General features: G+C 70.2%; 35 protein-coding genes (1 of these 35 running past the window's edge). 12 read left to right on the forward strand and 23 right to left on the reverse strand.

Annotated elements, in window-relative coordinates; all coding sequences use genetic code 11:
* From fghA to AC1RN0_RS17555, 4 genes are all read right to left on the reverse strand, one after another.
* A protein-coding gene (gene fghA, locus AC1RN0_RS17540; protein ID WP_492788758.1) for an S-formylglutathione hydrolase crosses the window boundary here: on the reverse strand, positions 1-761 show its 5' portion. It extends 76 nt beyond the left edge of the window; the window shows 761 of its 837 coding nt (coding positions 1-761); it begins with the start codon at positions 759-761; its stop codon lies beyond the left edge, outside the window.
* A gap of 166 nt (positions 762-927) precedes the next feature.
* A complete protein-coding gene (locus AC1RN0_RS17545) occupies positions 928-2,037 on the reverse strand; it encodes an S-(hydroxymethyl)glutathione dehydrogenase/class III alcohol dehydrogenase (RefSeq protein ID WP_492788759.1) in 1,110 nt (369 codons plus the stop codon).
* A 204-nt stretch (positions 2,038-2,241) separates the two neighbouring features.
* Complete coding sequence (locus AC1RN0_RS17550) at positions 2,242-3,522, reverse strand: DUF1254 domain-containing protein (protein WP_492788760.1); 1,281 nt, start codon at positions 3,520-3,522, stop codon at positions 2,242-2,244.
* Positions 3,523-3,543: 21 nt separating this feature from the next.
* Positions 3,544-4,326 (reverse strand): RNA methyltransferase, encoded by a 783-nt coding sequence (locus AC1RN0_RS17555; protein ID WP_492788761.1) that lies wholly within the window; start codon positions 4,324-4,326, stop codon positions 3,544-3,546.
* A 123-nt stretch (positions 4,327-4,449) separates the two neighbouring features.
* Here AC1RN0_RS17555 and bla point away from each other — a divergent pair, with 123 nt between their 5' ends.
* The gene (bla, locus tag AC1RN0_RS17560) at positions 4,450-5,463 is read left to right on the forward strand and encodes a class A beta-lactamase (protein ID WP_492788762.1); all 1,014 of its coding nucleotides are present in this window, start codon (positions 4,450-4,452) and stop codon (positions 5,461-5,463) included.
* On the opposite strand, the gene AC1RN0_RS17565 is transcribed toward bla, so the two are convergent.
* Positions 5,460-7,949, reverse strand: coding sequence for an ATP-binding protein (locus AC1RN0_RS17565; RefSeq protein WP_492788763.1), 2,490 nt, complete (start codon positions 7,947-7,949; stop codon positions 5,460-5,462). The genes bla and AC1RN0_RS17565 overlap by 4 nt on opposite strands.
* 183 nt (positions 7,950-8,132) lie before the next feature.
* On the opposite strand from AC1RN0_RS17565, the gene AC1RN0_RS17570 reads away from it, so the two are divergent.
* A complete protein-coding gene (locus AC1RN0_RS17570; protein ID WP_492788764.1) occupies positions 8,133-9,347 on the forward strand; it encodes an NADP-dependent isocitrate dehydrogenase in 1,215 nt (404 codons plus the stop codon).
* Between the two features lie 55 nt (positions 9,348-9,402).
* On the opposite strand, the gene AC1RN0_RS17575 is transcribed toward AC1RN0_RS17570, so the two are convergent.
* The 7 genes from AC1RN0_RS17575 to AC1RN0_RS17605 form a co-directional block, all read right to left on the reverse strand.
* Positions 9,403-10,794: an alginate export family protein gene (locus tag AC1RN0_RS17575; protein WP_492788765.1), complete on the reverse strand. Its 1,392-nt coding sequence runs from the start codon at positions 10,792-10,794 to the stop codon at positions 9,403-9,405.
* A gap of 96 nt (positions 10,795-10,890) precedes the next feature.
* Complete coding sequence (locus tag AC1RN0_RS17580) at positions 10,891-11,274, reverse strand: VOC family protein (RefSeq protein ID WP_492788766.1); 384 nt, start codon at positions 11,272-11,274, stop codon at positions 10,891-10,893.
* 235 nt (positions 11,275-11,509) lie between these two features.
* Complete coding sequence (locus AC1RN0_RS17585) at positions 11,510-12,076, reverse strand: DUF2939 domain-containing protein (protein WP_492788767.1); 567 nt, start codon at positions 12,074-12,076, stop codon at positions 11,510-11,512.
* Between the two features lie 309 nt (positions 12,077-12,385).
* Positions 12,386-15,019 carry an alanine--tRNA ligase gene (gene alaS / locus AC1RN0_RS17590; RefSeq protein ID WP_492788768.1) on the reverse strand — a complete coding sequence of 878 codons (2,634 nt, stop codon included), beginning with the start codon at positions 15,017-15,019 and terminating at the stop codon, positions 12,386-12,388.
* A gap of 322 nt (positions 15,020-15,341) precedes the next feature.
* Positions 15,342-16,409: a recombinase RecA gene (gene recA / locus AC1RN0_RS17595; RefSeq protein ID WP_492788769.1), complete on the reverse strand. Its 1,068-nt coding sequence runs from the start codon at positions 16,407-16,409 to the stop codon at positions 15,342-15,344.
* Between the two features lie 136 nt (positions 16,410-16,545).
* The gene (gene tauD, locus AC1RN0_RS17600) at positions 16,546-17,421 is read right to left on the reverse strand and encodes a taurine dioxygenase (RefSeq protein ID WP_492788770.1); all 876 of its coding nucleotides are present in this window, start codon (positions 17,419-17,421) and stop codon (positions 16,546-16,548) included.
* 20 nt (positions 17,422-17,441) lie between these two features.
* The gene (locus tag AC1RN0_RS17605; protein WP_492788771.1) at positions 17,442-18,035 is read right to left on the reverse strand and encodes an RBBP9/YdeN family alpha/beta hydrolase; all 594 of its coding nucleotides are present in this window, start codon (positions 18,033-18,035) and stop codon (positions 17,442-17,444) included.
* A 239-nt stretch (positions 18,036-18,274) separates the two neighbouring features.
* Between AC1RN0_RS17605 and AC1RN0_RS17610 the strand changes: the two genes are divergently transcribed.
* A complete protein-coding gene (locus tag AC1RN0_RS17610) occupies positions 18,275-19,900 on the forward strand; it encodes an EAL domain-containing protein (protein WP_492788772.1) in 1,626 nt (541 codons plus the stop codon).
* Between the two features lie 92 nt (positions 19,901-19,992).
* Positions 19,993-20,736, forward strand: coding sequence for a site-2 protease family protein (locus AC1RN0_RS17615; RefSeq protein ID WP_492788773.1), 744 nt, complete (start codon positions 19,993-19,995; stop codon positions 20,734-20,736).
* 42 nt (positions 20,737-20,778) lie between these two features.
* On the opposite strand, the gene AC1RN0_RS17620 is transcribed toward AC1RN0_RS17615, so the two are convergent.
* Positions 20,779-22,626 (reverse strand): DUF885 domain-containing protein, encoded by a 1,848-nt coding sequence (locus AC1RN0_RS17620; RefSeq protein WP_492788774.1) that lies wholly within the window; start codon positions 22,624-22,626, stop codon positions 20,779-20,781.
* A 277-nt stretch (positions 22,627-22,903) separates the two neighbouring features.
* Between AC1RN0_RS17620 and AC1RN0_RS17625 the strand changes: the two genes are divergently transcribed.
* Entirely contained in the window at positions 22,904-24,022 is a 1,119-nt protein-coding gene (locus tag AC1RN0_RS17625) for a TIGR03032 family protein (RefSeq protein WP_492788775.1), read from the forward strand.
* A 13-nt stretch (positions 24,023-24,035) separates the two neighbouring features.
* Here AC1RN0_RS17625 and AC1RN0_RS17630 read toward each other — a convergent pair whose 3' ends face one another.
* The gene (locus AC1RN0_RS17630) at positions 24,036-26,699 is read right to left on the reverse strand and encodes an FG-GAP-like repeat-containing protein (RefSeq protein ID WP_492788776.1); all 2,664 of its coding nucleotides are present in this window, start codon (positions 26,697-26,699) and stop codon (positions 24,036-24,038) included.
* Positions 26,700-27,010: 311 nt separating this feature from the next.
* Between AC1RN0_RS17630 and AC1RN0_RS17635 the strand changes: the two genes are divergently transcribed.
* A complete protein-coding gene (locus AC1RN0_RS17635) occupies positions 27,011-27,883 on the forward strand; it encodes a hypothetical protein (RefSeq protein ID WP_492788777.1) in 873 nt (290 codons plus the stop codon).
* On the opposite strand, the gene cckA is transcribed toward AC1RN0_RS17635, so the two are convergent.
* Genes cckA through fliQ form a run of 4 tightly spaced genes read right to left on the reverse strand, consistent with a single transcriptional unit; the run spans position 27,855 to position 32,129 of the window.
* A complete protein-coding gene (gene cckA, locus AC1RN0_RS17640) occupies positions 27,855-29,960 on the reverse strand; it encodes a cell cycle histidine kinase CckA (RefSeq protein WP_492788778.1) in 2,106 nt (701 codons plus the stop codon). The two genes, AC1RN0_RS17635 and cckA, sit on opposite strands and share 29 nt — an antisense overlap.
* 45 nt (positions 29,961-30,005) lie before the next feature.
* Complete coding sequence (flhB, locus tag AC1RN0_RS17645; protein ID WP_492788779.1) at positions 30,006-31,109, reverse strand: flagellar biosynthesis protein FlhB; 1,104 nt, start codon at positions 31,107-31,109, stop codon at positions 30,006-30,008.
* A complete protein-coding gene (gene fliR, locus AC1RN0_RS17650; protein ID WP_492788780.1) occupies positions 31,110-31,862 on the reverse strand; it encodes a flagellar biosynthetic protein FliR in 753 nt (250 codons plus the stop codon).
* 3 nt (positions 31,863-31,865) lie between these two features.
* On the reverse strand, positions 31,866-32,129 hold the full coding sequence (gene fliQ / locus AC1RN0_RS17655) for a flagellar biosynthesis protein FliQ (protein WP_492788781.1): 264 nt from the start codon (positions 32,127-32,129) through the stop codon (positions 31,866-31,868).
* A 101-nt stretch (positions 32,130-32,230) separates the two neighbouring features.
* Between fliQ and AC1RN0_RS17660 the strand changes: the two genes are divergently transcribed.
* From AC1RN0_RS17660 to AC1RN0_RS17670, 3 genes are read left to right on the forward strand one after another with little or no spacing between them, the layout of a single operon-like run.
* Positions 32,231-33,028 (forward strand): AAA family ATPase, encoded by a 798-nt coding sequence (locus tag AC1RN0_RS17660; RefSeq protein WP_492788782.1) that lies wholly within the window; start codon positions 32,231-32,233, stop codon positions 33,026-33,028.
* A 54-nt stretch (positions 33,029-33,082) separates the two neighbouring features.
* Entirely contained in the window at positions 33,083-33,922 is an 840-nt protein-coding gene (locus AC1RN0_RS17665) for a hypothetical protein (protein ID WP_492788783.1), read from the forward strand.
* Between the two features lie 2 nt (positions 33,923-33,924).
* Complete coding sequence (locus tag AC1RN0_RS17670) at positions 33,925-34,980, forward strand: alpha/beta hydrolase (RefSeq protein ID WP_492788784.1); 1,056 nt, start codon at positions 33,925-33,927, stop codon at positions 34,978-34,980.
* A 58-nt stretch (positions 34,981-35,038) separates the two neighbouring features.
* On the opposite strand, the gene AC1RN0_RS17675 is transcribed toward AC1RN0_RS17670, so the two are convergent.
* The 4 genes from AC1RN0_RS17675 to flgB all read right to left on the reverse strand — a co-directional run bounded on the left by AC1RN0_RS17675 (position 35,039) and on the right by flgB (position 36,819).
* Positions 35,039-35,542, reverse strand: coding sequence for a hypothetical protein (locus AC1RN0_RS17675; RefSeq protein ID WP_492788785.1), 504 nt, complete (start codon positions 35,540-35,542; stop codon positions 35,039-35,041).
* 133 nt (positions 35,543-35,675) lie between these two features.
* Positions 35,676-35,984: a flagellar hook-basal body complex protein FliE gene (gene fliE / locus AC1RN0_RS17680; protein ID WP_492788786.1), complete on the reverse strand. Its 309-nt coding sequence runs from the start codon at positions 35,982-35,984 to the stop codon at positions 35,676-35,678.
* Positions 35,985-35,995: 11 nt separating this feature from the next.
* A complete protein-coding gene (gene flgC / locus AC1RN0_RS17685) occupies positions 35,996-36,415 on the reverse strand; it encodes a flagellar basal body rod protein FlgC (RefSeq protein ID WP_492788787.1) in 420 nt (139 codons plus the stop codon).
* A gap of 11 nt (positions 36,416-36,426) precedes the next feature.
* A complete protein-coding gene (gene flgB, locus AC1RN0_RS17690) occupies positions 36,427-36,819 on the reverse strand; it encodes a flagellar basal body rod protein FlgB (protein ID WP_492788788.1) in 393 nt (130 codons plus the stop codon).
* Positions 36,820-36,948: 129 nt separating this feature from the next.
* Between flgB and AC1RN0_RS17695 the strand changes: the two genes are divergently transcribed.
* The 3 genes from AC1RN0_RS17695 (at position 36,949) to AC1RN0_RS17705 (ending at position 38,932) form a co-directional block, all read left to right on the forward strand.
* The gene (locus tag AC1RN0_RS17695; RefSeq protein ID WP_492788789.1) at positions 36,949-37,245 is read left to right on the forward strand and encodes a flagellar biosynthetic protein FliO; all 297 of its coding nucleotides are present in this window, start codon (positions 36,949-36,951) and stop codon (positions 37,243-37,245) included.
* Positions 37,245-38,054, forward strand: coding sequence for a flagellar type III secretion system pore protein FliP (fliP, locus tag AC1RN0_RS17700; RefSeq protein ID WP_492788790.1), 810 nt, complete (start codon positions 37,245-37,247; stop codon positions 38,052-38,054). Before AC1RN0_RS17695 ends, fliP begins: the two co-directional genes overlap by 1 nt.
* 71 nt (positions 38,055-38,125) lie before the next feature.
* On the forward strand, positions 38,126-38,932 hold the full coding sequence (locus tag AC1RN0_RS17705; protein WP_492788791.1) for a hypothetical protein: 807 nt from the start codon (positions 38,126-38,128) through the stop codon (positions 38,930-38,932).
* Between the two features lie 25 nt (positions 38,933-38,957).
* On the opposite strand, the gene AC1RN0_RS17710 is transcribed toward AC1RN0_RS17705, so the two are convergent.
* Entirely contained in the window at positions 38,958-41,897 is a 2,940-nt protein-coding gene (locus AC1RN0_RS17710; RefSeq protein WP_492788792.1) for a tetratricopeptide repeat protein, read from the reverse strand.
* Between the last annotated feature and the right edge of the window lie 118 nt (positions 41,898-42,015).

Below are 42,015 nucleotides of genomic sequence, written 5' to 3' on the forward strand. Positions count from 1 at the left end.
CCCTCGTGGCGCAGGACCGTCAGCGACTGGCCGGCGGCGTCGCAGGCGGCTTCAAGCAGTTCCGGCTTCAGCTGTTCGACCAGCCACGGGTCGGCGGTCCCCTGCTCCACCAGGATGTCGTCGTAGCGGCCTTTCGCGGCGCCGGCCTCGATCAGGCGGGTGGCGTCATGTCCGGTCCAGGTCGTCTCGTCACTGCCGAGGTAACCGGTGAAGGCCCTCTGCCCCCAGGGGCAGCGCGTCGGCGAGCAGATCGGCGCGAACGCCCCGACCGAGCGGAACAGATCGGGATATTTCAGCGCCAGGGTCAGCGCCCCGTGGCCGCCCATGGAATGGCCGCTGATCGCGCGACGGCCCGCGTCGACCGGGAAGGCGCCGTGCACCGCCTCGAGCAGGTCGCGGACGATGTAGGTCTCCATCGTGAAGTGCGGCGCCCACGGCTGTTCCGTCGCGTCGACATAGAAGCCGGCGCCCTTGCCGAAGTCGTAGTCCGGATGATCGGCGACCTCCTCGCCGCGCGGGCTGGTGTCCGGCGCGACGATGGCCAGGCCGAGCGCCGCGGCCGCGCCGTAGGCCCCGCCCTTGGTGGTGAAGTTCTCCTCCGTGCAGGTCAGGCCCGACAGCCAGACCAGCAACGGAAACGGGCCCTCGCCCGGCGGCAGGAAGATCGTGAACCGCATCGGCGTGCCGGTCGCCGCGCTCTGGTGGCGGCAATAGTGCAGCGTCCCGTCGAACGTGCGGTGGGTGGAGAGGATTTCGACCATTTCAACTTCCGCTCATCCCGGCGAAGGCCGGGACCCAGGTTTGTATGTGCTTGGTTTGGCTCGCGCCGCGTTTTCCAGAAAAAGCCTGGGTCCCGGTCGGAGTTCATCCTCGGGCGCGCGCACCGCGCGACCCGGGGGGCCGGGATGAGTGGGCTTGGAGGATCGACTAGAAAACCACCACCGACCGGATGCTCTCGCCTGCGTGCATCAGGTCGAAGGCCTTGTTGATGTCTTCCAGCGGCATGGTGTGGGTGATCATCGGGTCGATCTGGATCTTGCCGTCCATGTACCAGTCGACGATCTGCGGCACGTCGGTGCGGCCGCGGGCGCCGCCGAAGGCCGTGCCCTTCCAGACCCGGCCGGTGACCAGCTGGAACGGGCGGGTGGCGATCTCGCGGCCGGCCTCGGCCACGCCGATGATGATGCTCTCGCCCCAGCCGCGATGGCAGGCCTCCAGCGCCTGGCGCATGACCGTGACATTGCCGGTGGCGTCGAAGGTGTAGTCGGCGCCGCCGTCGGTCAGGGCCACCAGATGGGCGACGATGTCGCCGCTGACGTCCTTGGGATTGACGAAGTGGGTCATGCCGAACTTGCGGCCCCAGGCCTCGCGGTCCGGGTTGATGTCCACGCCGATGATCATGTCGGCGCCGACCAGCTTCAGGCCCTGGATGACGTTCAGGCCGATGCCGCCGAGGCCGAAGACGATGCAGTTGGCGCCCGGCTCGACCTTGGCCGTGTTGGTCACCGCGCCGACGCCCGTGGTCACGCCGCAGCCGATGTAGCAGGCCTTGTCGAACGGAGCGTCCTTGCGGATCTTGGCCAGGGCGATCTCGGGCAGCACCGTGTGATTGGCGAAGGTCGAGCAGCCCATGTAGTGGGCGATCTGCTGGCCCTTGTAGGAGAAGCGGCTGGTGCCGTCCGGCATCTGGCCCTTGCCCTGGGTGGCGCGGATGGCGGTGCAGAGGTTGGTCTTGCGGCTGAGGCAGCTTTTGCACTGCCGGCATTCGGGCGTGTAGAGCGGGATCACATGATCGCCGGGGACCACGCTGGTCACGCCGGCGCCCACTTCCAGCACCACGCCCGCGCCCTCATGGCCGAGGATCGAGGGGAAGATGCCCTCGCTGTCGAGGCCGTCGAGGGTATAGGCGTCGGTGTGGCAGATGCCCGTGGCCTTGATCTCGACCAGCACCTCGCCGGCGCGGGGACCTTCCAGGTCGACCTCGACGATCTCCAGCGGCTTCTTGGCTTCGAACGCGACGGCGGCGCGGGTCTTCATCGGGCGACTCCTGTTTGGACGCGGGGACTATAGCCAGCGCGATCAGGATGTCAGCCGCCCCCCGCCGTCATGGCCCGACTTGTCCGTGCCATCCAGGCACGCCGACTGGACAGGCGGGGCGCTGCCTCGTCCGTCCGTTACGGCGACCACCGTGTTCCTGGGCGGCCCGGACAAGCCGGACGATGACGGACTCAGGGCGGTCGGTCAGGCCGCCACGATCGCCGGCACGCGCCAGCGGCCGTCGAGCAGTTCGGCCCGCGGCAGATAGGTGCGCAGGAACATCGCGTAGGGCCCCGTCCCGGGCGCCGGCAACCAGTTGGCGCTGCGCGCGCCGCCGGGGTCCGTTCGGCCGATCCAGATATCCAGCGAACCGTCGACGTTGCGCGTCAGCCCGCGCGTCCGGTCGCCGACGGCGTAGCGGTTCAGCGGATTGTCGGTGAAGAAGAACTGACCGTCGGCCGTCGCCTCGTACATCGACAGCGACCAGAAGCCGTCGACCGGCAGCTGCGCCGGAAGCGTTAGGCGAAACAGGCCATCGCCGGTGAACAGCCCCTGCCCGTCGCCCTGGGCGCGCATGTACATCGCCTCGGCCACCGGCAGGGCGCCCAGGCCGCCAAGGGCCACGGCCGCGCGATAGAGGTAGTCCTGGCCGAAGTCGCCGAGGTCGGCCTTGGGATAGCTCCAGCCCTGGATATAGGTCTGGCGGGCGAAGGCGGTCTTCGCCAGGGTCTGGGCCTCAGCGACCCCGGCCTTCGCGCCCTCCGACAACGGCCCCGCCTTCGGCCCGAGAATGGCCGTCGCCCGGCGCAACAGCCTCAGGTCGGTCATCGGCGCCGGATCGCTGGCCAGCAGCGCCCGGGCGCTGGCGAAATAGTCGTCCGCCGGCGCGGCCCGCCCGGCGTAGGCCGGAACCGGCGTCGCATTCGTCGGGCCCGTCAGGGTCAGCGCCTTGAGCAGGACCTGCACCGCTGGCACATCATCCGGGCCATCGACCAGCACCCGCGCCAGCACCCAGGCGTGCGGCGTCGCGACCTGGATGGCGTTGTCCGGATAAGCATCCTCGCCCGGCCCGACCAGGGTGAAGACGCCGCCGTCGCCGCCGACCGTACGCGAGCCCAGCACGACGTTGTTGTTGGTGAACATGTCCATCACGGCGACCGACCAGTAGCGGGCGCCCATCGCCGGCACGGTCAGGGTCACCGGCCCCCTGGTCAGGTCGATCCAGCCGGACGAATAGAGGGTGTCGTTGTTGGGCGTCGTCACGAACCGGCTGGTGTAGTCGGCCAGACCCCGGACGGGGGCGAAGCTGTTGATCCGGCCGCCGGCGGCCAGGCCGCGCGCCCGGGTGGTGGCCATCTCGATCAGCGGCAGGGCGTAGAACCAGGCGTCGCGGGCGACGGTCCGGTCGTCGTCGGCCGCGTGGGCCGGAAGGGCGGCGCCCAGTCCGATCGCGCCCGCGCCCAGAAGCAGCGTCCTGCGGTCCATGAGAGCCTCCCGATGGTTCTGTCAGTCCTTGGCTTCGGTCTTAGCGGCGGCCTTCTGGCGCGCAAGCTTTTCGAGCACCCGGCCGCGGCCCTTCGACAGGGCGGTCACCACGCCGCGCCAGGTGCGGACCTCCTGGTCGGTCAGCCGCGAGCGGCCGAGTGAAATACGCAGGTTGCGGACCATCGACGGCCGCTTCTCCGGCGGATGGAAAAACCCGGCGTTGTCGAGTTCGCTCTCCAGCTGTTCGTAGAGGCCGACCACCACGGACATCTCGGCGGGTCCGTCGACATTGACCGCGAAGGCCTCGCGCGGCCGGTCGGCGACGCCGAGGCGCCATTCGTAGGCGTTGAGCGCCACGGCCTGCGACAGGTTCAGCGAGCGGAACCGCTCATCCACCGGGATGGTCACGATGCCGTGGCACAGGGCGATGTCGTCGGTCTCCAGCCCGGCCCGTTCGCCGCCGAACAGCAGGCCCACGCCCTCGCCGGCGTCGACGGCGGCATGCAGCCTGGCGGCCGCCTCGCGCGGCGTCAGCACCGGCAGCTGGGTGCCGCGCGACCGCGCCGTCGTGGCGTAGACCAGCTTGAGGTCGGCGATGGCGTCCTCAAGCCGGTCGAAGACCCTGGCGTTGTCCAGCGGCCAGTCGGCGCCGGAGGCCGACGGCCAGGCGCGCTCCTGGGGCCAGCCGTCCCGGGGCCGCACCAGCCGCAGGTCGGCCAGTCCGAAGTTGGCCATCACCCGCGCCACGGCGCCGATGTTCTCGGCCAGCTGGGGTTCATTGAGGATGACGACGGGTGGGTTCACGGTGGGCTTCCAATTCGGACCGCGCGGGCGACCCGGCTGTTTTATCGAAGGGCCGGGCAGATAGCAGAAAAGAAATCATCCCGGCGCGCCCATTCGCGGCGGCAAGGCGTTAGACTTCCCGCCATGTATCGCGCCCTCGCCCTGATCGCCGCCCTGACGCTCGCCGCCTGCGGGCCGAAATCCCAGGGCGTCGAGGCGACCTCGCCACCGCTCGACGCCGCGATCCTGGACCAGGAGATCGGCGAGATCGCCGCCCGCGCCCAGCCCGCGATGATGGAAGTGGCCGTCCAGAATCTCGAGGGCGGCGAGATGTGGGCCTGGAACGGCGACAAGGCCTTTCCGATGCAGAGCGTGTTCAAGGCGCCGCTGGCCGCCGCGGTGCTGGCCGAGGTCGACCACGGCCGGCTGTCGCTCGACGAGACCATCACCCTCGCGGCGCCGGATATTTCCCCGGCCCACAGCCCGGTGGCCGACGCCTGGCCGACGGTCACGACCTACACCGTCCGCGACCTGCTGGCGCGCACGGTTAGCGACAGCGACAACACCGCCGCCGACGTGCTGATGCGCCGGATCGGCGGGCCCGGCGCGGTGACGGCCTGGCTGCGCGGTCGCGGGATCAACGAAATCCGCATCGACCGCTACGAGCGCGAACTGCAGCCCGAGATCTACGGCATGCCGTCGTTCCGTCTCGCCTGGAAGGGCTGGCCGGCCTTCGAGGCGGCCCGCAACACCGTGCCCGAGCCCGTCCGCCGGGCGGCCACCGCGCGCTATCTGGCCGATCCGCGCGACACCATGACCGCCAGCGGCGGTCTGACCTTCCTGCGCAAGCTCTCGCTGGGCGAGCTGATCTCGCCGGGCAGCACCGCGCTGCTGCTGCGGATGATGGGTGAAACCCGGTTCGGACCCGATCTCCTGGGGGCCGGCCTGCCCCCCGGCGGACGACTGGCGCACAAGTCCGGCGTCGCGGCGACCGACCTGGGCCTCACCCCGCTGGTCGGCGACATCGGCATCCTCACCCTGAAGGACGGCCGGAAATACTCGTTGATCGTCTTCCTCGTGGCGACGCCGCAGGACGAGGCGGCGCAGCAGAAAGCCTTCGCCGACGTGATGCGGGTGATCGTGAAGGCGGCGGGCTAGGCGGCCGCGCTGGCGGCGCCCTTCGGCAGACGGGCCGTCGACAGGGCGGCGAACAGCTGCGCCGGACGGAGCGGCTTGGCCACATGCAGGTCGGCGCCGGCCTGGCGGGCCGCTTCGACATGCTCGTCCATCGCATTGGCGGTCAGCATGATGATCAGGCTCGGCGCGGCGCCCGCGGCCACCTCCTGCGCGCGGATCAGGCGGGTCGCGGTCAGGCCGTCCATGACCGGCATCTGCATGTCCATCAGCACCGCGTCGAAGCCGCCCCGGGCGAAGGCCGCGACCGCCTCCTCGCCGTTGCCGACGATGGTCAGGTCCACGCCGAACGGCTCCAGGACGATCTGCAGCACCTTCTGGTTGGTCGGATGATCCTCGGCGGCCAGCACGCGCAGGCCTTCGAGACTGACGCCGTCCGCCGGATCGGCGCTGTCCTCGGCGGCGGCCAGTTCCGCGCGCGGCAACGGCAGCAGGACCGTGAAGACGGCGCCCTGGCCCGGCACGGCGGTCGCGTCGATCTCGCCGCCCATCATGCCGGTCAGGGCCGAACAGATCGACAGACCCAGGCCCGTGCCGCCGAACCGGCGGGTGATTGAATCGTCGGCCTGTTCAAACCGGCGGAACAGCCGTTCCCGCGCCTCGGCGTCGAATCCGACCCCCGTGTCGCTGACCGTGAACCGCAGCCGCTCGCCGTCGCGGTCGACGGTCAGCGAGACGCCGCCGCGATCGGTGAACTTCACGGCGTTGCCCAGCAGGTTGCTGAGGATCTGCGCGATCCGGCCGCTGTCGCCCATCCACACGCCGCGCGCCGACTCGGCGATCCGCCAGGTCAGGGTCAGGCCCTTGGCCTGGGCCGAGGCGCGATGCAGGTCGGCCATGGCCGCGACTGTCGCTTCCAGCTCGAACGGCGCCGGCGACAGCCGGAACTGGCCGGCCTCGATCTTGGACACGTCGAGGATGTCGCTGAGCACCTGCTCCAGCAGGCGGCCCGAGGACGAGACGAGACCGGCCAGCTCCCGGCGGCGGGTCTGGTCCGCCGTCTCCGCCAGCTGGTCGGTCAGGGCGATGACCCCGTTCAGCGGCGTGCGCAGCTCGTGGGACATGTTGGCCAGGAAGGTCGACTTGGCCCGATTGGCCCGTTCCAGCTCCGCCGTGCGGGCCGCGACCCGGTCCTCCAGCGAGCGGAACAGCTCGTCATTGTCGGCGCGCTGGTCGCGGAGCATGCGGGCGAGGCCGCCGATCTCGTCCCGCCGCGCCTCGACCGCCGGCGCGGTCGCCGCGCCGCCGCGCGCGTGGGCGGCGGACAGGGTGACCAGCGGATCGACCACCTCGTGGTGGATGAAGCGGTACAGCAGCAGCGCCTGGACGACGATGCCGATCAGGCCGAACAGCAGAACCCAGGAGGCCGTGCGGGCCGCCGACCAGGCGATCTCCGACGTCGGCAGGCTCATCACGAAATACCAGTCCGGCTCCTTGAGGTGGCCGTAGGCGATGACGCGCTCGCCGGACTGGAACACGCCGGACGCGCCGTCGCGGGCCCGGATGCTCTGCACCAGGGGCTTGATGTTGCGGCGCGCCTGCTCGCGGCCGAGTTCGGCCGGCGACACGACGCCGCCCTTGCCAAGACCCGGCGCGGCGATCAGCTCGCCGTCGGCCGACACGATCATGTTCTCGCCGCCCTGGACGGACTCGCCGATGGCGGCCATCAGGTAGGAATCGAGGGTCACCGTCGTGCCCCAGGCCCCGACATGCACGCCGTCGATATCGATCGGCGTCATGCAGGCCGTGGTCAGCGCCCGGCCGGTCGGGTCGCTCATCAGCTTGCGCAGCTTGGTGCATTTCATCACCCGCGCCGGGTTGCTCCGCGGGCGCGTCAGCTCGGTCATTTCCTCCTTGCGGAAGTCGAGCGACGCCGGGGCCTCCTGGCGATAGTAGAGCAGCCGGTCGTCGCGATCAGGCCCGTACATCACCATCCGGTTGGTCGGGGTGAACATGTAGAAGTTGTCGTAGCGCGAGTGCTGGGCCTCGCCCGCGAGGGACACGACCTGCAGCGAGGCGATGAACAGCGCCTTTTCCTCACGGGTCATGTGGCGGCCGTCGGCGATGAACGCGCCCATGCCGTACATGTAGGCCCCGTCGCTCCGGGTCGCCCCGTCGAACAGGGCCGGCGCGCTGCGCCGCGTGCCGTCCGCCTTCAACGGGAACAGGCGGTCGAAACGGGCGTCGACTTCGGCGCCGGAGAGCCGGTCCAGGCGACGCATCAGGGCCTGGGTCGCATCGGTGTGAACCTTGACCAGATCCGAGAACAGACGGTCCTCGGTGTTGGTCCGTTCCTTCACATAGAGCTGGACGTTGCGGATCTGGCGCGCCATCGACGCCTTCTGCACGAAGGCGAACGTCGCCGCTGTCGCCAGGCCGGTGACGGCGATGGACAACACGACCACGATGGCCAGCAGCTTCCGCGCCAGCGGTTTGGCGACAATCGACATGGACCCTTGGGCCTTCCTCTGGAGGAGAAGGCTTAACGGAGAGACCTGAACAGGCCGTTGACCCGCTTCGGGCCTGTTTGCTCCCCCGCGCGTCTGGCGCTATAGCCCTCCGGCTCGCGCTCGCGGGGGCCCTGTGCGCCGCCGCTTTTCCTGCAGAAGCGCGCCCAACGGAGAAACATCCCCATGGCCAAGATCAAGGTCGCCAATCCTGTCGTCGACATGGACGGCGATGAGATGACCCGCATCATCTGGAAGCTCATCAAGGACAAGCTGATCTTCCCCTACCTCGACCTTGAACTGGACTACTACGACCTCTCCATCGAGCACCGCGACGCCACCAACGACCAGGTGACGATCGACGCCGCCGAGGCGACCAAGCGCCACGGCGTGGCCGTGAAGTGCGCGACCATCACCCCGGACGAGCAGCGGGTCGAGGAGTTCGGCCTGAAGAAGATGTGGAAGAGCCCCAACGGCACGATCCGCAACATCCTGGGCGGCGTGATATTCCGCGAGCCGATCATCTGTCAGAACGTGCCGCGCCTCGTGCCCGGCTGGACCCAGCCGATCATCGTCGGCCGTCACGCCTTCGGCGACCAGTACAAGGCCACCGACTTCCGCTTCCCCGGCAAGGGCAAGCTGACGATCAAGTTCGTCGGCGAAGACGGCGCCGTCATCGAGCACGAGGTGTTCGACGCCCCGTCGGCCGGCGTGGCCATGGGCATGTACAACCTCGACGACTCGATCCGCGACTTCGCCCACGCCTCGTTCGGCTATGGCCTGGCGCGCAACTATCCGGTCTACCTGTCGACCAAGAACACCATCCTCAAGGCCTATGACGGCCGCTTCAAGGACCTGTTCCAGGAAGTGTTCGACGCCGACTACGCCGACAAGTTCAAGGCCGCCGGCCTGACCTACGAGCACCGCCTGATCGACGACATGGTCGCCTCGGCGCTCAAGTGGTCGGGCGGCTACGTCTGGGCCTGCAAGAACTACGACGGCGACGTGCAGTCCGACATCGTCGCCCAGGGCTTCGGCTCGCTGGGCCTGATGACCTCGGTGCTGGTCACGCCCGACGGCAAGACCATGGAGGCGGAAGCCGCCCACGGCACCGTCACCCGCCACTACCGCCAGCACCAGAAGGGCGAGTCGACCTCGACCAACTCGATCGCCTCGATCTTCGCCTGGACCCGCGGCCTCGAGCACCGCGGCAAGCTCGACGGCAACGCCGAACTGATCAAGTTCGCCCGGACCCTGGAGAAGGTCTGCGTCGACACCGTCGAGTCGGGCTTCATGACCAAGGACCTGGCGCTGCTGGTCGGCGACAAGCAGGCCTGGCTGACCACCGAGGGCTTCCTCGACAAGGTCGACGAGAACCTCAAGGCGGCGATGGCCGCCTGATCCGGCATCCGCCCCTCCCCGCCCGCGCGGGGACGGGGCGGAACCGCTTCACGCTCTAGAACTTCCAGCCGGCCGACATCGACACGATCGTCGAATCCCGACCGCCGACCGCCCGCACCGTGGCCCCGGCCATCTGCCGGATGGCGGTGCCGGACAGCGTCCAGTTCCGCGTCGGCTGCCAGCGCGCCCGCAGATAGACCTGCTTCATCATCACGCCGTGATCCCCCGGAACCAGCGCCAGCGGGTTCTGGGCCGAATAGTAGAAGCCGTCCTGGTCCGACATGCGGCCCATGACCTGCCCGCCCACGGAAAAGCCGACCGTCGGGCGTGGATGGAAACTGACCAGCGGAAACACGGACCAGGCGTTGCCAGGCCAGTAGGCGCTGCTGGTCGAGAGGTAGGAGGTATTGGGATAGGGCGCGTCGAAGCTGCCCATCCGGCCGTCACCCTTGCGCGCATCGCCGCTGGCCACATCGAGGCGCAGGCCCAGTCGCGGCGTCCAGGGCCAGGCCTGGGCGGTCCAGCCGGCGTCCAGACTGCCGGCCCAGGCCCGGATCGGCGCCGCCCCGAACCGGCCGGTCTGGCCGACGAGATAGAGGTTGTAGTCGAACGCGCCCGGCGCGCCGTGCAGGCGCCCACCGAAGGTTTCCCGGCGCTCGGCGGCGACACCGTCGGTGTAGACCGACCGCTGGCGGTCCCGGCCGAGCCAGAACAGATCAAGGCCGCCCGCCATCCGCTGCAATGGAGTCGCGAAGTAGACGCCTCGGAACGTCTCTCCGGACTGGCGCCGATCATCGAAGGCGTCCGGGGCGTTGAGCACGGGATTGGCCTCGAACAGGGTCAGCGTGGACCGGCCCGCGGCCAGGTCGACCCGGACCCCGTCGAAGCTGCGCCGCAGATCGTAGGTTTCGCGCACCTCGGACAGCCGCTGGTCGCCGAGCGGCAGCTCCTGCCGGCCGATCCGCAGCCGCAGGGCCGGTGACGGCGTCAGGTCGACGAACAACTGCTGCACGTCGGGACCGCTCTCGTCGAAACTCCGGTCGCGTGGCCGGCGACCGCCCTCGTCGGCGTAACTCAACTGCCCGAAGACGCGCAACGATGGCCCAAGGTGCGCGTCGGCGTGAAGGTAGAGCCGCGTCTGGGCCGTTTCGTAGTGGTCGGCCGCGCCGAGGCCGAGCTGGCCCTGGTCAACCGAATCGAGGCGCTGGCGGGCCTCGCCGCCGAGGGACAGCCAGGCGCCGCGATCAGCCGTCAGAGGCAGGAACTTCAGCCGCTCCAGTCCGACCGGCGGCGTCGCGGGCGAGCGGAGCCAGGCGTAGTCCTCTTCCCAGCGAACCGACTTCGGCTCGAATGGATCGGCCGCCGCCGACGGCCAGGCGGCGCAGGCCGTCACCAGCCCGCACAGCGCGCCGGCCAACCTTCCGATGATGCGCGATGCGCTCGCCATGCCGTCCCCGATCCCGCCTCGTTCCTTCGGAACCGGACGGGGCGGGTCAAGTCTTCTTTCGGATCGGGGACGCGCATTTGCCGGACTGTGGCGGACTCAGAACGGCCCGCGCGCGAACAGGCAGATCTTGTTGCCGGCCTCGTCGCGCAGATAGGCGCCGTAGAAGTCCTTCGAGTCTTCAGGCCGCGGGCCGGGACCGCCCTCGTCGGTTCCGCCGGCCGCCAGGCCGGCGGCGTGGGCGGCCTGCACCGCCTCGACCGACGGCGCGAGGAAGGCGACCATGATGCCGTTGCCGCCGCGCGCCGGCTGGCCGTCGAACGGCGGGCAGATGTAGGTGTTCTGGGCTTCGCCCTTCGGACCGTAGCCGGCCCAGCCGTTGCTGAAGAAGCCGCGCTCGTAGCCAATGGGCGCGAACACCGCGTCCCAGAAGGGCAGCGATTTCTCGACGTGCAGCGCGCCGATGGTGACGTATCCGATCATGGTGGAGCCTCCCGTTTGAGAGATCCACGCTATTGCGGCGACGGGAACGAAACAAGAACTGCGGGGGTGGATGCTGACAGGACGGTGGCAGGAGGAGGCGAGGGTTTAGGGGCTAGGGTTTAGGGGTTAGTTGAGTGAGGCGGCGGCGGCAGGCGCGCCTTACTAGCCCCTAGCCCCTAGCCCCTAGCCCCTAGCCCCTAGCGCCTAGCCCCTGGTCCCTGGCCCTTGGCGACCTCTACCGTTCCCCCTCCGGCAGCTGCACATGCACCAGCTTCCAGGTGAACAGCGCGCGGCGCTCGAAGGTGAACATCGTCACCTTGCTCTCCTCGCCCGGCCGTTTGACGGCGATGCGGGCGCGGTTGGGGTCCCAGTAGGGCACGGTCGGCCAGGGGCCCTTCATCGCCGCCTTGATCTTCACGTCCATCGGTTCGACGCCGGTGGCCGGCGGCGGCGCGTGGCCCGGCTTGTAGCCGCGGGTCAGGGCCGACAGGCCGGGCAGGGTCAGGTAGCGGTCGACCTTCGGCTCCGGCGGCGCCAGCGGCTCGATGGCCCGCTTGAGGGCGCCCAGCGGGTCCTGCCAGATCGACGGCGGCTCGACATTGGCGGTGGCCGGGTCGGGCGACAGCTGCGCCGTCAGGCTTTTGCGCACCGCCGGGAAGTCGACGAGATCGGCCGTCGCCTGGACGTCCTCCGCCGCCGTGGCCGCCCGCAGCGCGCGGAACGCGAAATAGGGCGCGCTGGCGAAGGCCAGGCCGAAGATCAGCGCCGCCGTGACGGCAATCTTGAAGAGGTCGAACCGCATGAGGCCTGCCCGTTAACTGTGGCCGCTAACAGAGCACGCAATGTGGCCCGGTTGGCAAGCCGCGCTCGCCTGTCGCGGGAGTGACGGCGGGGGCGGGAGTCGCGGGATGTCGCGGTTTGTCCCGGGAATATACGTCTCGGAAGTCCTCATTCCTCCCCACGCCGTGGGGAGGGGGCCATGCGGTGCATGGTGGAGGGGGCGGCGCCGGAGCCGCCGGAAAGACCGGAATTCAGGATAGGGCCGCGCCTGTCGCGCCGCCCCTCCACCGCCCTCCGGGCGGTCCCCCTCCCCGCTTCGCGGAGAGGAAGGCTAGGAGAGCGCCGCCCGCACCGCCGCCACGCCGTCGGCGGCCTTGCTGTCGTCGGGGGCGCCGCCCTGGGCGAAGTCGGGTTTGCCGCCGGCGCCCTGGCCGCCCATGGCGATCACGGCGGCCTTGGCCAGTTCAGCGGCGTTGAAGCGGCCGGTCAGCTCGGGGGCGACGGCCACGGCCACGGCGGCCTTGCCGTCGGCCGTGCCGACGATGGCCACCACGCCCGCCTGCTTGCGGAATTCCTCGGCCAGGCCGCGCAGCTCCTTGCCGCCGACTCCGTCTAGCACCTTGCCGATGAAGGCCACGCCGCCGACGTCCTCGGCCGCCACCGGGCCGGCGCCGCCGCCGCCCATGGCGAGGGCCTTCTTCGCCTCGGCGAGATCCTTCTCCAGCTTGCGGCGCTGCGCCTCAAGCGCGTCGACGCGCACGCCGACCTCAAGCACCGGAACCTTGAAGCGGTCGGCCAGGTCGCGGGCGACATTGGCCTGGTCCTGCAGCCAGCGGCGGGCGGCGAGGCCCGTCAGGCCCTCGATGCGGCGCACGCCGGCGGCGATGCCCTGTTCGGCGACGATCTTGAACAGGCCGATATCGCCGGTGCGGGCGACATGGGTGCCGCCGCACAGTTCGACCGAATAGGCGCCCTGCCCGGCCAGGCTCTCGCCCAGGGTCAGGACACGGACCTCGTCGCCGTACTTCTCGCCGAACAGCGCCATGGCGCCGGCCTCGATGGCCTGCTGGGGGGCCATCATCTTCGTCTCGGCCGCGCGGTTCTGCAGCACGACGGCGTTCACCTCGTCCTCGATGCGCGCCAGCTCCTCGGCGGTCAGCGGGCCGCCGTGGCTGAAGTCGAAGCGCAGGCGTTCGCCGTCGACCAGCTGGCCCTTCTGGGTCACGTGCTCGCCGAGCACGTTGCGCAGCGCCGCGTGCAGCAGGTGGGCGGCCGAGTGGTTGGCGCGGGTCGTCGTGCGGTTGGCCGGGTCGACATGCAGCGACACGGCCTCGCCGGCCTTCAGCACGCCGGAGAGGATCTCCAGGTGGTGCACGTGCAGGTCGCCGGCCTGCTTCTGGACGTCAGTGACCTTGGCCGACCCGCCGGGCCATTCGACCAGGCCGACGTCGCCGGCCTGGCCGCCGCTCTCGGCGTAGAAGGGGGTGCGGTCGAACAGGGCCTGGACCGCGTCGCCGGCAGCCGCGCTGTCGGTCTCGGCGCCGTCCCGGACCAGGGCGAGGGTTTCGCCGGTCCCGTCGACGCCGTCATAGCCCGTGAACACGGTCTGGCCGAGGCGGTCGCGCAGGGTGAACCACTGCGCCTGGGCGACCTGCTGACCGGTCCCCTTGAGACCCTCGGACTTGCCGCGCTGTTCGGCCATCAGCCGGTCGAATTCGGCGGTGTCGACGGTCAGCTCGAGCGCCCGGACCGCGTCCTGGGTCAGGTCGAGCGGGAAGCCGTAGGTGTCGTGCAGCTTGAAGGCCACGTCGCCGGGCAGGACGCCGCCGGCGGTCAGGCCGGCCGTCGCCTCGTCGAGCAGGATCATGCCGCGGCCGAGGGTGCGGCGGAACCGCTCCTCCTCCTGGCGCAGGGTCTCGACGATGGCCGGCTGGGCGCGGCGCAGCTCGGGATAGGCCTCGCCCATCTCCGCCACCAGGGTCGGGGCCAGGCGGTGCATCAGCGGCTCGTTCGCGCCCAGCAGGTGGGCGTGACGCATGGCGCGGCGCATGATCCGGCGCAGCACATAGCCGCGGCCCTCGTTGGAGGGGGTGACGCCGTCGGCGATCAGGAAGGACGAGGTGCGCAGGTGGTCGGCGATGACCCGGTGCGACGGGGCCTGGTCGCCCACGGCCTTGACGCCGGTGGCCTCTTCCGAGGCGGCGATCAGGGTGCGGAACAGGTCGACGTCGTAGTTGTTGTGCACGCCCTGCATCACCGCGGCGATGCGCTCCAGGCCCATGCCGGTGTCGATCGAGGGCTTGGGCAGGCTGGTGCGCGAGCCGTCGGCGTGCTGCTCGAACTGCATGAACACCAGGTTCCAGATCTCGATGAACCGGTCGCCGTCCTCCTCGGCGCTGCCCGGCGGGCCGCCCCAGACCTGGTCGCCGTGGTCGTAGAAGATTTCCGAGCACGGGCCGCAGGGTCCGGTGTCGCCCATCGACCAGAAATTGTCGCTGGTCGGGATGCGGATGATCCGGTCGTCGGACAGGCCGGCGATCTTGCCCCACAGCGCCGCCGCCTCGTCGTCGGTGTGGTAGACCGTGACCAGCAGCTTGTCCTTCGGCAGGGCGAAGTCGCGGGTCAGCAGGGTCCAGGCGTGGGTGATCGCCTCTTCCTTGAAGTAGTCGCCGAACGAGAAGTTGCCGAGCATCTCGAAGAAGGTGTGGTGGCGCGCGGTGTAGCCGACGTTGTCGAGGTCGTTGTGCTTGCCGCCGGCCCGGACGCACTTCTGCGACGAGGCGGCGCGCGGCGCGGGCGGGGTCTCGGCGCCGGTGAAGACGTTCTTGAACGGCACCATGCCGGCGTTGACGAACAGCAGGGTAGGATCGTTCTGCGGCACCAGCGGGGCCGAGGGCGTGACGGCGTGTCCGTGGCTCCCGAAATAGCCCAGGAAGCTGCTGCGGATGTCGTTGAGACTCTTCATCGTACGGCCAGGTCGCTGTCGGGTCGGGGCGCCGCCCCCTCGCCGGTGTGGAATGGAACCGGCTCCTTAGCCAAGGGCCGCTCGCGCGACAAAGGAAAAGGGCGCGCGAGGCGGGTTTTGCGGTCAGTTGGGCAGGTTGCGGCCAGCCCCGGTGGAGCCGACGACGCCATCCCGCGGCAGACGGGCGCGCCTCAACGAAAAAGGACGCCCGGCGGTGGCGCCGGACGTCCTTCATTCACGGTGAGCCCCGCGGGGCCACGCGGGCGGCGGGTGGGCAAACGCCCGGCGCGGAGAGGCGCGCCGTGAAAGCGGTCGCCGAAGCCTAGTCGACGTCGTCCCCTTCGCTGGGACCGACCAGCAGCTCTTCCTCGATGATCTCGGACTTGCCGCGCACGGCCGCCTCGATCTGGCCGGCGATGTCGGCGTTCTTCTTGAGGAACTCGCGAACGTTGTCGCGGCCCTGGCCGATGCGCTGGTCGCCGAAGGAGAACCAGGAGCCCGACTTGTCGATGACGCCGGCCTTGACGCCCAGGTCGATGATCTCGCCCAGCTTGGAGATGCCCTCGCCGTACATGATGTCGAACTCGACCTCGCGGAACGGCGGGGCGACCTTGTTCTTGACCACCTTGACCCGGACGTTGTTGCCGACGATCTCGTCGCGGATCTTGACCGAGCCGGTGCGGCGGATGTCGAGGCGCACCGAGGCGTAGAACTTCAGCGCGTTGCCGCCCGTCGTCGTCTCCGGGCTGCCGTACATCACGCCGATCTTCATGCGGATCTGGTTGATGAAGATGACCAGGGTGCCGGCCTTGGAGATCGAGGCGGTCAGCTTGCGCAGCGCCTGGCTCATCAGGCGGGCCTGCAGGCCCGGCAGGCTGTCGCCCATCTCGCCTTCGATTTCCGCGCGCGGCGTCAGGGCCGCCACGGAGTCGATGACGATCACGTCGACGGCGTTCGAGCGCACGAGGGTGTCGGTGATCTCCAGCGCCTGCTCGCCGGTGTCCGGCTGGGACACCAGCAGGTCGTCCAGATTGACGCCCAGCTTGCGGGCGTACTGCGGATCCAGCGCGTGCTCGGCGTCGACGAAGGCCGCCGTGCCGCCGGCCTTCTGGACCTCGGCCACCACATGCAGGGCCAGGGTCGTCTTGCCCGAGCTTTCCGGACCGTAGATCTCGACCACCCGCCCCTTGGGCAGGCCGCCGATGCCCAGCGCGATGTCCAGGCCGAGCGAGCCCGTGGGCACCGCCTCGACCTCGATCTTGCTCTTGGAGCCGAGCCGCATAACGGAGCCCTTGCCGAAAGCCCGATCGATCTGCGTCAGCGCCGCTTCGAGCGCGCGCTGCTTGTCACCTTCGTCGCGTGTCACGAGTCTCAAAGCCGCCTGGTTCATGGGAGCCGTCCTTATTCCACGATTCTGTCGGGCCGCGCGGCCCACGGACGAACTTTGATCACGCTTTGTTCCGGTTGGCAATATGTTCTCCTTCGCACCCGTCCAGATTGTAACGCGGATGTGAGCGCGGGCGGCCCTATTCGGCGGCGAGCGTTTCGGGCGGGCGACGGGAGGCGTGCCAGGGCCGGTCGCCGAGGATCGTCGCCCGCACCATGACCCGCCGGGCGGGAAGGTAGTCGTTGACCGCGTAATGCTGCGTCACGCGGTTGTCCCAGAAGGCGACGGCGTTCTCGCTCCAGCGCCAGCGGACGAGGAATTCCGGCTTCTGGATGTGCTCGAAGAGCAGGCCGAGGATCGCGTCGCTCTCCTTCCGGTTGAGGCCCACGATGCGGTCGGTGAAGGTGACATTGACGAAAAGGCCGTCCGCGCCCGTCTCCGGATGGGTCCGCACGACGGGATGAATCACGGGCGGATTGGCCGCCACGGCCCGGGCGTGCTTCTCCGCCCCGGCCGCCCGGGCGACCACGCCGTCGGCCGGGAAGCCGCGGGCGAAGTCGTGGACCGCGTCCAGACCGGTGAGAAAGTCCCGCAGCGACGGGGACAGGGCCTCGAACGCCGCGCGCATGTTCGACCAGATCGTGTCCCCGCCATACGGCGGCAGCAGATGGGCGTGCAGGACGGCGGCCTTCGGCGGCGTCTGGATGAAGGTGACGTCGGTATGCCAGCTGTCGTTGTCGGTCGGATTGTCCCGGTGGTTGTCGAGCGTGAACAGCTCCGGCGCCTCGGCCACGCCCGGATAGAGCGGGTGGGTGTGCAGGGCCCCGAACCGGGCGGCGAAGTCGCGGTGCTGCACCGGAGTAAGGCGCTGGTTTTCGAAGAAGATCACCTGGTGACGCAGCAGGGCCGCCTCGATGTCGGCCAGCTGTTCCGGATCGAGCGGCCGCGACAGGTCGACGCCTTCGACCAGGGCGCCGATGGTCGGGGTCAGCGGGGTGAACGTGGCGCGGGGCATGGCGGGTCTCTCTTGCGGGATCAGGCGCGGGACAGGGCGGGCGGGCGGGTCGCCACGCGCCGGTCGAGGTCGTACAGGTGTGCCAGTCCGTCGAGCCACGGCCCATGCCCGGACATGATGTTGATGTGGCCGGCGTCGCCCGCGTCGACGAGATCCGCGCCCCAGTCGGCCGCGAAAGCCTGCGCCCTGTCGAAGGCGACATAGGGGTCGGTGCGGCTGGCCACCACCGTGGTCGGGAACGGCAGGAGCCGGCGCGGCATGGGCGAGAAGCCCTCGAGCAGTCGCCCGGCCGGGCCGCCGGGATTGAGGTCGGCCGGCGCGACCAGCAGGGCGCCGCCGATGCCGCGTCCACCATTGACCGCGCAGAGATGAGCGACCAGCGCGCAGCCCAGGCTGTGGGCCACCAGCAAGGCGCCGGGCCGCGCCCGCACCGCCTCGGCCAGGGCCGCGGTCCAGTCGCCGAGACGGGGCCGCGTCCAGTCGGACTGCTCGACCCGCTCGGCCGTCGGCAGGCGGGCCTGCCAGTGCGACTGCCAGTGGCCGACCGGTGAGTTGAACAGGCCCGGCACGATCAGCACGGGGCGGGACAGGCTGTGATCGCGGTCGGAGGACATGGCGGCGGCGCGTTCGGCGGGGTGACGGAGGGGCGGTCAGGGTGCGCCGCCGCCTTCCGGATTTAAAGCCTACAATTCTTGTGGGGATTGCAAATTTTCTGGAAGCGGCGGGCGGATGCGATGTCGGCCGGGCCGCGCTGCCCATTTCGGGGCGGTTTTTCCGGGGCCCGCGAGGAACCGGAAACCGGCGCTTAAGGCCGTCCGCGCATGATGGACGCGATCCTCAGGGGAAGACCGCCTTGTCCATCGCCGCCCGCCGCCTGCTCGGCCTCGCCTTCGCCAACGCCGACATGTTGCTCGAGATCGAACCGGGCGGCGTCATCCTGCTGGCGCTGGGCGCGGCCCAGGCGACGCTCGGCGCCGATGAGAAGTCCCTCGTCGGCAAGGTCTGGCGCGAACTGATCGTCGAGGCCGACCGGCCGATGCTGGACGCCCTGTTCGGCGGCCTCGAGGACGGCGCGCGGCGTCCGCCGCTGGTGGTGCGCGTGGCCGGCCAGCCCGGACGCGCCGTCGCCGTCACCGCCCGCCGCCTGCCCGACAATGACGGCCGGATCTCCTGCGCCGTGCTCTCCGCCCCCGCGCCGCAGGCCGCCGGCGCGTCCGACGGGCTGCTCAGCCGCGACGGCTTCGAGGCGGTGACCAAGTCCCTGATGGACGCGGCCAGGGTCACCGGCCAGCAGCTCGAGCTGGCGATGGTCGAGATGGCCGGCCTGGCGGAAGCCCGCCAGGCGCTGGGCGACGAAGCCGGCGCGGCGCTGGAGCGCCAGGTGGCCGGGGCCCTGCGCGCCGAATCCCACCAGGGCGCCGCCGCGGCGAAGCTGGGCGACGACCGCTTCGTGCTGCTGCGCGAGCAGGGCGAGAACCCGGCCACGATGATCCGGCGACTGACGCGGGTGGTGTCCGCCTGCGCCGGCGGCCAGAGCCTGGGCGCGGACGCCCACGCCGTGCCGCTGGAACCGGGCGCCCCCGCCCGGCTTGCCCGCGCCCTGCGCTACGCCCTGGATGACTTCCTCGCCGAGGGCCTGAAGGACGTGCCGCCGATCTCGCTGAGCCAGGCCATGGACCGTTCCGTGCGCCGCACGCTGAGCAAGGCCGGGGAGCTCGGCGCGGCCGTCAGCCAGCGCCGGTTCACCCTCGCCTACCAGCCGGTGGTCGATATCCAGACCGGCGTCGCCCATCACCACGAGGCGCTCGTGCGGTTCGAGGACGGCGGCAGCCCCTTCACCATGGTCCGCATGGCCGAGGAGTTCGACCTGATCGAGGAGCTCGACCACGCCGTGATCGAGCAGGTGGTCCGCCAGCTGAAGGGCGACCGGACCGGCAAGCTGCGGCTGGCGGCCAACATCTCCGGCCGGTCGATCGGCAGCGAGATCTTCGTCGGCGGGCTGGAGCGGATGATCAAGGCCGACAGCCGCCTGCGCGACCGGCTGATCTTCGAGGTCACCGAAAGCGCGGCGATCGACGACCTCGACGTCGCCAACCGCCATATCCAGAGCCTGCGCGGCCTGGGCTGCAAGGTCTGCCTCGACGACTTCGGCGCCGGCGCGGCCTCGTTCGCCTATCTGCAGCGGCTGAAGGTCGACATCGTCAAGATCGACGGCCGCTATGTGCGCGACCTGGCCAGCGACGGCCGCGACGGCGCGCTGGTGCGGCATCTGGTGCAGCTGTGCAAGGAACTGAAGGTCCAGACCGTCGCGGAGATGGTCGAGACGGTCGAGATCGAGGACGCCGTGCGCCGGAACGGCGTCGACTTCGCCCAGGGCTGGCTGTACGGCCGCCCCGCCGACCGCCCCGGCCCCGTGCTCCAGCGGGACGCCGCCCCTGTCCTGGCCCGCCGCACCGGGACCAGCGACCAGTGGCGCTAGGCAAGGCCCTGGCCCCTGGCCCCTGGCCCCTAACCCCTAACCCCTCCACGCCCCATCCTCCATAGTGCCCCCTCCCCGGGGTGGAGCGCGTGATGAGTCGGAACGGATTGCTGCTGATCGGCGGCTGGGTGTTGTGCGGGCTGGCGCTGGCGGTCGCGCCGCCGCCGCTGACGGGCGTGCTGACCTTCCTGTTCGTGATGACCGGCTGGGTTGTGGCGCTGGCGGTGCACGAGTTCGGCCACGCCTGGGTCGCCTGGCTGGCCGGCGACCACACGGTCGAGGCGCGCGGCTACCTGACCTTCGATCCGCTGCGCTACGCGGACCTGGCCACCAGCGTGATCTTCCCGGTCATCGTGCTGGCGATCGGCGGCATCGCCCTGCCCGGCGGCGCGGTCTATCTGCGGCCGGACCTGATGCGCGGCCCGGTGTGGCGCTCGGCGGCGTCGCTGGCGGGGCCCGCCGGCACGCTGCTGGTGCTGATGGCCCTGGGCGGCCTGCTGTTCCTGGCGGCGATGCTCGGCTGGCGCGGTCCGGTCTGGCCGGCCGTCTCGCTGCTGGCGCTTTTCCAGGCCATGGCGCTGGTGTTCAACCTGCTGCCCGTTCCGGGACTGGACGGCTTCGGCGTGATCCGCCCGTTCCTGCCGGCGACGCTGCGGGCGCGGCTGGCCCCCGTCGAGCGGGTCGGCATCCTGCTGCTGATCGCGGCGGTGTTCTTCCTGCCAGGCTTTTCGGACCTGTTGTGGCACGCCGCCCTGTCGATCATCCACGGGCTCGGCTTCGACATCGACCAGGTGCGGGACGGCTACAGGCGCTTCCATTTCTGGAAGGCGCTCTAGCCGGGACGCGCGCCCGGCCGCGAGGCCGGACGCGCGCCGCGTCTATTTCGCGCCGGCGATATAGCCGTCGACGACCCGTTCCAGCACCGTCAGCGGCACGCCGCCCGACAGCAGGCAGGCGTCGTGGAACTTGCGGATGTTGAACTTGCGGCCCAGCGCCTTGCGGGCCTTGTCGCGCAGGCGCAGGAACTCGATCTTGCCGACCATGTAGCTGCAGGCCTGGCCCGGCCAGACGACGTAGCGTTCGATCTCGGTGATCGCGCTGGCCTCCTGGTCGCCGATGTTGTCGACGTAGTACTTGAGGGCCTGTTCCCGGCTCCAGCGCTTGTGGTGCATGCCGCTGTCGACGACCAGCCGCACGCCGCGGAAGATGGCGTCGTGCAGCATGCCGATCTGGCCGAGCGGATCATGCTCGTACATGCCCATCTCGACGGCCAGCTGCTCGGCGTAGAGCGCCCAGCCCTCGCTGTAGCCCGAGAAGCCGATCATCTTGCGGATCAGCGGCAGGTCGCCCGCCTCGTTGCTCAGCGACAGCTGCAGGTGGTGACCCGGAATCGCCTCGTGATAGGTCAGGGTCGAGAGGGTGAAGCGCGGCTGCTCGGCGCTGTCGCGCAGATTGATCCAGTAGATGCCCGGGCGGGAGCCATCGAGGCTGGGGGAGTTGTAGTAGCCGCCCGGCGCGCCGGCCTCGATCGCCTTGGGCACCCGGCGGATCTCCAGCGGCGCCTTGGGCAGCTGGCCGAAGTACTTCGGCAGAAGCGGGGTGATCGCCTTCACCTTGTCGTTCAGGTCGGCGATCAGCTGGACCTTGCCCTCGTCCGTGTTCGGATAGTGCTGTTTCGGATCGGAATACATCTGGCGGAAGCGTTCGCCGACCGTGCCGCTGGTGTAGCCGGCCTTGCGCATCAGCTTGTCGGCCTGGGCGCTGAGCGTGGCGACCATGTCGAGGCCGGTCTGGTGCACCTCTTCCGGGGTGATCCTGGAGGTCGTGTAGTTCTCCAGCGAGGTCAGGTAGTACTCCTCGCCCTTCGGCAGGCGCCACACGCCGGCGTCATGCACGGCCTTGGGACGCCAGCCTTCCAGCAGGGCGGCCTGGCGCGCCAGGGCGGGCCGGACCTTCTCGGCGTAGAGCTTTTCGGCGATGCCGGCGTAGTCGCCGGTTATGCCCTTTTCCTTCGCGCGGCGGGCCACCGAGGTGACCAGCGGCGAGGCGTCCGGCGCGACGCCGAGCATCGCCTTGAACTGGATCAGCGCCTTGTCGATGGTGAAGTCGGCGGGGATGACGCCGAGCGCCGCGTCATGCTGGGCGACCTCAACCTCCTGGTCGAGCACCCGTCCGAACTCCTCGACGCGCGACAGATAGGCGTCGGCGTCGGCCTTGGTTTCGATTGTGTGCTGGCTGTCGAGGAAGTCGGGCAGCGACTGGTAGGCGCCGGTCAGCTGCGAGATGACGTAGGGCGCGCCGCCGTAGGCGCCGTTGTACTCGAACTTCTCGGTGAACTCCTGGCCGTTGGCCAGGACGAACTCGACCGTGTCGTAGCTGGCCGCGTCCAGGCCGGCGAGCTTGCTGCGGTCGATGGTGCGCAGGGTTTTCAGCTGGGCGATGGTCGTCTCGCCGTTCTCCTTCTGCGCGGCGAGCGAGGAGTCGGACAGCAGCGACTTGGTCCAGGCCATGTCGCCGGTGTCGATGCCGAGGCCGGTGGCGGTCTCCGGCGAGCGACGCAGCTGGCGGGCGACGATGTCGTCGTAGAAGGCGTTGGCCTTGGCGGCCGTGGCCGGATCGCTGCCCGGGGCGGCCGCGACGGCGGCGAAGACGTCCTTCGGCGAAAGGGCGGCGGTGACCGCGACGGCGGCGGCCGCGGAGAAGAGAAGTTCACGACGGCTTTGCACGGGGGGCCTCCCTGGCGCTGATGAATTGCCCAAGGGGTAGGCCCCCCGCGCGCCTGCCGCAACGCGGGCGGCGTTAATTCGGCGTAATGCGCCGGGGGCGGAGCGTTGCCAAAGGCCGCCGCGGCGACGGCGCCAGGTCACGCGCCGCAGACCCGTTCGCCCTGCCGAGCCGGCGAAAATACCCGAGAAGCAACGCCGCCTTCGGCGAATGCGGCTTGCGCCGCGGGGCCCGTTTCGCTCATGACGGAGGCGACACTGGGGACCGTCCGGGGATTTCATGAACACGCCAGCCACGCCTGACAAGGGTCCGATCCTGCTGCTGTCCCGGTCGTTCTCCGACTGGCTGGGCGAGCAGAACTGCAGCATCGGCCTGACCACTTACCAGGCGGGCCGTCTGTTCCTGCTGGGGCGCAAGCCGGACGGCGGCGTGCGCGCGCACGAGCGGCTGCTGGAACAGTGCCAGGGCCTGTGGACCGACGGCCAGACGCTGTGGACCAGCGGCATGCACGCCCTCTGGCGGTTCGAGAACGAGATGCCGCCGGGACAGGCCAACGCGGCCGGCGTCGACCGGCGCTTCACGCCGCGCGAAGGCCGCATCACCGGCCGCATCGACTGCCACGACATCGGCATGACCGTGATCGACGGCAAGCGCACGCCGGTGTTCGTCAACACCCTGTTCAATTGCCTGTCGACCATCAGCGAGACCCACAGTTTCAAGCCGTACTGGGTCCCTCCGTTCATCTCGGCCCTGACGCCCGAGGATCGCTGCCATCTGAACGGCCTGGCCATGGACGGGACCCGCCCGGCCTATGTCAGCGCGGTCAGCCGCTCGGACGTGCTGGACGGCTGGCGCGAGCGCCGCCGCGACGGGGGCGTGATCCTCGACGTGGCCAGCGGCGAGATCGTCGCGCGCGGCCTGTCAATGCCGCACTCGCCGCGCCTGTACGACGGCAGGCTGTGGGTGCTGAACTCCGGCGAGGGTGAATTCGGGACCATCGACCCCGCCACCGGCGCCTTCACCGCCGTCGCCTTCTGTCCCGGCTACGCGCGCGGGCTGGCCTTCATCGGCCGCTATGCGGTGATCGGCCTGTCGCGGCCCCGGCGCAACCACACCTTCGAGGGGCTGGCGCTCGACGCCCGCCTGGAGGCCAAGGACGCCGCGCCGCGCTGCGGCCTGATCATCGTCAACATCGACACCGGCCAGACGGTCGACTGGCTGCGCTTCGAGCACACCATCGAGGAGCTGTACGACGTGGCCATCCTGCCCGGCGTGCGCCAGGCCGAGGCCATCGGCTTCGTCGGCGAGGACATCCAGCGCACGATCAGCATGGAAGCGCCCGCGCCGGCGGCCCCGGCCCCGGCCGCGAAGCCGAAGCCGAAGGGCAAGCGCCGCTAGGGCGCCGCCGCGCCTACAGCACCCAGCCGCCGTTCCCGTCGCCGGCGCCGGTATAAAGGTTGGCCGTCGTCCCGCTGACATTGCCGGTGATGGCGATGGAGAAGTCGGCCCGGCCGTCGCCGTCGACATCCAGCTGCAGGGTGGTGACGCCGCCGCTGAAGCCCAGCAACGCCTGCCCCGCCAGTTTGGTGAACCTGCCGACGAAGCTGAACGCCTGGTCGCCATCGAGGTTGATGTTGGCGTCGATGGCGCTGAGATCGATGCGGTCGTTCGCTGCGAACGACAGGTCCACGATCGTGTCCTTCTCGACCAGGCTCGCGCCCGCGGCGGCCAGGTGGATGTCGAGGTCTGTGAAGGCGAACGTATCGGCCCCGGCCCCGCCGGTCAGGCGGTCGTAGCCCGCGCCGCCGATCAGCATGTCGTCGCCGTCGCCGCCGTCCAGCACGTCGTTGCCGGCGTCGCCGTACAGCGTGTCGGCCCCGTCCATGCCGCTGATCGTGTCGATGTCGCCGCCGCCGTGCAGGACGTTGGCGCCGCTGTTGCCGATCAGAGTGTTCTTAAGGGCGTTGCCGGTCCCGTTGAGGTCGCCCGAGCCGGTCAGGGTCAGGTTCTCGACGTTGGCGGTGAGCGTGTAGCTGATCGACGCTGAGACCGTGTCGGTTCCCTCCCCGGCGGCTTCGATGACCGTGTCGCCCGCGTCGTCGACGACATAGCTGTCGGCGCCCGCGCCGCCGGTCAGGCTGTCGGCGCCCAGGCCGCCATCGAGCATGTCATTGCCCGCGCCACCCGTCAGGGTGTCGATCCCCGCGTCGCCGTTCAGAGTGTCGTTGCCGACCGAACCGTCGAGACTGTCGTTCCCGTTGCCGCCGTTCAGAATGTCATTGCCGCCGTCGCCAGACAGGGTGTCGTTGCCGTCCAGACCATTCAGGGTGTTGGCCGAGCTATTGCCGAGAATGACATTGTCGAGGCTGTTGCCGGTCCCGTCGATCGCGCGGCCTGACGCCGCCAGGGTCAGGTTCTCGAGGCCAGCTCCAAGCGTCGAGGCGATCGACGAAATGACCAGATCGGTCCCGTCGCCGCCCGTTTCGTCAACGGTGTCGCCCGCCTCGGTGACGACGTAGGTGTCGTTGCCGGTCCCGCCCTGCATGGTGTCAGCGCCCGTGCCGCCCCTCAGGTAGTCGTTGCCGGCCCCGCCGACGAGGATGTCGTCGCCGTCGCCGCCATCGATGAAGTCGTTGCCGTCGCCGCCATCGACGGCGTCATTCCCGCCGAGTGCGGCGATCGTATCGTTGCCGGCGCTATAGAAGAGGTTGTCGGCAAAGGCCGTCGGCCCCTCCGACTCGGCGGTTACGCCGACGATGGACGTCGGCAGGGCAACCGAGGTGTCGAAGTAGTAGTGAACCTGGCCTGCCTCACTGCCGATAAAGAGGTCGAGGTCGCCATCATTGTCGAGGTCGCCCAGACCCAGCGACGCCGTGAGGCCAACGCTGGCGATGGAACCGAAGGGATTGGCGGCTCCGGTGCGCTCGACAAAAACGGCCGCGGACGATGAGCCGGTGTTCTCGAAATAGTGGACTGTGCCGTCATAGGCGCCGATCACGAGATCCAGATCACCGTCATGATCGATATCCCGCGCCAGGGTGTGGGCGTGATTGCCGACGTCGATCGCGCTGAACGGGCTCGCGCCCCCTGTCTGCTCAACGAAAACCGGGGCCGTCGACGTGCCGGTGTTTTCAAAATAGTGCAGCGTGCCGTCGTTGGGCCCGATCACCGCGTCCTTGTCACCGTCGCCATCAAAATCGCCGAACGCCAGATAGGTGTCGCGACCGATATTGACGCCGTTGAACGGGTTGGACGCGCCCGTCACTTCGGCGAAGACCGGCGCGGTGTCCGTCCCGCTGTTCCGGAAGAAGGTGATCCCGCCGACCGCCGATCCGGCGAACAGGTCAAGATCATTGTCGCCATCAATATCGACGAACGCGGCCGTGGAAATGATGTCGTGATTGATCAGCCCGTTGAAGGGATTGCTGGCGCCGGTGCGGGCCGTGAACGTGGGCGAGGCTGCCGAGCCCGTATTTTCGAAATACAGAAAATCGCCGTCGTAGTGGGTGAGAACGAGGTCGAGGTCGCCGTCAAGGTCGAGGTCGACGAGGGTCGGGCCGGTATTGCCGTCATGATACCCATTAATGGGGTAGGCGCTGAGAGGATTGGAAGCGCCGGTGATCTCCTGGAAACCGGGCGTGCCGCCCATGGTGTGGCCGGCCGCATCGGTGACGTTGAAGGTCAGGGTGCGCGTCGCCGTGGGCGTATCGCTGCTGTTGGCGTAGGTCAGGCTCTCGATCAGCTTTTCGATCATGGCCGCGGTGGCCGCGGCATTGAACGTGACCGTGAAGGTCGATCCCGCCCCGCCCGCGGCCGTCCCGATCTCAATGGCCGCCGCCCCGCCAACACCATCGGCGTCGTAGTAGACCTTGCCCGCCGACAGGCTGATGATCGCCCCGCTGAGGATCGACACCGTGTCCTGCGCCAGCAGGCCGGAGACCACCAGCGTCCCGCCGTTGAAGTCGTTGTCGGCGTCGGTGAAGGTCACATCGGAGTCGATGAGTTGCGGCGTGGCGTTGACGGTGTTCTCGGCGAACGTCGGCGCGTTCAGGCCGGAAAGGGCTGGGCTGGCCATGGGATCTCGTTTCCTCGGGTTGCCTGCGGGAGGCGGACAGGCCGGGCACTTCGCGCAGGCGAGATCGGCGGCGGAAGTGGACTAAAACGACACGATCCTTGTTTCGGCGCCGCTGTGGCGGTGGCGCCCCTGAGAGCGCGGCCGTCGCCCAAATGCACAATTTGGGGTATTTCCCCGCCCTCGCAGACCTTTGATCTGCGACAGGTGCATCTTTGCGGGCTAGAAATCCCGTTGACGGGTTCTTCACCAACGCCGGCCGGGGGGAGGCGTGCATTTCTGGATTGTTCGTTTCCGACGCGGCGCGAGCCGTCATGCCGACGCTCGTATCCCCGGAGGCGGTGGCCCGCACGCAAGCGCATGCCGGCTTTTCCGACTACCAGCGCCGCGCCGTCGACGCCTGGCGCCTGCGCGCGACCGCTGATCCGATCCTCGCCGCCACCCTGCGGGACATGGGCCGCTTCGCATCCGGGGTGTGGATGCTGCTCCTGCATGACACCCCCGGCGGCATCACCCTCGGCCGGCTGAGCGACCTGCTGGTTCTGGCCGGCATCTCCGGGCGGGGCCGGGCGCGCTCGGTTCTGATCTACCTGCGCTTCATCGGCTACATCGAGCCGGACCCGTCACCGGGCGACGGTCGCGTGAAGCGCTTCCGCCCCGCGGCCCGCATGACCAGCGCGTTCAGGGACCGCTACCGGCGCGAATTCGAGGCCGCCGCGCCGCTGGACGCCTGCTTCGACGCCGGGCTGGCGCGCCTGGATGACGACGCGTTCTTCGGCGCCTTCATGGCCGCGCTCGGGGAGCTCAGCCTCGCCGGCCTGCCGTTGCTCGTGGAGGGGAACGCCTCCCTGAACATCGTCTCCCACCGGTTCGGCGGCATGGTTCTGGTGGCGGAACTGGTGGCCCTGGCGGACACGGGCGGCGGCGCCTTCCCGCCGGTCGGCCCGACGACCTACTCCCTGGCGGCCCTGGCCCGCACCTGCGGCCTCTCGCGCACCCAGGCGCGGCGCATTCTGCAGGCCGGGGCGGATGGCGGGTTTCTGGAGCTGACCGGCGAGGGCGAACTGACGCTGACACCGCTGCTGGCCGAGCACATCGCCGTGCTGGTCACCTTCAGTTTTCACATGTTCCAGTGGGCCTGCCTGAAGGCCCTGGCGACTACGCCGCCGGCCGCAGCTGCTGCTTGACGCGTTCGGCGAGGGTCTTGATGTCCAGCGGCTTGGGCAGGAAGGTCACGCCCGTCTCGCCTTCCAGCAGGTCGGAGAACTCGGCCTCGGCGTAGCCGCTGATGAACATCACCGGCGCGTCGCCGAGGTGGATGCGGGCCTTCTTGAGCAGGGTCGGGCCGTCCATGCCGGGCATCATCACGTCGCTGATCAGCAGGTCGATCTCGCCGGCGTTTTCCTCGGCCAGCATCAGGGCCTGCTCGCCGTCGGCGGCTTCCAGCACCTCGTAGCCGCGCTTGCGCAGCAGGGTGGCGGCGATGCCGCGCACAGCCTCCTCGTCCTCGACGAACAGGATGCGGCCATTGCCAGACAGGTCCCGCGCCGCGCGCGGCCTGGCCATGGTGGCGGCCGGCACGGTGATCGGCCGGGGCGCGATGGCGCTGGGCACGTGCACCGGCAGGAAGATGCGGAAGGTGGCGCCCTGCCCCGGCGGCGACAGCACCTCGATCCAGCCGTCCGACTGTTTGACGATGCCGAACACCTGGGCGAGGCCCAGGCCCGTGCCCTCGCCGACCGCCTTGGTGGTGAAGAACGGGTCGAAGATTTTGCCGATCACCGCCTCGGGGATGCCCGGGCCGTCGTCGGCCACCTCGATCATCGCCATCTCGCCCATCGGCGGGCCGCCGTAGCCGAGCGCGGCGGCCTCGGCGTAGGACACCTTGGCCGTCTTGAGCCAGACCCGCCCGCCGCCCTTGGCGCTGATCAGCGCGTCCTGGGCGTTGAGCGTCAGGTTCATCACCGCGATCTCGAGCTGGCCCTTGTCGGCCTTCACCAGCGGCAGGTCGCGGCCGTACTCGGTGTCGAGCTTGACGTTCTCGCGCAGCAGGCGGCGCAGCAGCACCTCGAAGTCGCTGATCATCTCGCCGAGATCGAGGACCTCGCGCTGGACCGTTTCCTGGCGGGAATAGGTCTTCAGCTTGCGCACCAGATCGGCGGCGCGGGCCGAGGCGCCCTTGATCGAGGTCAGGCCCTCGTAGCTGGGATCGCCCAGCGAGTGACGCTCGAGCAGCTCGTCCAGCCGCAGCTGGATGGCCGTCAGCAGGTTGTTGAAGTCATGGGCGATGCCGGCGGCCATCTGGCCGATGGCCTGCATCTTCATGCTCTGGGCCAGCTGCAGTTCGATCTGCTTCTGCTCGGTGACGTCGACCAGATAGGCGACCAGCCGGCCGTCGGTGCGGGCGAGATACAGGTGGGAGATCTGCGAGGGATCATGGGCCAGGCGGACCTCGATCGGCCCCGCGCGGCCCTCGCCGGCGCCGAAGCCCGCATCGATGCGCGAGCCCGGGTCGATCAGGTCGCCGAAGGTCACGCCCGCGGCGGCCTTGCCGCCGGTCATGGCGGTCAGGGCCGGGTTGGCCTCGGTGATCACCGCGCCGAAGACCTCGGCGCCCTCGAGCATGGCCGCGCCGAACGGCGAGGCGGCGGCGAAGGCGTCGAGCGTGGCCGGGCCCGTGGGCGCGACCACCAGCGGCGCGGTCGCCACCGCCGGCATGACCGGATCAGCCGCCGTCAGCCGCAGCGTCTCGCCGCCCGTGGAATCGAGCCGCAGCAGGAACCGGCCGCTGCCGAGCGGGGCGACCGAGACCGGCCATTCCTCGCGCCCGACCCGGACCGAGGCGCGAGCGATCTCGCCCTTGCGGGCCTTCGACAGGGCGGCGAACAGGCCCGGGGCGGCATGGCCGTTGCGGGGCAGCCGCTTGAGCACGCCGAGCGCGGCGCGCCAGGGCGCGTTGGCCGCGTGCAGGCGACCATCCGGTCCGGCGACGGCCGCGGCCTCGCCGAGCGCCTCGATGAAGGTCTCCGCCCCCTCGTCCTCGATGATCACCGGACGATTGGCGCTGCGGAACGCCAGCAGGCCCAGCACCGCGACGCCGGCCAGACCGGCGAGCAGCAGGGTGCTGGCGAGGGTTTCCGAACTGGCGCGGGCGAAAACGGGGACCGTGGCGAAGCCGACAGCCAGCAGGAAGAAGCCGCCCGCGGCGACGGCCAGCGGGTCGAATTGTCTCTCGCGCGGCTTGCTCGACGCTGAATCCGTCATCAGCCCAGCTGGTGTGGTGATCGAATCACTCATGGAGCTTACTCGCTAAAGCGCCCGGGCGCGTGTGCCGGCATTTCGGGCCTGCCGGCGCTGGGCCGCGCCCAGGATGAAGCCGATGACCTTGGCCACGGCTTCGAAGTGGGTCTCGGGAATCTGTTCGTCGACCTCGACCGCCGCGTAGAGGGCGCGGGCCAGCGGCGCGTCCTCGATCACCGGCACGCCGTGTTCCTCGGCGACGGCGCGGATGCGCAGGGCCAGTTCGTCCATGCCCTTGGCCACGCACTCCGGCGCCGGCGTCACCCCCTGCTCGTAGCGCAGGGCCACGGCGTAGTGGGTCGGGTTCATGATCACGACGGTGGCGTTGGGCACGTTCTGCATCATGCGCCGGCGGGCCCGCTCGTTGCGGATCTGCTTCTGCTTGGCCTTGACGTGCGGGTCGCCGTCGCTCTGCTTGTATTCGTCCTTCAGCTCCTCGCGGCTCATGCGCATGCGCTGCATGAAGCGCTGGCGCTGCCAGATCCAGTCGACCCCGGCGGTCACCGCCAGGAAGGCCATCACCGCGTAGAACAGCGCCTTGAGCAGATCGACGCTGACCGGCAGCATCTCGGCCGGGTCCATCGCCGACAGGCGGCTCAGGCCCATGCCCTTGTCCTTCAGCGCGAACCAGGCGACCGCGCCGGTGATGAGGATCTTCAGGCCCGACTTGAGGAAGTTGACCAGGCCGTCGATGCCGAAGATGCGCTTGAAGCCCTCCTGCGGAGAGACCTTCTTGAAGTCGGGCTTCAGCTTGTCGCCGGTCCACAGCAGGCCGGTCTGGAAGATGTTGCCGGCCGCGCCCGCCAGCGCCGCGCCGCCCATGACGGCGAGCAGCATCGGCGCGGCGGCCAGGGCGGCTTCCTGCGCCACCAGCATCAGCCCGCCGCCCGACACGTCGAAGTCGGCCGGGTGGGCGACGAACGGCAGCAGCCGCATGGCCAGGTCGCGGCACAGCCAGCCGCCGCCGATCGCCAGGATGCCGAACGCGCCGAGGAGCGAGGCCAGCTGGGACACGTCCTGGGACCGGACGACGTCGCCCTTCTTGCGGGCCTCCTCGAGTTTCCTCGGTGTCGGCTCTTCTGATTTCGACGCTGCGTCGTTGTCGTCGGCCATCTAGCTGAAGACCTCGAGCAGCTCGCGGAAGCGGGTCGTCCAGACCATGCCGATGACGCCCAGGCTGAGCGCGAACACCGACAGGCCGAGCATCACCGACAGCGGCGTGGCGACGAAGAAGATCTGGAACTGCGGCATGGCCCGGCCGACGAGGCCCGCGGCGATGTTGAACACGATCGAGAAGACGATGACCGGCGCGGCCAGCTGGATGCCCAGGGCGAACGAGCCGGCCACCGTCTGGACCGCGAGCGTCGCCGCGTCGCCGACCATCAGCGGATGGCCGAACGGGAACAGCTTGTAGGAGTTGAACATCGCCGCGAAGAACAGGTGATGCAGGTCGGTGGTCATGACCAGCACCGTGCCGATCAGCGCCAGGAAGGTGGAGAGGGTCGTGCTGGGCGCGGCCTGGGCCGGGTTGGCGGTCTGGGCGAAGCCGAGCGTCGTCTGGATCGAGACCACTTCGCCGGCCGTCGACAGCGAGGTCAGGAACAGCCGCAGTATCGAGCCCATCATCAGGCCGATCAGGGTTTCGCGGATCAGGGCGCCGGCGCTTTCGCCGAGCGTCGCCGGCACGACCACGTTGTGGGCCACCAGCGGCGTCATCAGAATCGACATCAGCAGGGCGAACGCCAGCCGGATGCGCGGCGGCACGCTGGCGTCGCCCAGCCCCGGCACGAGCATGACCATCGCCCCGATCCGCGAAAACACGAGACCGGCGGCGTAGACCTGGGCGGCTGTGGCGTACGCCTCCACGGCCTACATCGCCGCGATGCGGGCGGCGATATGGTTCATGAAGCCGCCCATCAGGGCGCCCATGAGCGGCAGGAAGAACAGCAGCGACAGGAAGATGGCCACGATCTTGGGCGCATAGACCAGGGTCGCTTCCTGGATCTGGGTCAGGGCCTGGAACAGGCCGATGCCGACGCCGACGATCAGGCCGACGATCAGCACCGGGGCCGACAGCTGCAGGGTCAGCCAGATGGCGTCGCGACCGACATCCAGAACCTCGGCGCCATTCATGGAAAAAGCCTCACGCGGGAATCGAAGAGCAAGGCCCGCACCCTGCCGTCTTATGGTTAACGCGGCTTTACGGATGGCCCGGCGCGACCCAGGCTGACGCCATGATATCGCCCGCGCTCGTCGACCGTGTCCGCGATCTGGCCCTCGCCCGCGCAAGGCCGGGCCGTCCGCCGCTGATCGGCGTCGCCGGGCCGCAGGGGTCGGGCAAGACGACCCTGGCGCGGGCCGTGGCGGCGACGCTGAACGGCGCGGCCTTCTCGCTCGACGACGTGTATCTGACCCGGGCCGGGCGGGCGTCGCTGGCGGCGCGGGTCCACCCGCTGCTCGCCGTGCGCGGACCGCCGGGAACCCATGACCTGGCGCTGGCCGAGCGGACCGTGGCGGCGTTGCGGGCGGCGGGACCGGACAGCGCCACGCCCCTGCCCGCGTTCGACAAGCTGGCCGACGACCGGGCGCCCGCGGCGGACTGGCCGGTGTTTCGCGGCCGACCGGAGGCGATCCTGATCGACGGCTGGTGCCTGGGCGCGACGCCGCAGGCGCCGGCGGACCTGGCCCGGCCGGTCAACGCCCTCGAACGGGACGAGGACCCGGACGCCGTCTGGCGCGGCTTCGTCAACGCGGCGCTGGCCGGACCCTGCCAGGCCTTCTTCCGCGGCTTCGACGCGATGGTCTTCCTCGCCGCCCCCTCGTTCGCCTGCGTGCTGGATTGGCGCTGCGAGCAGGAGGCGGGGCTGATGGGCCTCGCGCCCCGCGACCTGCCGCCGGCGCGACGCGCGGCGCTGGCCCGGTTCATCCAGCATTTCGAGCGGATCACCACGCATATGCTGGGGGGCGGCGTGACGGCCGACCTGACCGTACCCCTGAGCGTTGACCGAACACCGTTCTTGTCGCCCTCCTGAATTCCCCCTAGGGTTGAAACGCGGCGACGACAACCGCGTCACGGAGGGGCGGCGATGGCCCAGTTCGAGACCATTCTGGCGTTGATTTCAGCGGCCGGGGCGTTCGGCATCGCGGCCTATGGCGTGGTCGAGGCCCTCGGCAAGGCGCTCGCCTGGCGCGGCGGCTTCTGGGACGACTGGCTGAAGGTGCCGCAAAAGCGTCGCCAGCCGTTCGGCCTGCCGTTCGTCGGCTTCAAGTCGGTCCAGGCGCTGGCCCTGAAGCTGGCCCCGGCCCTGCGACGCACCTACGGCGACGACTATCTCGACATCCTGCTGCAGCAGTACCGCGAGGCGCGCGGCAAGGGCGCGGCGCCGGCGACGTTGAAGCAGGGCGTCCTCCTGGCGCTTCCGTTCATGCCGAAGAACGAGGTGCAGCACATCATCAGCCAGGTCTGGGGACTTGATGGCGCGGGATCCGGGGTCGACTCCTCGCCCTACGCCGCCCGCCTCGCCGGGGCGCTCGTCGACGAGAAGTCGGCGGACGCGCCGGAGGCGACGCCGCAGGACGAGGCCCTCGCCAGCCGCTTCGCCGTGGCGCTGGAGGTCCGCGTCCAGGCCGCCTTCGCGGTCGCCGAGGAGCGCTACGGCGCCATCCTGCGCGTCTGGGCCGGGGCGACCGCGATCGCCATGGCCGTCACCTTCAACTTCATCACCGGCAACAGCATCCAGGGCCTGTTGCAGGCGTCCCTCCCCGACATGCGCACGCTCAATGAGCCCTGGGCCGGGCCGCTGACCGCCGCGATGTTCGGGGCGGTGGCCGTGCCGCTGGCGCCGGTGGCCAATGACCTGGTCAGCGCCCTGTCGCAGGCGATGAAGGCCTGGCGCGACGCCAGCGTCGTCAAGCGCGGGGTCTGACCGTGACCGACGGTCCGGCCTTCATCAGCTTCCGCGCCGGCGGCGTCGGCGGGGGCGTCACGGCCGCGGAAATGTACGGCGTCCGCGGCTTCTCGCCGGCCTACCGCTGGAAGGGCCGCACCTGGGCCGGCGCCCTGACGCCGCTGCCCGGCCCCGAGCGGGGCGAGCGGTTGCGCGGCCGGGATGTCTGGTTCGTGGTGCACGGCTTCAACACCAACCGCGACCGGGGGATCATGTCGCTGGGCGCCATGGCCCAGGAGTATCTCGGCCAGGGCGTGCAGAGCGCCCAGTACGCCGACGCGGCCTACGACTCGCTGGGACTGCCCCGCCCGACCTTCGCGCCGGCCGAGGCGATGATCCCCGTGCTGTGGCCCGGCGACGCCCCGGGGCTCGGCATCCTCAAGGGCGCCAGCTATCCGCTGGAAATCGGCGATGTCTACAAGACCGCCGTCGAGTTCGCCCGCCTGCTGTCCGATCCGGAGACCCGCCCCGCGCGGGTCAACTTCATCACCCACAGCCTGGGGGCCCGGGTCGCGCTCGACACCCTGCGCAACCTGGCCGCCGGTCCGACCCCGCCGGCGTTCGGGACGGTGCTGATGATGGCCCCGGCGACCGACGACGACGTGCTGGACGATCCACGCTTCGCCAGGGTCGTCGACCGCACGGAGCGGTTTGTGGTGGTCAGCTCGTTCAAGGACATCACCCTGGAATACGCCTTCCCGATCGGCGACGTGCTCGAACGGGCGCTGCACTGGACGGAGCGGGCGTCCGTGCGGGCCATGGGCCGCTTTGGGCCGCGACTGAAGAAGGGCTCGCCGGCGCTGGCCAAGCTGGACTGGTTCCAGATGCGCGACTCCGTCGGCCAGGACCACAACGACTACAATCCCTGGCCGTGGGACAAGGCGATCGCCGCGGACGCCAACGGCTGGAGCCAGAAGCGCTGGCGGGCGCACCGCCTGACCCGCCATGTCGGCGTCGACCGCGACTCCGGGGCGCCCGACAGCTGGCGCGAGGCGGACAACGCCCTTCTCAAGAGCCAGCCGGCGTCAGAGGACTGACGCGAAAAGGGGGCGGCTCGCGCCGCCCCCTTCCCGGAGTGTTCAGTTGCGGGGCGGCCTAGTGGCCGCGAACCCAGTAGCCGCCGTCGTCGTAGCCCTGGCGGGCGCCGTCGCCGTGGCCGTTGCCATACCGGTTGCCGTAGCCGCCCCGGTCTTCGCGCATCTGGGCGACCACGGTCGCGTCCAGACGGTCGAGGCGGGTGTTCAGGATGCCGATTTCACGGCGATCCAGACCACGGCTGGCGCGGAAGCGGCGCTCCATGTCGGCCACCTGGGCCAGTTCGATGCGCAGGCCGCGGGCTTCCCGGCGATCCAGGGCGCCCGAACGTTCACCGCGGGCGATGTGCAGGGCGACACGCTCCTGCTTGGCGTCGATGGCGCCGGCGCCGTAGCCGTAGCCGCCGCGGGGACCGTCGCGATAGTCGCCGCGATCGTCGCCGCGGTACCCGCCGTCATAGCCGGCGTCGGGACGGTGCGGGGCGCCGTAGGTCTGGGCCGAAGCGGCGCCGGCGGCGCCGGTCAGGGTCGCGATGGCGGCGGCGGCGATGAGAAACGTCTTCATGGTCTTCACTCCTCGGGGGGTCCCTGTCCCGGACGATCCGGGGGAGCGGGACTTGTTGAGGCTGAAGATGACAGGCCGGACCTGAGCCTTGTCTGAGCGCGTCGTTATGTGACGTTCATCCTGGCGGATGCCGTCAGATCGGCATCCGCATGATTTCCTGGTAGGCCGAGATGACCTGGTCGCGCACGGCCATGACCGTTTCGAGGCTGGCCTCGGCCGAGGAAATGGCGGTCACCACATCGACCAGCTCAGCCTTGCCGGCGACCTGGGCGGCGATCTGGTGCTCGGCGTTCTTCGAGGCCTTGGTGGCGTCGGTCATCACCGACTTCAGCAGATCGCCGAAGTCCTGACCGCCCCCGCTGGCGGCCGGCGCGGCGCCGCCCAGCGCCATGCCGCTGCCGGCGGAGGCGTAGGCCTTGGCGGCGGCCATCGCGGTCATCATGGCTTAGGCCCCTATTTCTTGAGCAGGTCGAGGGTGCGCATTTCCATCGCGCGCGCCGTCTCGATGACGTTGAGATTGGCCTCGTAGGCCCGCTGGGCGTCCTTCATGTCGAGCGCCTCGATCAGCGGATCGACGTTGGGCAGCTTCACATAGCCCTGCGGGTCGGCGGCCGGATGGCCAGGGTCGTAAGTCGAGCGGAAAGCGGCCTGGTCGGGCTGGACCCGGCTCATGCTGACGCCCTCGCCGCCGTCGACGGCCCTGGGCTCGAACACCGGCACCTGGCGGCGGTACGGGTCGCCGCCGGCCGTGCGGGCCGTCGAATTGGCGTTGGCCAGGTTCTCGGCGATGATCCGCATGCGCGCCTGCTGCGCGCGCATGCCGGAGGCGGCCACGGACATCGCCGCGTCGGACTGGGAACGGATCTCGGCCATCTAGTCCTCGCTCAACGGCCCGGCGGACGGGCGGCCATCCGCAACAGGGCCATGGATTTCTGGTAGAATCCGATCGCGGCTTCGTACTCCATCCGCGACTCGTTCATCTTGATCATCTGGTCTTCCAGCACGACGGCGTTGCCATCGAGCGTGGTCTCCGTGTCGGGCGCCTTGGCCGAGCGGAACGCACCGCCGCCGCCGGGCCGCCGGGTCGTCCCGGCCATGTGCCCCGCCTCGGTCCGGGTCGGAGACATCATCGCCAGACCCGCCTGCGACTGGACCTGGGCCGAAAAGGTGAAGGCCTTCAGGTCGCGACCGACGAATCCCGGGGTGTCGGCGTTGGCTACGTTCTGGGCGATGACCCGCTGCCGCTCGCCTTCGTAGCCGAGGCGTTGGCGCAGCATCGCGAACAGAGGGATCGTGGAAATATCCATCACCGCGCATGGTGAACAAACAGGGTTAATTGCGCCTTAAGGGTTGCAGCGCAGAGCATGGGCCCGCTGTTCCGGCGTCCCGCTTCAGAGCCCCTCCCCATGGACTTCGTCGAGATCCTTCGCGCCGCCTTCGCCCTGCTGGTGACGCTCGGCCTGGTCATGCTGGCCGGCTGGGGCATGCGCCGCTTCGGGCCCGACGCCATGGCGCGGCTGCAGATGCCGCGCAAGGAACGCCGCCTGACGCTGGTCGAGACCCTGGTGCTCGATCCCGCCCGCCGGCTCGTGCTGGTGCGGCTGGACGACGAGGAGCGGCTGATCCTGCTGGGCGACGGCCGCACGCTGGAAACGCTCAAGCCCGCCGCCCGCCGCCGCAAGACCCCGGAGACCGCCGCCTGATGCGCGCCGCCCTCACCCGCTTCCGCAAGGCCGTGATCGCCGTCAACGGCCAAGACCTGCGCCGCGCCGCGCTGCTGTCGCTGGGCGTGACCGTCGCCAGCCTGATCGTCCCGGCCGTGGCCCTGGCCCAGGCGGTCAACATCGATCTCGGCACCGGCGCCGGCCTGACCGAGCGCGTGGTGCAGCTGATCGGACTGATGACCGTGCTGTCGCTGGCCCCGTCGATCGTCATCATGACGACCAGCTTCGTGCGCATCACCGTGGTGCTCAGCCTGCTGCGCACGGCGCTCGGCCTGCAGCAGAGCCCGCCCAACGCCGTGCTGATCAGCCTGGCCCTGTTCCTGACGGCGATCGTCATGGGCCCGACCCTGCAGCGCAGCTACGACGAGGGCGTGCGCCCGCTGCTCGACAAGCAGATGGAACTGCCGCAGGCGTTCGAGGCGGCCGGTGATCCGGTGAAGCAGTTCATGCTGGCCCAGGTTGACCGGGGCGACCTCGCCCTGTTCGTCCGGCTGTCGAAGATCGAAAAGCCCGCCACCCTGCAGGACACCCCGATCCGCGTGGTCACCCCGGCCTTCATGATCAGCGAGCTGAAGCGCGCCTTCGAGATCGGCTTCCTGCTGTTCGTGCCGTTCCTGGTCATCGACCTGGTGGTGGCCAGCGTGCTGATGAGCATGGGCATGATGATGCTGCCGCCCGTGGTGGTCAGCCTGCCGTTCAAGCTGATCTTCTTCGTGCTGGTCGACGGATGGCGGCTGGTGGCCGGCAGCCTGGTCGAGAGCTTCCACCAGGTCCCACCGCCCGGATAGCGCCGTTCGCCCGGATTGACTCCACCCCCGCGACCATGGCCCCCTGCGACATCCAGCGGGGGAGTCGCGACATGGCGGAAGCAGGCAGTTTCGAGTCAGGCCGGACCACTTCGCCGCCGGCCGTGGACGCGGGTGCCGGGCAAGGCGACCTGCGCTTCTTCCGGACGATGATCACGGCCATGGCGGCCGTGCTGGTTTCGGGCTTTGTCCTCAACCTGGCGATGGGCCGCTCGAGCTTCGGCGCGCCGCCGATCGTCCATGTTCACGCCGTCGCCTTCATGGGCTGGGTCACGATCGTGGTCACCCAGGCCTGGCTCGTCGCGGGCGGCCGCGCCGACCTGCACCGGAAGCTGGGCGCCCTCGCCCTGGCCTGGCTGTGCGCGATGCTCGTGCTGGGACCGCTGGTGACCATCGCCGCCATCCGCACCGGCCGCGTGCCCTTCTTCTTCCAGCCGCAGCATTTCCTCCTGGCCGATCCGGCGACCGTGTTCGCCGCCGCCGGCCTGGTCGTCGCCGCCGTGGTCCTGCGGAAGAACCGTGACTGGCACCCGCGCCTGCAGATCGGCGCGTTCATGATGCTGATGGGCCCGGGCATTGGCCGCCTGATCCCGATGCCGCTGCTGCCGCCCTACGCGTTCGAGATCGCCTCGCTCATCCCGCTGGTCGTCGCCCTGGTCGGCATGGCGCGGGACAAGCGGGTTCACGGCAAGGTTCATCCGGCCTGGCTGCTGTCGGCCGGCGTCGTCGTGGCGGTGCAGATCGCCGTGCGGGTGGTCGCCTTCTCGCCGGTGGGCGACGCGGTCTACGCCGCCGCCGTCACCGGCAGCCCGGCCGCTGGATCGGACGGCCGCGCCTTCCCCGCCCCGCCGCCGCACTGAGCGGGGCGACCGTGAGGCGCCTGGTCTAGCCTCTCGGCGTCCCCGGGGCGGCGGCCGGCGCCGCGGCGGTCCGGGCCACCGCCGGACCCACGGGCGCGGGCTTGTCGCGGAAACGGACCTTCATCTTCGAGACCCAGCCGGCGAAGCCCTCGTTGTCGGCGACGGTGCGGCTGAAGTCGTTGGCCGTCAGGGCGCCGCCGTCGACGCCGGCGAAGGCCACGCGCAGGGCGTCCGGGTTGCGGGCCAGTTCGATGTAGCCGCCGAAGTGGTCGCGCAGACGGGTCAGGGCCGCGTCGTCGCCGGCCAGGCTGTAGGCCACGCCCGCGCGCAGCAGCTTGGACTCCTCCTCGGGCCGCAGCGGCAGGGCCGACTTCCAGCGGTCGGCCATCGAGGCCTCGAACAGCGATCCGGCCAGCGCCCAGTTGTGGCCCTTCCAGGCGATCTCGGCGCGCACGTCCTGGGCGTCCGGCGTCCTGTCCGGCTCGATGATCTCGGCGGCCGCGTCGAGCCGGCCCAGCGCCATCAGCGCCCGGGCGGTCAGGATGCGGCGCTCGGCGTTCAGCGGCCCCGGCAGCACCGTGGTGCGGGAGTTGTTGATCGCCTGCAGCGCCTGCTCGGGCTTGCGGTCCATCAGGTAGATCAGCGCCAGATCGGTGGACACCTGGGCCTTGGGCACGCCGTCGAGGCGGTTGTCGACCTGGTACTTCAGCAGGGTCGACGCGTCGGTCAGCAGATCCACATCGACCAGTCGGCGGACCATCTTGCGCACCATCAGGTCGCCGTCGGCGCCGGGCGGGGTCAGCTCCTGGAAGTCGCGGAACAGCGCCAGCGCCTGGATCGGCTCAAGGCCGTCGGCCATGCCGTCGAGGAACAGGGCGCGGAAGGCGTTGGCCAGATCGGCCTGCAGTTCGACCGCCTCGGGCAGGTCGGGCAGGCGCGTGCCGGCCGAGCGCAGCGCCTCGAGCGCCTCGCGATAACGGCCCTGGCCGAGGTAGAGCTGGCCGAGCGTGCGGATGGTCTCCAGCTCCGTGGCGTCGCCGCGCCAGCGGTAGCGCAGGCCGTCATAGGCGTTCGCGGCCTGGGCCGGGGTGATCTGTCCCAGCTCCTGCTTGATGCGCGTGGCGCGCAGCAGCGCCGGCGCGGCCAGCTGGTCGAGGGGCGCGCGGGCGATGGCCAGATAGACGTTCAGGGCGCCCTGCTTGCGACCCTGGGCCTCGAACAGCCGGGCCTGGACCAGCCGCACGGCCAGCTGTTCCTCGGCCGGAAGCGTCTCGGCGAGAGCCTCGTTGATGTGGGACTGGGCCGTGGTCAGGTCGCCCAGCTCCAGCGACGCCTCGGCGTCGGCGGCGAGGAAGCGGGCCTTCCAGACCGGGGAGAACTGGCTGATCGCCATGGCGCCCGAGGCGAACCTGGCGCGGGCGTCGGCCCACTGCCCGGCCCGGGCCGCGAGATAACCGCGCCAGACGGCGGCCGACGGGTCATCGGCGAGAACCGGGGTGGCGAAGTCGGTCTCGGCTTCCTTGTCGCGGCCGACCATCGCGCGGGCGATGCCGCGCAGGCCGCGGAACTCCGGATTGCCCTGGATCGACTCCTGCTGGCGCGCGGTGTTGTTCAGCACGCCGATGGCTTCGTAGCCGAGATTGGCCCCGACGAGGAACCGGGCCAGGGCCAGGCGGGCCTCGACCGGCGCGGCCTGTCCCTTGGCGGGCGCGGCGGCGGTTTCGACCGAGGCGGCGTCGGTCAGGGCGGCGTAGCGGGCCATGAAACCGCCCGGCCCCGTATGGCCCCAGCTGTCGCCGATCAGGCCGGGCATGCTGGCGGCCTGCGGCGCGCCGGCGGCGGCGTCGACGCGTCGCGCGCTGGCCGAGACCGACGAGAGGGCCAGGCCCGACGGCCGGCCGATGCGCACCAGGTCGCCGTCGGCCACGACCTTCAGGTCGGTGGCGTAGGGCTCGATGGCCAGACCCTGGAGGGTCGGCAGCATGGCCATCTGGACGTAGTCGCGGCGCGAGCCGAGCCCCTTGGACGGGGCCAGGGCGGTGACCACGGCGATGCGGTCGCCGACGGCCGGGTCGTCCATCCAGATCGCCGCGGTGGCGCCGGCCAGTACGGCCGTCAGGCCCGCCTCTGCCGACTCGTCGTCGCGCTGGACGTCGACATGACCCGGCTCGACCTTGGGCCCGGCGCCGAGCGCCACGGTCCAGCTCGAGCCCTCGCCGACCACCGACACCGGCGTGGTGCGCGGGGCGACGATGCGGATAGCCGAATAGTCCCGGCCGCGAACGGTCTGGATGCGGCTGTACTGGGAGACGCCGCGCGGGGCCTTCGACACGTCCAGCGTCGCCGGGGCGTCGAACACCACCCAGATCGCCTCGCCGCGGCGGAACACGGCGGCGCCGGCCGGATTGGCCCAGTCGAACCGCAGGCGGACCTGCGGGCCGACAATGTCGGCGGCCACGCGCACCACGCCGCCGGCGGGAACGGGGTTGGGCCGCGGCGCGCGCGGCGCGGGCTCCGGCGCCGGCGTGGCGGCGTCGGCCACCGTCGCGGCCGGCGCTTCCGGGGCGGCCGGACGCTCGAACAGGTTGACGTAGATGGCGCCGTCAGCCGCGCCGACCTTGGCCTCGGCGTTGTCGGCCAGCTGCAGGTCGATCTCGAGGCCGGACGGCGTGTGGCGCTGCTCGGCGCCCTTCAGCCACTTCGGCGGAAAGATGCGCAGGGTCGACAGGTCGGGGCTGGCGTCGCGGCTGAAATGCAGCGTCAGCGTCTGGCCGTTGCGGCGGGTCGAGACCTTCGCGCCGCCGGCCCAGTGGAACTCGATCTTGCTGAGATGGGCCGCCTGGGCGGTGCGCACCTCCAGCTGCGGGCGCGCGGCCAGCGCGACCGTCGGCACGACGGCCGGCGCCGCCACCCCGACGATACAGGCGGCGGCGACCCCCGAACGCAGGAGGGTGCGGAGCGACACCTAGCCCCCTTTGGCCGCGGGCGTGGCGGCCGGCGCGGCGCCGCCGGCGGGCGGGGGCGCGGCTGACGGGGCGGCCGGACCGGCCGAGGGCTTCACGGCCGGCTTGACCGGCGTCGTC

The sequence above is a fragment of the Caulobacter sp. GW821-FHT12F03 genome (genome assembly GCF_058806855.1).

Coding starts and splice junctions, on each gene's coding strand:
- AC1RN0_RS17660 (WP_492788782.1), top strand. CDS start 32,231: ATGATATCGCCCGCGCTCGTCGACCGTGTCCGCGATCTGGCCCTCGCC.
- AC1RN0_RS17635 (WP_492788777.1), top strand. CDS start 27,011: ATGCCGACGCTCGTATCCCCGGAGGCGGTGGCCCGCACGCAAGCGCAT.
- AC1RN0_RS17550 (WP_492788760.1), bottom strand. CDS start 3,522: ATGGACCGCAGGACGCTGCTTCTGGGCGCGGGCGCGATCGGACTGGGC.
- AC1RN0_RS17570 (WP_492788764.1), top strand. CDS start 8,133: ATGGCCAAGATCAAGGTCGCCAATCCTGTCGTCGACATGGACGGCGAT.
- cckA (WP_492788778.1), bottom strand. CDS start 29,960: ATGACGGATTCAGCGTCGAGCAAGCCGCGCGAGAGACAATTCGACCCG.
- AC1RN0_RS17630 (WP_492788776.1), bottom strand. CDS start 26,699: ATGGCCAGCCCAGCCCTTTCCGGCCTGAACGCGCCGACGTTCGCCGAG.
- fliP (WP_492788790.1), top strand. CDS start 37,245: ATGCGCGCCGCCCTCACCCGCTTCCGCAAGGCCGTGATCGCCGTCAAC.
- AC1RN0_RS17615 (WP_492788773.1), top strand. CDS start 19,993: ATGAGTCGGAACGGATTGCTGCTGATCGGCGGCTGGGTGTTGTGCGGG.
- AC1RN0_RS17675 (WP_492788785.1), bottom strand. CDS start 35,542: ATGAAGACGTTTCTCATCGCCGCCGCCGCCATCGCGACCCTGACCGGC.
- AC1RN0_RS17605 (WP_492788771.1), bottom strand. CDS start 18,035: ATGTCCTCCGACCGCGATCACAGCCTGTCCCGCCCCGTGCTGATCGTG.
- flhB (WP_492788779.1), bottom strand. CDS start 31,109: ATGGCCGACGACAACGACGCAGCGTCGAAATCAGAAGAGCCGACACCG.
- AC1RN0_RS17565 (WP_492788763.1), bottom strand. CDS start 7,949: ATGTCGATTGTCGCCAAACCGCTGGCGCGGAAGCTGCTGGCCATCGTG.
- AC1RN0_RS17705 (WP_492788791.1), top strand. CDS start 38,126: ATGGCGGAAGCAGGCAGTTTCGAGTCAGGCCGGACCACTTCGCCGCCG.
- flgC (WP_492788787.1), bottom strand. CDS start 36,415: ATGGCCGAGATCCGTTCCCAGTCCGACGCGGCGATGTCCGTGGCCGCC.
- bla (WP_492788762.1), top strand. CDS start 4,450: ATGTATCGCGCCCTCGCCCTGATCGCCGCCCTGACGCTCGCCGCCTGC.
- recA (WP_492788769.1), bottom strand. CDS start 16,409: ATGAACCAGGCGGCTTTGAGACTCGTGACACGCGACGAAGGTGACAAG.
- fliE (WP_492788786.1), bottom strand. CDS start 35,984: ATGATGACCGCGATGGCCGCCGCCAAGGCCTACGCCTCCGCCGGCAGC.
- flgB (WP_492788788.1), bottom strand. CDS start 36,819: ATGCTGCGCCAACGCCTCGGCTACGAAGGCGAGCGGCAGCGGGTCATC.
- tauD (WP_492788770.1), bottom strand. CDS start 17,421: ATGCCCCGCGCCACGTTCACCCCGCTGACCCCGACCATCGGCGCCCTG.
- AC1RN0_RS17585 (WP_492788767.1), bottom strand. CDS start 12,076: ATGCGGTTCGACCTCTTCAAGATTGCCGTCACGGCGGCGCTGATCTTC.
- AC1RN0_RS17575 (WP_492788765.1), bottom strand. CDS start 10,794: ATGGCGAGCGCATCGCGCATCATCGGAAGGTTGGCCGGCGCGCTGTGC.
- AC1RN0_RS17545 (WP_492788759.1), bottom strand. CDS start 2,037: ATGAAGACCCGCGCCGCCGTCGCGTTCGAAGCCAAGAAGCCGCTGGAG.
- AC1RN0_RS17580 (WP_492788766.1), bottom strand. CDS start 11,274: ATGATCGGATACGTCACCATCGGCGCGCTGCACGTCGAGAAATCGCTG.
- AC1RN0_RS17695 (WP_492788789.1), top strand. CDS start 36,949: ATGGACTTCGTCGAGATCCTTCGCGCCGCCTTCGCCCTGCTGGTGACG.
- alaS (WP_492788768.1), bottom strand. CDS start 15,019: ATGAAGAGTCTCAACGACATCCGCAGCAGCTTCCTGGGCTATTTCGGG.
- AC1RN0_RS17625 (WP_492788775.1), top strand. CDS start 22,904: ATGAACACGCCAGCCACGCCTGACAAGGGTCCGATCCTGCTGCTGTCC.
- AC1RN0_RS17665 (WP_492788783.1), top strand. CDS start 33,083: ATGGCCCAGTTCGAGACCATTCTGGCGTTGATTTCAGCGGCCGGGGCG.
- fliQ (WP_492788781.1), bottom strand. CDS start 32,129: ATGAATGGCGCCGAGGTTCTGGATGTCGGTCGCGACGCCATCTGGCTG.